We start from the raw sequence: 41,908 nt of genomic DNA, 5'->3' as shown, positions 1-41,908 counted from the left end.
GAAAGCCGAAGGTCTCTGGCCGCCACGCGGGTCGGTAGCGTGTCCGAAGGACATCGAATGAATAATTTCATTCGTTTAGCGAAAGCCGAGGCCTCTGGCTGCCACGCGGGTCGTTAGCGTGTCTTAAATACAGTATGTTTGAAGATAAATTGTTCGTCTTAACTTGGAGATTTATAAGGTGTTTCAAAAAGCTAAAAGTTTAGCCATTGCCGCAGTGAGCGCTGTAATACTATTCAGTTTACCTACACAAGCGGTGACTCCGTCTCCACAAATGATTGAGCAATTTAAATCATTACCCGCATCAGAACAGCAGCGACTTGCAAAACAATATGGTATAGATACTTCTGTATTAAATGGAAGTGCTGGCCAAAGCACTTCCATTTCTGCTCCGTCACAGGTTCCAAGCAGGGATGTTGCAAAGCCTACTAAAGAAAAAGACGTTGAGTTAGATTTTGAGCAGGATAGTAAAAAGACGGCTCTCGCTTTTTTTGGTTATGACATGTTTGCTGGCGAGCCAATGACTTTTTCTCCTGTGTCTGATGTTCCTGTTCCGAGTGATTATTTAGTCGGTCCTGGAGATACCGTTAATGTTCAACTCTACGGAAAAGATAACCGTGAATATACACTGACTATTGGGCGTGATGGGACGATCCAATTTCCTGAGTTAGGTCCTATATCAGTGGTCGGATTAACCTTTGTCGAATTACGCGAGTATTTAAGTGAGCGTATTAGCAAGCAAATGATTGGTATTGAATCTAACATTACCATGGGCGAGCTTCGTTCAATTCGTATCTTTATTGCTGGTGATGCATACAAACCTGGAGCATATACGGTATCAAGTTTGTCGACTATTACTCAGGCTTTGTTCGTTGCAGGCGGTGTCAATGAAATTGGTAGTTTAAGAAATATCCAAGTTAAGCGTAAAGGTAAACTGATTGCCTCATTTGACTTATATGACTTACTGTTAAATGGCGATGCATCAAAAGATATTAACCTTCGTTCTGGTGACGTGGTATTTATTCCTTCTGTTGGCGGTCGCGTAAGCGTTACCGGCGAGATAAGAAGACCTGCTGTATACGAAATTAAGTCAAATGAAACCATTAATGACGTTATCAAAATGGCTGCAGGGGTTAATCCTGGTGCATATCCTAGAAGAAGCAGTATTGAGCGTTATAACCAAAATGGATTAAAAACCATTGTTAATGTTGATTTAACGTCAGAAAAAGCAAAGCAAAAAAAAGCTAAACCGGGTGACTTTATAAGAGTTAAAAGTGCATCTACCCAGTATGAAGATGCAATTACTTTAGTTGGTGCTGTTGTAAGGCCTGGAAAGTATCAATGGTTCCAAGGACAAAAGGTTAATGATTTAATTCCAACCATTTGGGGAGATTTAGCGATCTCAGCAGATTTGAATTATGGACTTGTGATTCGTGAAGTGGATAAATTTGGCAGAATCGAAGTTCACCAGTTCTCCCCTGGTAAAGCAATTGCTCAACAAGATGTAACACAAAACATCACCTTAAATGCTAGAGATAAAGTGATTGTGTTCAACCATGATGATTCTTCAGTTAATCGATATGAATTAAATAAATTGGTATTGAATCGCGCAAAAAAAATCAAACAATTAAGTAGTGACTCCTTAATTGGATCTGATTTATTTAAAGCGGGCTTCAAATCAATGAATGTGAATAAGCAATCTTCAGTGTTAGGTAAAACTGACATTGGTGGTGTGGTTATGCCGGGAGCGGTTGCTGAATTAGACGAGGAAGAGAAGCTTGTTGGAGACGAAGTCTCAAAAATGTTATCGAATTTATTTGAAGACAGAGACCTTATTAAACTCAGCTCTTCATTAAGTCGTGAAGAGTTATTATTCCCAATAATTACCAAGTTATCTTTGCAAAGTGGTGTATCAGATAAAGTTAACGTTATTGCTGTTACTGGTAAGGTTAAACACTCTGGTATTTATCCATTAAGTGTTGGTGCAAGAGTCAGTGATTTAATTACTTCTGCAGGGGGGTTAGTTGAAGGTGCATATACGGCTCGTGCGGAATTAACCCGTACTGAAACGGATACTAGCATTTCTGATATACAGCATTTACATATTAATGTTGGCAACGCTATTAATGGAGTCGCTGAAGATAACTTAGCACTTGAAGGTAGAGATATGCTGGTTGTGCTAACAACACCTGAATGGCAAGAGCGTAAGTCTGTTGAAATTCGAGGTGAAGTAAGATTTCCCGGTGTGTACAACATTCGCCGTGGCGAAACATTAGCTGATGTAATGAAACGTGCCGGAGGCTTTACTGATTATGCATTCCCGCAAGCTTCAGTTTTTGTGCGTGAATCGGTTAGAAAGCAAGAACAGCTAGAAATAAAGAAGTTAGCTGATCAGCTCCGTCGTGATATTGCAACTCGTGGTGTTTCAAAAGATGGCACTGTCGTAAATTATTCAGAAGCGCAGTTGATGCTAACTGATCTTGAAAACATCCAAGCTCTGGGTCGTTTAGTGGTTGATTTAAATGCTATTCAAGTCGGTATTGAGCAAGCAGATTTACAATTAGAAGATAAAGATGTGCTTTATGTACCGACAGTAAAACAGATTGTCTCTGTCATGGGGGAAGTGCAGCATCCGGCAACACATAGATTTAAAGAAGGTCTGACATTAAATCAGTACTTAGCTATGTCAGGTGGTGCACGTGAGCGCGGAGATGACGATAGAACTTATATCATTAAAGCTGATGGTTCTGTTATGTTACCTGAACAAAACTTCTGGTTTAGTAAAACCGCTGCTATTTCAGCTGGCGATACCGTTATTGTTCCACTCGATACTGAATACAAAGATAATTTGACTTTATGGACTCAAGTCACTCAGATTATTTACAACACTGCTGTAGCAGTCGCGACAATATCTGGTTTATAAAGGCCGAATACTTTTGGAAATGTAAAACATATGCAGCCCAAATAAGGTCACTATTACTTTATTTGGGTTTTAACTTTTAATAAAAGTAAGTTGAGGGAAAGGTAATATAAGTAGAATCTACTTTTATTATTCAAACAAGATGACAAAACAGATTCCGCAGAATTATTCAGATGCAAATTTCGATGTTAATCAACAAAGTATCAATGAAGATGAAATTGATTTAAAAGAGCTTTTTAGCGTGATTTGGCAAGGCAAGTGGCTGATTATTGCTGTTACGACTTTATTTGCTATTGGTTCTGTTGTGTTCGCGTTGAGTCAACCAAATACCTATAAGTCTGAAGCGTTATTATCGCCTGCAGATACAGAGCAAGGTGGTGGATTATCAGCTCTTGCTGGACAATTTGGTGGCTTAGCCTCAATGGCAGGTATAAACCTTGGTGGCGGTGGCGGAGTTGATAAAACTCAAATGGCGATTGAGGTGGCTAAATCGCGAAAGTTTACCAGTGAGTTTATTCAAAAACATAAGATCATGCCTGATTTAATGGCTGCAGAAAAGTGGAATATGGAAGCGGATACACTTGTTTATGACGCAGAAATTTTTGATGTAGAAAATCAAAAGTGGGTAAGAGAAGTTAAAGCACCATTTAAACCTGAACCTTCAATGCAAGAGGCCTATAAAGAATTCAGTCAGCTACTTTCAATCAACACAGACAAAGAAACAGGGATGGTAAAAGTTTCTGTAGAGCATTTGTCTCCTAGCGTTGCCCAGCAATGGGTTAAGTGGTTAGTTGAAGATATCAATTTAGAAATGAAACAACGGGATGTTGCAGAAGCCCAACGAAGCACGGCTTTTTTAGAAAATCAAATCTCTCAAACTAACGTTGCAGATATCCGAACTATTTTATATCAGTTAATCGAAGAGCAAACAAAAACCATCATGTTTGCAGAAGTCCGTGAAGAGTACGTCTTCAAAACTATTGACCCAGCATTAGTACCTGAAGAAAAGGCTGGACCTAAACGAGCATTAATTTGCGTATTAGGCACTATGTTAGGTGGTATGTTAGCAGTGATGATTGTATTAATCAGGCATTTTGTTAGAAAAGAAGATTAAGCAAAGAAAAATATAAAAAGATATAAAAAAAGCCTATTGGGACTGTTTTAAGAAAAACAGTAAAACCGAGGCTTTATAGGAGATAGAGGCAATGTTGCTGTCTCAAAATGGATAAAAAGTGTCTCAGCTAACCTTTAAGAACTGAGACTTGGAATAGTATCAATTTATATATTTCAATATTAGATACTCTTATTTGATGTCAATGATTTATAGGATATAAATGATTAAGCTCAAAGATGGTATGTGGCAAGTTTTGTCTGTTACTATCTCACTTTTTGTGACTATTGCTCAGATATTTATTCTCAGTAAAAACCTAACTAGTATGGAACTTGGGATATTATCGCTGGCAACAATACCTATTTTGATTTCTAATATTATTTCTGACTTTGGTATTGGTAATTATATAGTTCACAAAAAAAACTTGGCTTTAGAGCAATTGTCTGCTCTTTTTGGCTTAACAGTTGTCTTGTCTGTTATTGCTATTGTGGTTTTAACTTTAATAGGCAGCTTTCTTTCTTACTTTTATAATCAAGATATTATTTTTTATATAACTTTAGTTTCGAGTGTCTCAATAGTCTTTTCTTGTTTGTCTGTAGTAAGTTATTCAATAGCTGTTTCAAATCATAATTTTGAGGTTGTCTCTAAATCTGAAATCATTAATAAAGTGATTTTAATAATCTCCATCGTTGTTCTGTTTAAGTTAGGTCTTGGAGTTTATTCATTGCCGATTGCTCAAGCAATCGCTTTTGCTTCTAAGATGATTTATTTATTTTCTTGGACTAAATCAATAGGTAAACTCCCCAAATATAAAAGTCTTTTTGATTTTAATTGTATATTAGGGGCTGTTCCATTTGGTTTGTCTCAAGTAGGAAGTCAAGTTGTAAATGTGATCGGACAGAAAACAGATGAGTTATTAATTGGGTATTTTATTGGTATAAATGAGTTAGGTGTTTATAGTGTAATTAAACAGATTCTTAACGCCTGTAATGGCCTTGTATCCGTTCCTATTAGAAAATTATTAATGCCAGTTTTTAGAGAGTTAGATTTTAATAATTATTCATTTTTGAAAGCATATAATTTCTATGTAAGTTTGATATTTTTAACTTTTTCTTTGGTATTCATATCTTCTGGTATTATTTCTACATTGCTACCAGTGCTCAACGGTTTTGATATAGAGCTTTCTGTTTTGGTCGTTGCTTGGTTCTTTAGACTATCGGCTGGGAATCTACAAACTGCATTACTTGTTTCTAAGGGAAAGCCTGAGGAGGAATTAAAATGGAATGTAGTCCAAACAATATTTATTTCGATAAGCTTAGTTGTAGCATTGTCGATTTTTGAGTTAAGAACATTGATTAGTGTGTCTATTTTAATTCTTTCTTTAAACTTGATGATGGTTAGTTATTCTGTGATTTTTTTCTCTGGTAAGTTTTTTTTGGGGATTAGGCGCTTTATTGCGCTATCGAATGTATTAGCTTTATTCTTATGGAGCTTAGTTTATTTTCTGGCGCCAAATTTCGTAGTTTTAACTATTGTTTTTATCGGAGTTCTAATGGTTTTATATACATACAAAAAATTATATGATTAACAAAACTATATATTTTTATTTTTTATCACTCTTTTTGGGTAACTCAATTGTTATACCATTGGTAGGCTCAATTATGAACCTATTAATGCCTATGACGCTTTTTTTTATAATCTATTCTTTTAAGAGGTTTATTAATAAAGAGCTTTTTATTTTAACCTTTATTTTTGTTAATGTTTTTATTCTTTCAGTTGTATATTCATTTTTTTACGGACTCAACTTTACATCTTCTACGTATTTTTTTCATATCATAGTTGTAATTTTATGTTTGAATTATTGCTGTAGCCTTAATATTAGTACAGAACTAATATTAAGTTTTCTTTTTCAAGTATCAATATTAATGTTTTTAATATGCTTGTATCAGTTTTTATTGGGTTTAGGTCTAGTAATTAGTTTGCCTTTTGTTACAACAAGAGAAGTATATGAAGGATTATATATTGTAATTGGGGGGGTAGGTAACCCAAATAATCAATCCACGCTGTCTATTTTGTTGGTGTTGCTAAGTTTATTTATTGTCCCGAGTAAAAAAAATGGGAGAAGCATTGAAACAAAATCTAATTTAAAAAAAATAGTGCTAATTTATTTTTCTAATCTTATTATTATTCTAATGACTTTGTCTCGAACTGTATTAGTATTATATTTACTGGTGACATTTTTATTCTATTTGCAACTAAATAGTAAGGGGCGGTTTTTAGTTTTATTGATTTTTTCATTATTTATGTTCTTAGGCTTTACTTATATGGCCTCTCTAGACTCTTCTTTTCTTAGTAGAATATTTGATAGGTTTATTTCTATTTTACTTTTTTTTGATGGGGCTGATGACTCTTCTGTAGGAGTTAGAAGTCAAGCTTATATATATGTACTTAATAATCTAGATTCATCGATTATGGGGTTTGGGCCAAATAATTTTGAAGATTTCTTTAAAAATGCTGAATTCTATGATTCTAATGTATATTTGTCAGAAAGTCCGCATTCATTTATTTTTGAGATGCTATTAACTTTTGGTATTTTTGGATATTTGTTCTTGACTGTATTATTCTCATTAATGATAAGGTCAATTTTTTTAGGTGACTATAAAATATTGTTGTTTTATTGTTGTTTTGCAATAGTTTCATTTGTCCCTTCTAGCATTATGAAAATGCCTTCAATATTTCTTTTATTATTTATTCCTCTTCTATATTCAAACGGTAAACAAGCATATGAAAATCGTAGTAAGTTGTTCTAGTCCTATTGATATAGGCTCTGGAATATTAACATATTGTAAAAATCTTACATTGGCACTTAAAGGACTTAGTCATGATGTCGTTTTTATTTCGCCAAAATCGAAAAGTAATAACTGGTTCCTGAATAACAATATCGAATTCTACGAGTACGATTCAGGATCGACTGAAGTGGAAATATTACTTGATTTAGATACCTTAATACAACAGCTACGACCTGATTTGGTCATTAATAATGATAATTGTTTTATTCAACAGTTAGCCCCGCGGATAACCTGTTATTTTATTGCTATAGGTCATTTAGCTAATTATACAATAGGATCCCTTTTAAAAATCAATTCAGAATATGTGGATAAGTACATTGCAATTTCTACTGATATGAAGTTAGATTTTGTCAAGAAATATAAGTTGAATTCTAATAAAATAAAAGTTGTATACAATGGCTTACATTCACCTGCTTTACAAGATCTTTCAAAAAAGTACCTTTCTGTTAGTAAAATAAAAGTTCTTATTGGTGCAGAGTTTTCTAAAAGGAAGGGGGCAGATAAGCTTATTAAGCTTCTGGGAAATAATTTTAACAATATTGAGTTCCATTGGACTGCTGGATATTTGCCTGCCAGTGTAAAAAATAAACTTAATCATCCCAGTGTACACCTTTATGATCGGCTAGCTAAAGATGAATTTAGTCAATTGTTATCTGAATCTCATATAATACTAATGCCTTCTAGAGAGGAGGGGTGCCCAATGCTTTTGTTAGAAGCACTATCAAATGGAATCGTTCCAATAGTATCTGATGGTATCGGTTCAATGAAAGAAATTATCAAGCATGGGAAAAATGGATATGTCTGTTCTTTAGATAAATGGGAAGATGAAGCTAAATCAATTTTATTAGAACCTTTTTTACTTGATGAGTTAAAAATAAAGTCTATAGCAGCCAAGAAATTATTTGATGATTCTTTTTCTAAAAGTGAGTTTGCAACTGAATTATTAGATTTTAAACCTACTAAAAATAAATGTACCAAGAATGAAATTGAAGTTTATAAGTGGCACAGGAATGGGCGAGTCAAGGGTAGGCTTTTTGTATCACTTTTGAATCTAATTCGTTATAGGCTAGGTTTTATCCAGAAAATTGGAAAGTTAAACTTTTTGAATGAGAGAGTATAAATGAAAAGAATATTATTACACTATCCATTTATCCCTAGTTATAGAATTCCAGTATTTAATGAAATGAATAGTAGTTCAGAATTTGAATTGTTAGTTTTGTCTGCAGCTAAGAGTAATGATGAAACTCTTTTATCGACAGAAAACGGTTGGGGTTTTAATCATATAAAAACGGAACTAAGAAGTATTAGTTTTTTTGGTAAGCAATTTGATTTTGAAACCGGCGTTATTAATGATTTATTTAAATATCGAAAAAAGTTTGAGTATTATGTAATTCTTTCAAACCCGAATATATTATCTTCTTGGTTATACTCTATGTCAGCAAAACTATTAGGCTATAAAGTCATATTTTGGGGGCATGGATTATTGAAGCCTGATCGTGGTTTGAAACGATTGCTAAGATCTCTTTACTATAAGATACCCGATATACATTGGTTATATGGTAATAATGGGAAAGATTTATTGATTGAAGCAGGTATTGAGAGTAATAGAATCAAAGTTATTTATAATTCTCTAGATTATGATGTTCAACGTTTAGTTCGAGATAAATATTTAAACGACCGTATTTCAATTAGAAATAACTTAGGGTTTTGTGAGAATGATTTTGTTATTGTTTCGATAGGTCGATTATTAGATAAGTTAAAAATCGCACAAATTATTAAGGCTATTTCCGTATCAAAAAGTGTAACAATTAAGTTGGTGGTGATTGGTGATGGGCCAGAAAAAAACAATTTAGTTAATTTATCTGAAAATCTTAATGTATTAGATTCGGTTTCATTTGTTGGTGCGCAGTATGATGAAAATGACATTGGCAAATATTTCGTCGCTGCAGATGCATCTGTTGTTATGGGGGTTGTTGGGTTAGCTGCTATGCATTCATTAGCTTATGGTATTCCAATGATTACTCATTCCACTATTGAAGATCATTGTCCTGAAATTGAAGCTGTAGTGCCCGGTGTTACAGGTGAGTTTTTTGAACAAAATAATATCGACTCTTTCTTAGATGCAGTTTATAAAGTCAATAAAAATAAAGGCAATTACAGAAACAATTGTATTCAAGAAATTGAAAAAAAATATACACCAGAGCAACAAGTTGCTTATATGTTGGAGTCAATAAAAAATGAGCTTTGATTTAAGGTTTGCACTTAGGCGTTTTAAATACTTGCTTACTAAATTGAAATACTCAAGGAATTTAACGATAAAGCTTGGGAAATTTGTATACGTTGGTAAAGAAGTCAATTTATCATCAAATATATCTATCGGTGATTGTTCTTATATAGGTCAATTTTCTTATATTGCACCTAATGTCCATATTGGTAATTTTGCTTTATTTTCTGATAATGTAAATATCATCGGACATGATCACAAATTTGATGTAGTAGGTACGCCGACCATCCTTTCTGGACTTCCTGTTGAAGTACCTACTTTTATTGGTGATGATGTATGGTTAGGCCATGCGGTAACCATTATGAGGGGCGTTGAAATTGGTAATGGATCAATCATCGCCTCAAATAGTGTTGTTACTAAAGATATTCCTCCTTATGAAATATGGGCAGGCGTTCCAGCAAAAAAAATAAATATACGTTTCACACCAGATCAAATCAAGAAGCATGAATCTTTTTTGAACGATTTTAAAAATGGATTGATTGAACTAAAACACGACCGAAACTTAGAAGGGATACGATGAATAATATAAGTGTTTTAATTTTAACATACAACGAAGGAAAGCATATCAAACGTTGTATCGAATCATTACTCCCAATTACTAATTTCATTTACATTATTGACTCCTTTTCGACGGACACAACGGTTGAAATAGCCGAATCTTTGGGTGCAAAAGTTTATCAGAACCCTTGGCCTGGTAATCACGCTAAGCAATTTCAATGGGGATTAGATAATTGCTCAATTGAAACTGAGTGGGTGATGAAAATGGATGCGGATGAATTTATTCTACCTGAGCTAGTTGATGAAATTAATTCGCAGCTAGCAGGTGTTAATACGGTAAATTCTGGTATTTACATTAAACGTCGCGTGAATTTTATGGGGCGCTGGATCAAACATGGCGGCTACTACCCGACTTGGTTACTTCGGATATGGCGCTATAAAGACGGTGTGATGGAACAACGTTGGATGGATGAACATATTAAGCTTACTTCTGGTAATACTATTCAGTTTGAAAACGACATAGTTGATGATAATAAAAATGATCTCACGTGGTGGACTACAAAACATAACAACTATTCAACTAAAGAAGCAGTCGATATATTGAATACCATTTATGGTTTTAAATCTTATGATGAGATTGAGCCAAACCTGTTTGGGACTCAAGAGCAACGTAAAAGAAAGCTGAAACATATCTACGCGCGCATGCCTCTTTTTTTTAGACCTTTCATCTATTTTATATGGCGTTATTTTATTAAATTGGGTTTCTTAGATGGCAAACAGGGTTTGATTTGGCATTTCTTGCAAGGTTTTTGGTACCGTTTTTTGGTTGATGCGAAAATCAATGAGATATATTCCAAAGCAGGTAAAAGTAAACAGGAGGTTAAAAAATTACTGAAAGATGATTATGGGGTTGAGTTTTGAGTCAGGTTAATCTAAAAAACTATAATAACGATTGGTTTAAACCTGGTAGTAAGATGAAAATCATACTGTGGACATTAACCAGTGCATTGTTTTTCCGTACATCATTACCTGTACCATCTGCAATCAAAGTGTTCATTCTTAAACTATTTGGGGCGCAGATAGGTGACGGTGTTGTCATTAAACCAAGTGTCACCATTAAACACCCTTGGAAGCTTAATGTAGGTAATGATACTTGGATCGGTGAAAATGTTTGGATTGACAATCTTGATGTCATTAATATCGGTGATAACTGTTGTTTATCTCAAGGCTGTTATTTACTTACGGGCAACCATGATTTCACTTCAACGACGTTTGATTTGATGGTTTCTGAAATTAATATAGCGAATGAAGCTTGGGTCGGTGCTAAATCGGTTGTTTGCCCCGGTGTTACGTTACAACGAGCTTCAATCCTTACCGTCGGCTCTATAGCGACAAAGAATTTGGAAGAGCTTGGTATTTACCAAGGGAATCCTGCAATAAAAATCAAAGAGAGAGTTATTTCATGAAAAAAGCACTAATAACGGGTGTCACTGGCCAAGATGGTTCTTACCTAGCTGAATTATTATTAGAAAAAGGTTATGAAGTTCATGGTATCAAACGACGTGCTTCTTCTTTAAATACTGAACGTGTTGATCATATCTACCAAGATAGTCATGAAGAAAATCCGCGTTTCTTTCTGCATTACGGTGATTTAACCGACTCGTCTAACCTGACTCGTATTATTAAAGATGTGCAGCCCGATGAAGTTTACAATCTAGGTGCGCAGTCTCATGTTGCTGTTTCTTTCGAATGTCCCGAATATACAGCAGACGTTGATGCAATGGGTACTTTGCGCTTACTAGAAGCTATTCGATTTTTAGGCTTAGAAAAGAAAACGAAATTTTATCAGGCATCTACTTCAGAGCTTTATGGTGAAGTGCAAGAGATCCCGCAAAAAGAAACAACACCATTTCACCCGCGTTCGCCTTATGCCGTTGCTAAAATGTATGCTTACTGGATAGTGGTTAACTACCGTGAATCTTACGGTATGTATGCCTGTAACGGTATTTTGTTCAATCACGAATCTCCACGTCGTGGTGAAACCTTTGTTACTCGTAAAATTACCCGTGCAATCGCTAATATTTCTCAAGGTTTAGAGCAATGCTTATATCTTGGTAACATGGATGCACTTCGTGATTGGGGACATGCTAAAGACTACGTACGTATGCAATGGATGATGCTGCAACAAGAAACTGCTGACGATTTTGTTATCGCAACAGGTAAACAAATTTCTGTTCGTGAATTTGTTTCATTATCTGCAAAAGAAGTAGGTATTGAACTTGAATTTAGCGGCGAAGGCATTGATGAAATTGCAACCATCACAGCTATTACTGGCGATAATGCACCAGCATTAAAAGTTGGTGATGTAATTGTGCGTGTTGATCCGCGTTACTTCCGCCCTGCAGAAGTTGAAACGTTATTGGGTGATCCTTCTAAAGCAAAAGAAAAACTAGGTTGGGTGCCACAAATCACAGTTGAAGAGATGTGTTCTGAAATGGTTCAGAATGATCTGAATAAAGCGAAACAGCATGCGCTACTTAAAGCACATGGGCATAATGTTGCAGTTTCAATCGAAAACCAAGGCTAAAGAATAATATTAACCACAGTGGACATCGTGAGTTCAGAGGAAAAGACTTAATTTTTGTTTTTACCTTTATTTCTAGGAATAAGATCCCTTTGTGTTCTTGGTGGTTGTTGTTTGGTTGTAAATAAAAGGTTTTAGAAATGAAAAGAGTTTTTGTTGCAGGGCATCGTGGAATGGTGGGGTCTGCGATTGTTCGCCAATTAGAAACGAAAGCGGATGTTGAGGTTGTTGTTCGTTGCCGTTCAGAGTTAGATTTAACTAATCAGCAAGCTGTTCGTGACTTTTTTGAAACAGAAAAAATTGATCAGGTTTACTTAGCCGCTGCAAAAGTAGGCGGGATTGTTGCGAACAATACTTACCCTGCTGATTTTATTTATGAAAACCTAATGATTCAGTGCAACATTATTCATGCAGCACATTTAGCGGGAGTACAACACCTTCTATTTTTAGGTTCATCTTGTATCTATCCAAAGTTTGCAGAGCAACCAATGCAAGAAAGTGCGTTGTTAACAGGCACATTAGAGCCCACTAATGAGCCCTATGCAGTAGCTAAGATTGCAGGTATTAAACTATGTGAATCATATAACCGTCAATACGGTAGAGATTACCGTAGTGTTATGCCTACTAACCTATATGGGCCCCATGATAACTTCCATCCTGAAAACTCACATGTTATTCCTGCATTGTTACGTCGTTTTCATGAGGCTACATTAAATGGCGATAGTGAAGTTGTTGCATGGGGTAGTGGTAAGCCTATGCGCGAATTTTTGCATGTAAGTGATATGGCCGCGGCTTCAATTCATGTAATGGAATTAGACAAAGTAAAGTATGACGAAAATACTGAGCCAATGCTAAGCCACATTAACGTCGGTACTGGCGTTGATTGTACTATTCGTGAGTTAGTTGAAACAGTTGCTAAGGTAACAGGCTTCGAAGGTGAAATTAAGTTTGATACCACTAAACCTGATGGTGCGCCACGTAAACTAATGAACGTAGATAGATTGGCTTCGCTTGGCTGGAAATACACTTACAGTCTTGAAGATGGTTTAGCAGATGCTTATCAATGGTTTTTAGATAATCAAGATAGCTTCCGAGGCTAATTTAAATGAACGATAAACATACTGTTTATCGTTCATATTTCTATCTTTAATTCTGGGGTTTACACTTGATGTTACCTATCAATACCTTCAAAACCATTATTAAACATACTCCTCTTATCTCTATTGATTTAGTTATTCAAAATAAATTTGGCGATGTACTCCTAGGTTTACGTAATAACCGGCCTGCTCAAGGTTTTTGGTTTGTCCCTGGTGGACGAATTCTAAAAGATGAATCGATGGCAGATGCATTCAAACGGTTAACTTTGAATGAATTAGGCGTTGTATTTGAACTAAGCGAAGCAGAACTTATTGGACCTTTTGAGCATTTTTATGATGATAATGTCACAGGTGAAAATTTCTCTACTCATTATATTGCTTTAGGCTACCGATTAATTGTTGGTGAACTACCTAACTTACCAAAAGAACAGCATTGTGATTATAAGTGGTTAAGTGTTGAAGAGCTTCTTTTAGACTCGACTGTACATAAGCATAGCCGTTGGTACTTCGATAAAACAGCAGATACAATTTAAAATTATTAGGAACTAATATGATTTTACCTGTAATTATGGCAGGAGGAACAGGCTCTCGCCTATGGCCACTTTCTCGGGAGCTTTATCCAAAGCAATTTTTAAATGTTACTGGCGAGCTGAGTATGCTGCAGCAAACTGTTGCGCGTTTATCAGGTTTTGAACACTCAGCACCAGTATTAATATGTAATGAAGAACATCGTTTTATTGCTGCCGAGCAAATGCGTTTAGGTGGCTTTGAGCATGGTGGAATTATATTAGAACCTGTAGGGCGTAATACAGCCCCTGCAATCGCGTTGGCTGCCTTACAGGCAGTAAATAATGCAACTGCTGATGAAGAGCCTATTTTATTAGTGCTTGCCGCTGACCACATTATCGAAAATGAGCAAGCATTTAAAACCTCAGTTGATAAGGCGTTGCCGTTTGCACAAAATGGCAAACTGGTTACTTTCGGTATAGTACCTACAGCGCCTGAAACGGGCTATGGTTATATTAAGTCAGGCACTCAAGATGGCGATGCTTTTTCTGTCAGTGAGTTTGTTGAAAAACCGAATCTAGAAACTGCTGAAGAATATTTAGCAAGTGGGAATTTCTATTGGAACAGCGGCATGTTTTTGTTTAAAGCTAGCCGTTATCTAGAAGAATTAGCTAAATTTGCACCTGAAATACTTTCTGTTTGCCAAAAAGCGTTTGCTGCGCCATCAAAAGATTTAGAATTTGTTCGTGTTGATAAAGCTATTTTTGAAACGTGTCCTGATGATTCAATCGATTATGCGGTAATGGAGAAAAGTAAAGAAGTTGTTGTTGTTCCTATGACTGCAGGATGGAGCGATGTCGGTTCTTTTTCTGCACTTTGGGATGTATCAGAAAAAGATGCTAACCAGAATGTAATCAAAGGAGATGTCATTAGCGTTGGTTCAACTAAAAATTATATTTATGCAGAAAACAAATTAGTCGCAACAGTTGGCATTGATAACTTAATTATTATTGAAACTAAAGATGCTATTTTAGTGGCACATAAAGACAAAGTTCAGGATGTTAAAACGGTTGTTAGACAGTTAAAAGAGTCTGGTCGAACGGAACATAAAATACACCGTGAAGTTTATCGTCCTTGGGGAAAGTACGACTCTATTGATTCAGGTGTACGTGATCAGGTAAAGCGTATTACAGTTAAACCAGGTGAAAAACTGTCTATTCAAAAGCACTACCATCGTGCTGAACATTGGATTGTAGTTTCAGGCACTGCAAGTGTACTTAATGGTGATAAAACAATTTTAGTGTCAGAAAATGAATCAATCTATATACCACTAGGTACGATACATGCTTTAGAAAACCCAGGAAAAATTCCACTTGAAATGATCGAAGTTCAAACTGGTAGCTACCTTGGTGAAGATGATATTGTTCGATTTGAAGATAAATACGGTAGAGTTTAATCTCTAATTCACCACAGTGGAAATAGTGAAGTAAACGCACTGAAATTAAGTGACTTTTTGTTATCGAATTGCACAGATTAAACGAATTAAGGCCTAAATACATTTTGGGTACGTTTTCCGTTCTTTTAGATTAGCTTACCCGCTGATAAGCATTTCGGTGTTGTTTTGTATGTCCCGGTATGCGAATCCTCTGCGTTCTCAGTTGTAAAATATTTTATACATACCAGCCTAATTGGAAAATAGATGAAAGTCTCGATTATTACAGCGACTTATAATAGTGCATTAACTATTGCAGACACGTTAGCTTCTTTAGAAAAACAAACCTATGACAATATTGAATATATTATTATTGATGGTTCATCTAAAGACAACACGTTAGAAGTAGTAAAAAAACAAAGCTCACGCGTATCGATTATTATTAGTGAGCCAGATAAAGGTATCTATGATGCACTGAATAAAGGTATTAAAGCTGCGACTGGCGATGTAGTCGGATTTTTACACTCTGATGATTTATTCGCTTACCCTGAAGCTGTGCAAGATATTGTGGAACAATTTAAAAATTCACAATGTGGTGCTGTCTATGGTGATTTACAGTATGTTTCTAAAGATGATACTGATCAGGTTATTCGCTTGTGGAAATCTGGTGAGTATCGAAAGTCGAAGTTAAAAAAAGGGTGGATGCCTCCTCATCCTACTTTTTACATGAAACGTGAGTTATATAACCAATTCGGTTTGTTTGATTTAAGTTTTAAAATAGCTGCGGATTATGACTCTCTATTACGCTATTTATGGTCTAATGATGTTAAATCATCATACGTACCAAAAGTGATCATGAAAATGCGTGTTGGTGGGGCAAGTAATCGTAGTTTAAAAAATATTATTCAAAAAACCCAAGAAGATATTATCGCGCTAAAAAATAATAATCTATTTTGGCCTGCCGCATTATTTATTAAGAACGTTTCAAAAATCCCACAGTTTATTTTTAAAAAATAGTGAATGCAAAAGAAATAAAAGTTACCACAGAGAATACTAATAAAATGAAGGGGATTTTGTGTTACAGAATTGCACGATAAGACGAATTTAAGATCTAAACAATACTTTAACCTTTACATCTTTAAATTTTTTTAAATTAGAGTAATTCGTAAAAGATGGTGATAACAGCGTTGGTTACATTTTTATATCTTTGTGTGCTAAGTCTCTGCGCACTTGATGATAAATAAGTTTAAAATATTCCTAATAATTCGGCAATAAAATGAATAAAAATTTAATTAGTTCGGTGGTTATCGCTGAAAGTGGTGTGGCTTTTGGTACCAGTGGTGCACGTGGTCTAGTTACTCAATTTACTCCAGAAGTTTGTGCTGCTTTTTCTCATGCATTTATTTCAGGAATGAAATGTAACTTTAGTTTCGATAAAGTTGCTATCGCAATTGACAATCGCCCTAGTAGTTACGCGATGGCAATGGCTTGTGCTGCCGCTTTGCAACAATTAGAAATTGAAGTGATTTATTACGGCGTAGTACCAACGCCAGCATTAGCTTATGTTGCTCAAGAAGATAATATTCCCGCTATTATGGTTACAGGTAGCCATATTCCTTTTGATCGAAATGGGCTTAAATTCTATCGACCTGATGGTGAAATTAGTAAAGCAGATGAGCAGGTTATTTTAACTGAACAAGTTGAGTTCGCTGAACTAGGTAAACTGACAGAATTAACGGTAAATAATCGAGCGACTGAAGAGTACATTGCACGTTATACGTCATTATTTGATACTCCATGGCTTACTGGTAAGCGCATTGGTATTTATGAGCATTCTAGTGCTGGACGTGATTTATATTACCGAATATTTGAAAAACTGGGTGCAGAAGTCATTGCATTAGAGCGTAGTGACAAGTTTGTCCCCATTGATACTGAAGCCGTTTCAGAAGAAGATAGCGCCAAGGCGATTGCTTGGTCTAAAAAGCATAAGCTTGATTTGGTATTTTCTACAGATGGTGATGGCGATCGACCACTTATTTCTAATGAAAATGGTAATTGGTTACGTGGTGATATCCTTGGTTTATTAACATCAGATGCTTTAAATATTGAAGCGGTTGTTGTTCCTGTCAGCAATAATACCGCCATTGAATTGTCGGGCCGATTCAAATATGTTGAAAGAACTAAAATCGGTTCACCCTATGTAATTGCAGAATTTGCCAAATTAGCTGAGCGTTTTGATTCAGTTGCTGGCTTCGAAGCTAATGGGGGATATTTATTAGGAACTGATGTTTTAGTTAATGGTCAGTCCTTAAAAGCCTTACCGACTCGTGATGCCGTTCTCCCTGCCATTATGCTATTGGCTGCAGCCGAAAAGAGTAGTATCTCTGCATTGGTTAATGAACTACCGCAACGTTTTACTGATAGTAATCGTATCCAAAATTTTGCCACTGAAAAAAGTTTGCAGATCATCGCTCAAGGCAAGAAAGATCCAACAAAATTATTAGTTCAATTGGGTTTTGATGATGCAGAGATCAAGAGTGTTGATGAAACAGATGGATTAAGAATGACCTTAACGGATGAACGTATTATACACCTTCGCCCATCGGGAAATGCACCGGAATTGCGTTGTTACGCTGAAGCAGATGATTTTTTAGTTGCACATGAATGTGTTAAAAATAGTTTGAATAATATTCAAACATTGTAATCTATTTTGAAATTATTTTTATGTGTCACATAAGTATCCATTTTTGAATGCCTTTTTAAATTTTTGTAGGATGTATTAAATAATGAAAATTGCCATTGCTGGTACAGGCTATGTAGGTCTATCAAATGCAATGTTATTAGCGCAACACAATGAAGTGGTTGCTGTTGATATCATCGAAGAAAAAGTTAAGCTATTAAATAACAAACAATCCCCGATTGTGGATGTTGAGATTACAGATTTTTTGGCAAATAAAGCACTTAACTTTACTGCTACGTTAGATAAAAAAGCTGCTTATAAAGACGCTGAGTTCGTTGTTATCGCAACACCGACGGATTACGATGCACAAACGAATTACTTTAATACCTCTTCGGTTGTAGCGGTAATTAAAGACGTGATGGCGATTAATCCGAATGCGGTAATGGTGATTAAATCAACGGTACCTGTTGGTTACACCAAAGAAGTAAAAGAAAAGTTTGGCTGCGAAAATATTATTTTCTCGCCAGAGTTTTTACGTGAAGGTCGCGCTTTATATGATAACTTGCATCCATCACGTATTATCGTGGGTGAACAAAGTGAACGTGCAGAAGTATTTGCTAACTTACTTGCACAAGGGGCAGTAAAAAAAGATATCGATATTCTGTTTACCGATTCAACAGAAGCTGAAGCGGTTAAGCTTTTCTCTAACACGTATCTTGCACTACGTGTGGCTTACTTTAACGAATTGGATTCTTACGCTGAATCACACGGTTTGGATTCACGCCAAATTATAGAAGGTGTGGGTTTAGATCCTCGTATTGGCAACCACTACAACAATCCTTCATTTGGTTATGGTGGTTATTGTTTACCTAAAGACACTAAGCAATTGCGTGCTAACTACGCGGATGTGCCGAACAATATTATTGGCGCCATTGTAGATGCCAACATCACCAGAAAAGACTTTATTGCCGACTCCATAATTAAGCATAATCCCAAAGTTGTTGGTATTTATCGCTTAATTATGAAAGCGGGTTCTGATAACTTTAGAGCATCGAGCATTCAAGGGATCATGAAACGGATCAAGGCCAAAGGTATTGAGGTAGTAGTTTATGAGCCAGTACTTAATGAATCAGAGTTCTTTCATTCTGCTGTCATAAAGGATTTAACTGAGTTTAAATCTACCTGTGATGTGATTGTCTCTAATCGTATGGTTAAAGAACTCACTGATGTTTCTGATAAAGTGTATACCCGCGATTTATTTGGTTCTGACTAGTATGTCTAATAGTCATTTGTATTAGGACTATTTTTTAATTAATCGAATGATCAATAGCTTGTAAAAAGGGTGAGACAAATTTGAGGCACATTTCAAATTTTGTCTCACTTTTTTTGCCTATCCCCGTTAAGTTTTTATTTAAACAGCTCTTTTTTTGATACTATAGCGCCTATTAACTATTGGGAAAGGGATGGGTTTTACCTAGGTAAATCTAACACTTACCGTCTCAATTTTTTATAACTTATTAATTTTATTATGGTGTCCGTTTTGTTTGTACTTTTTGTGAACAATATATACGTTCAGTAAAATCGAATGTACCTATTTCCAGTCTTTATTTATCTTAATCAGAGTCATTTATGTCAACGAGCCTAGCGGTATTATTTGTATTTTGTTGTTCTTTAATCAGTCTATTTGCATTTAGAAAACTAGCGAAAAAGGTGGGTTTAGTCGACAAACCTAATGAGCGTAAGCACCATGTCGGTCAGATCCCACTTATCGGCGGGATTTCTGTATACTTTTCATTAATGATAACGTTATTTATCACCTTTCCGATTACAGATTCACTGCTACTCTATGTTGCCTGCTCAACCATTTTAATTGTTTTGGGTGCGCTTGACGATCGCTATGACTTAAGTTTTAAGTCACGCCTTATAGTGCAAGCGGGTATTTCGTTAGCCATGATCTTAATCGGTTATAAAAGTTTGCATTATCTTGGTTTTATGTTTAGTGATAATGCCTTAATTATCCCTACTTATATCAGCTATATTGTGACTATTTTTGCTGTGATTGGGGCTATTAATGCATTTAATATGGTCGATGGTATTGATGGTTTATTGGGTGGATTATCTTCGGTCACTTTCTCAGCTCTTGGCGTGATGTTTTATTTATCTAGTAATATGCAGCTTGCACTCTTTTGCCTGCTATTGGTCGTAGCGCTATTACCTTACATTATGCTGAACCTTGGGATACCTTTTGGTCGTCGTTTTAAAGTTTTTATGGGCGATGCGGGCAGTATGTTTATCGGCTTCACTGTAATCTGGTTATTGATAGAAGCTAGCCAAGAGGTCAACGAAGTGGTCATTCGCCCTGTTACCGCATTGTGGTTTATTGCACTTCCATTGATGGATATGGTCTGTATTATGATCCGTCGTATTAAAAAGGGTCAATCGCCTTTTAAACCTGATCGCGAACATCTACACCATATTTGTCAACGACTAGGAATGTCGTCACGTGTTTCATTATTCAGCATCTGTTTCATGTCGGCTCTTATGGCAATAATTGGCATTTGGTCCGAAATCAATGAAATTAACGAATCAGTGATGTTTTTTGCTTTCTTGCTGGTCTTTTGTGTTTATTTTTATGTAATCAATCACATCTGGCGCATAACTGCATTCATGCATAAACATTTTAGTTTTACGCTGCCAACACAAGATTAAATTTTAATTTTTTATGGGGGAAGCCTTGGTAAAACTAGTTAACTTTCTGCTATAGTTTAAGACTTGTTGACTTAGTAATTTTTAGACCTAAGGATTGGGTATGGAATTTTTATTTCCTTTTGCTACTGCTTTCTTCCTCTGTTTTGCAACGATACTTGTTGTTAACCCTATAGCCATAAAAATTGGATTGCTCGATTTACCAAATGATAGAAAGTGTCATGATGGTGCGATCCCATTGATTGGTGGGATCGGAATATTTTTCAGTGTTTTAATGGCATCATCAGTTTTTCTTGAACATAGTCAAACGCTTAACTTATACCTCATTTCTTCAGCTTTAATTTTATTTTTAGGTGTTTTGGATGACCGCTATGATTTGTCGGTTAAAATACGTTTAGTTTCTCAGGTGATTGTGGCATCAATATTAATCTTTGGTGCGGGTTTTTATCTTACTTCTCTTGGCAATATTTTATATTTTTTTGAATTCAAATTAGGGGTTGTCGGGATAATCGTCACGGTATTAGCTGTAATTGGTTCTATTAATGCCTTTAACATGGTCGATGGGATAGATGGTTTAGCCGGTATGTTAAGTTTAGTGACGTTTACCACACTAAGTTTTCTTTTTTATCGAGCTGATAGTCCGTGGTTTTTACTACCGTTACTGTTTAACGCTGCCATTTTAGCTTATCTGTTTTTCAATTTACGCTGGCCTTTCTCTAGCGTTAACAAAATTTTTATGGGTGATGCAGGCAGCATGCTCATAGGTTTAACTGTTGTTTGGCTTTTGGTATTAGGCACTCAAGCGTCAGCCTTGCCAAATAATTTAGACATGGTAAACATTCAAGTTTTCTCACCTGTTACAGCATTATATTTAATTGCCATCCCATTAATGGACATGGCTGCAATAATGTATCGCCGTGTTCGAAAAGGTTTCTCGCCTTTCAAACCAGATAGAGACCATTTACATCATATTTTCGAACGTGCTGGCTACACTCGTAAGCAAACGCTTGTCCGTATAACAGCTCTTTCTGCTTTATTAGCCGTCGTGGGCTTAGTTGGGGAAGTGTATTATGTTCCTGAATGGATCATGTTTGTTGGTTTTATTTTATTATTTTTAGGTTATAACTGGGCTTTAGCTCACGTCTGGAAAATTATTACGTGGTTGAAACGTAATTAGTTCTCAATGCTTAAGGTTATAATTAGTCATTCAAATTTTATTAAAGGTACTTCATGAAAGTTGTTATTCCCGTTGCAGGCCTTGGCACACGTATGCTTCCTGCAACTAAAGCGATTCCAAAAGAAATGCTTCCTATCGTTGACAAGCCGCTTATTCAATATATCGTTAATGAGTGTGTAGCTGCTGGTGTTAAAGAAATTGTACTGGTTACCCATGCCAGTAAAAATGCCATTGAAAACCACTTTGATAAATCTTACGAGCTTGAATCAACGCTTGAAAAACGAGTTAAACGTCAGCTTTTAGAAGAAGTTCAGTCTATCTGCCCTAAAGATGTAACCATCATGCATGTGCGTCAAGGTGAGGCTAAAGGCCTAGGGCATGCAGTGTTGTGTGCTAAACCTTGTATCGGTAATGAACCTTTTGCTGTGGTACTACCTGATGTTATTTTGGATGAATATACAGCAAACCAAAAAACTGAAAACTTAGCTGCGATGATGGCACGTTACCATACTAGCTTTGCTAGCCAAATTATGGTTGCGCCAGTACCAGATAATGAAGTGAATAAATACGGTATTGCAGATTGTAATGGTGATGAAATCGCCCCAGGTGATTCAGCTAAAATCAAAGCTATGGTTGAAAAGCCTGCCATTGGGACTGCTCCATCAAACTTAGCTGTTGTTGGTCGTTATGTGCTATCAGAAAAAATCTGGAATCTATTAGCTAAAACACCAGCGGGCGCGGGTGACGAAATTCAGTTAACAGATGCGATTGATATGCTAATTGAACAAGATACTGTTGAAGCGTTCAATATGACCGGTAAATCACATGATTGCGGCGACAAACTAGGTTACATGAAAGCCTTTGTTGAATATGGCCTGCGCGACAAAAAGCTCGGTGATGATTTTGCTAAAGTAATTAAAACATTGCTCTAGATTAGATTACTTTCGCATTACCAATAAAACCAACTCACAATGAGTTGGTTTTTTGCTTTTAGAGACAAAATTATAAAATGGGGATTTTATTAAAACGTCTACACCTTTAAGAAAAGCCTTCACTTCGCATCAGCGTATCAAATGCATTTCCATCAGTACGTGATGCATTCGCTACATAAGGGGCATATACGTCAAACAATAAGCGAGTATCGCTGTGACCAAGCATTTGAGATATGTACAAGGGATTCTCAAGGGCTGCGATATGAAGCACTGCTGCAGTGTGACGCGTCTCGTAAGCGCGTCTGCGTTTAAGTCCTGCTTTGATTAATGTGGGGTACCATAATGCTTTACTGATATAATGTGTATCCAGTGGCACACCGGATTTTCCGGTAAACACAAAGTCAGAATAGGGGGCATATCCAGCCTCACTTGAATCTTTAATGCGTTTAAAGGCTTCATAGATGGTATCGCACATCTTTAAGTCTCGGCGTGATTTAGGCGTTTTTACATCACACACTTCCCCATTTACCCAGTTCTGGCGGATACGAATTAAGCGGTGTTCAAAATCAATATGCTGCCATTCAAGCCCGTGTATCTCGCAGCTACGTATCCCAGTCCAAAATCGGATAATAAAGTAATCCTTCCACTCTTGTGGCACCTTGTCTAAAAACTTGCGCACCTCTTCAATCGTCATCGGGTGCGACTCTGCTTTTTCTTCCTTGAGCGCTTTGTAGCGTCTTAACGGATATTCAAATTTACATTCCTCAGCGGCCAAGCTAATAATGGCAATTACAGGCCAAAGTAAGAAATTAATACGGCGATTGGATAATTGGCGTGTATCACAGTCTTTCATTATTTCCATTAATTCTTGTCGAAAATAATCTATTTGCGACAGGGTGATATCATTTACCAAGGTATTACCGAATTCGGGTATAAGGTATTTATCGAGTGTGTTGCGGATGGTGCTTTTATAACTGTTTTTCCAAGCGCCTTTTTTGCGTTCAAACCATTGGTTAGCAAAGTCATTGAAAAATGGGTATTCACGGTCAGGGTGTTTGTCGCGCTGTAATTGCTCAAATTTAGCGACTTTTTTACTTTTCGGAAAATAGTCACGATATTGAAAGCTGCCTAAATCTATCTCAGCATTCATTTTTTTGAGCATGGCTTTAGCTTTGGTGAGGTTTTTAGGGGTTGCCATCAATTTACTGCCTTCACGAAAACGGCAGCCATAAAGATGCATGTCGAACTGAATGCGCCCGTTTGGACGTATGCGAATATGAGCCATAGTGGCCTCCATTGATTTTAGATCGTTAAATAGATCTGTCCCTTACCAATGGAATTCGTTAGAATTTGCCCATCGGCTGGGCTCGGTTAATAGTCGTCGCAGCCGGTACGGGGTAGAGTGGTTGCCGCCACTCTGCCCCAACTGCTTCATTTAGTGTTACTTTAGGTTAACAGGGCTTTTAAAACGCGCAAGTTAACCCATTACTGCCTACTTCTACTCTTACTTCTTAATTTTACCTTCCTATCTTTCATTTGTGTTTTCTCCCAATAGCATTCAATTGAGCACTATTGGTTAAAAATACATCTGTCACTATAACTAACACTGTTTATTTGTCCAGTATTTTGTTGTCTGATATTTGTTTTTTATAACGTCATTACTAAAAAACCATTAACTCCAATTGTTCGTTCTTATCTAATCCATTTTCTTGCCGTATTGTTTCAAGTATTTCCTGGACAGTCTTTGTGACACAGCCATTTTTGATTTTTTTGATATCGCTTTCACTTATATCAATGGCTTCTACAGGAATTTGTACATAGGGCAGGCTTCCTTCTTTTGTGCTGCTATAAAACTCAAAAAAGCGTTCATGATTTTTATTGATGACGATACAAATTTTAACTTGCTTCATGCTAGTGAGATCATTTATGTGAGTGTTTATTAGTTCTTTGGGGTGAAAACGGTATAAACGGGTTTGATCGGATTTTATCGATTTGGCATATACAGCTTTTGATAAGCCGTCATCACTCATTGTCGAAGACATATATATTTTGCTATCGTCGATTAAGAAGTAACATTGGTCGGCTTTTTTTGCTTTCTTATAATCAGCGTGAGATTCGATTTCACCTTTAAAGGATTGAATATCTGCTATGAGAGTGACTTCAATCGTTGATTGGTTTTGTTGTGTTTCTATAAATGCAGTGAGCCCTGCAATTGAGCGTGTCACTGTTTTTTCAGGGCTACGGATGGTAATTAATTCACCTTCTTGCGCAATAGCCACTGTTTGTGATTGCGTTTCTTGGCAAATATGGCGCAATTGTTGATAGGTTTCATTATTAATTGTTAGAGTTACTGGCAGTGGGATATTGCTTGATAACGTTTCTATTCCAACGTTTCCTCCACGCTGAAAGCGTAGGTTATGTGAGTTGGTTTCGAGCTGTAAATATTCAAAGTTGCCTAATGGATTTACATTCATATCTAGCTTATCTAAATCAGCGATCGAAAACTCAACAACCGCACGTTGTGGCAGCGTATCAATATACTCAACATGCTTTTTAAAGGCAGCTAACAGGTCAAATTTACGACAAGATGGATAGATAGGATTGAGTGACGGTATCGATATATCGGGTATTTCAACATGAGTGGCATTTATGTATTTCCCATTCTTGTATTCCAATTCAAATATGAGTGGCAAAAGTAGGGAACCAGTGCTTTTTCTATTGAACGCAATTACTGATTTAAGTGAGTGTTTAAAAAAGTCACCTGGAATGTAAAACTCAGCCTGTTTAAGTCCGTGGCCTTTTTCTAAAGGTTGAACGATGAGCGAGTAGTTAGGGTTGCTACCGCCAACCCAGGTTACCGTTGCATCTTTTGGTGAAATGAAAACACTGACGCCGTAATCCGCTTTTTTGGCTTGCAGTTGTTTACTAATCGCTTCAAAAGAGCGAAATAGCGTGTGTGGGATGACGAGCTCATTCATAAATACCTCTTCTACTGAAGTGATTGGAAGTTTGTTAAAAACTGATGTAAATGCTGATAAATACCTCGGTCTAGCGAGGGCTGGGACTTTGCCTTATTTTTAGTGTTTAACTTCAATTTAAAAGTAATGATTAAATGACTATTTCCAGTTGATTGTGTAATGCTGCGATAGGTTTCGCCTTTAATCATAAATTGTTCTTTAAGCAGTGTTTCTTGTCTTTGAATGTTGGTCTTTCGATTGCAGACTAATTCAAAATCAAGGGATAACCAGTGCCATTGATGAGTCCTAAAAACGCGAGTGATCAGTTGAGCATTCTTACTGTTACATGCCAAGATAATGTGCAAAGGAAACTCAGCTTGATTATTGCTATCGAGTACAAAAGCAGGAAGAAGCGACAATGCTGTTTTTTGCTTTTTAGTTAATGGCTGATAGGTGTGCTTTCCTGAACGTTGCCAAATTAGACTGAACATTTTCCAATTTAATTCTCCTAAGCGTACTTGCTTTAATAAATCATTTAGAAAATGGCCTGATGGACATGAGGCGCAGCTTGAAAGCCAAATAGATGCTAAGTCATTGCGTGCGATGTCATAGGAGTCAGTGGGTGGCAAATCTTGAACTGCAGGTATGCTTAACGTTGATTTTTGCGATGCTTTAAATAACCAATTTTTGAGCGTTACCTCAGTCAATAGAATAGCGTCTTGTTGCTTCTGACTAGGCATTTTATCCCGATAATCAGTATTAATTAGACTGAGTTGGCGTGATAGGTCATTTGATGTAGGACTAAGTCTTAGCAAGTACTTTAACTCATTGTGGTTAAATTCACGTTGTTGTCTCTCGCCAAAGCCATAGCGGTAAAAAGGGTATAGCCAATCAATACCATGAAGGTAAGACCAACGGGTTGTGGAGTAGTATTTATGCCCAATTTGCTGACAAATTTCACTTAGTAATAAATTGTCATTATATTGTGAGAAATGCTTGGTTTTTACCCAATAATGAAATCGCTTTGCTATGGCGCTTGGACTGAGTAAACGAGGTAAATAGCTTTCATCGGTGGTTTCATTAGGTGATATTTCATAAGCGAGATGCAGTGCCTGTTGCATAAAAAGGTAAATGCCACTGTGGCGAAGGTGATGAAATCTGACATCCTCACCAGCAACAGCCTTAATTGCTCTGGTAATAGGGAGTAGATAGTGTAACTGCCTAGAATGCATTTTTTCATCTGCAAACCCAATTAATGGTTCATTTACGGAGGCCGATTGCTTGATGTCGATAACCATCCTGACTAAGCAAGCGTATTCTTCGGGGATCACGACATGTACCATTCTGGCACTTTTATTTTTTGTACTGCCTTCAGTGGTTTCTCTGATATCAAAATGAAACTGCTGTTTGTCTGTGCTGTAACAGAAGATATCTTGAATCCTAAGGCGTAATACTTCCCCTCTGCGTAACATTGCAAAGTAGCCAATGATGCAGGCTACGGCACAGAACAGTCGTTGCATCATTTCTCCAGTGTCTTGCGTGAGCAAGGCGTTAATGACTTCGTCTAATTCCGCTAATGTGAGGTAATTAGGGTCAACACTGGGGGGGGATGTTGGTGGATCAAACTCTGAAATATCTAAATTCTCGGTTAAAGGATGGTGACTCATAAAGCGAAAAAGGTAGTGAACATATTTTTGATGTCCCTCATTGCTTAAGCTGTCATAAACCGTGTGCGCCCATAAGTGCAATGCGTCACTATCAAGTGTTTTTTCGTAAGGTAGTGGGTTATCTTCAAAAACTTGTTCAATATTGGTATATGCATTAATTGTGTCATCAGACAACGTTTCTTTAATGACACCGCCATACTTGATTAAATCAGCTTTATAATGAAAAAGCATTGCTGGCAATATGTTATGTGGGTTCCACTCTGGCGCTAGTGCTGCCTTTTGTGAGCTGTTTAACGATGTTTTTCGTAATGTTTTATGTGGCCATCGATTAACTTTGGCTTTTGAGCTGAGCCCTTCAAACCAATTTTCATTCCAATCCTTTTGATAAATGGCTGTTAAGGCAAGATGCTTTTCTTTTGTTTTGATGATTGGTTTATTAAACGCAACATGCCTTTCTGGGTCACGAATGTCTTTTAAAAAACTCGGTACGATATTGTCTCTATATAGCCAAACCGATTGAAGGCGCAGGTGCCATTTTTGAGCATTTAGCTCTGGTAACGAAAAAGGCGTTACTGGTGTATATAGATTAAGTTTACGCACCAATTGGCTAGCAGTTACTTTTTTGTTCTTATGGTCTAAAGTTGAGTGCTTATCATTGGCAAAGGTTGTTGCGTAATAGTCCTGTAAAACACGGTATACAAACAAAGGTAAATGATAGCGGGTGAAATGCTGCTTTTGCTGTAGTTTACTTTTTTTTGCTAAGTGAGTGATATCAAGGTAAAGCGAAGTGCCTTCTTGTTTGATACTGCTAGGTTCATTGAGAACATGTGCTAGATACTCAATTGAAAGCGGGGCGACCTCTAAACCAATAACTAAAGCGGTAAATTCACTACTTACAGCCGGGCGTACTTTAATATATTGAGTACGAATCGATTCGTATCCATCTTGAAGTATACCTGCTTGATGGGAAAATTGGTTGAGCTGATCAAACCACTGTAAATCTTTATCTTTTAACTGATTAACGACTTCAGGTGGTACTTGCCAGTGAAGTGCATCGCTTAAATAGCAGAGTAGATCATTGAGTGCATTTCTAAGCTTTTTTTGTCTCCCTGTAGGGATTGTCTTGATGATTTTTCTTAAGTAATTTATTTCATCAGAAGTGACTTCGCGTTGGTATGCAGATTGTTCACTTGCAGGCATCATGCTATCAGGCCAATGATCAATAACCCATAAAAGTTCCTCCTCTTCTGCGCAAGTGCCACCCCCACGTTGATAAAAGTGAATAATGTCGGCAGGTATTAAGCCATTAAACCGATTAGACATAGCAAACCTCTTTGATGTCAAAGCGACTAGCCAAACTGTTTAAATGCTGCTTTATCGTGGTTAAGTTTGCAGGAAAAAGATGATCACTTCCAAAGTGCTCACCATATTCTGAATGCCCCATTAATCGGTCGATCTGACTGGTTGTTAGCCTGATAGGATAAACACTGGTTAGTGCGCATTGAGCAAAAGTGTGCCTCAGCATGTAGGGGGTTTTATTTTTTAATCTGTCATGCATAAATAGCTTTAACTTTTTAGCCGTTAATGGGCAAGCTTGTCCACTAGGATCACATAAATACCATAGATAAGGACTGTTAAATGAGCTGGAAAGGTGAGTGCTTAATGAGCGTTGTAAACTGAGGTAGAGTCTGAGCTGTTGGCTAAAGTAATCACATAAAATGATTTGCCTCAGTCGCCCTTTATCACTGACGGCACAGGTACTTAATCTGTAACAACGTTCCTTTTCAATTGAAATCGCATGAGTTGGACGAACACCAGTGAGAAATACAAACAGTAAAGCAAGGTGGTAAGTACATAAGTTGTAATATTCAATATGCTGACTTAATTCAACTTTACCAACAGGCTTAGAGCGAATAATTTCATCATGTAATGAAGCAAAAAAATGAGTGACTTCATGTTCTTGTAGTACTCTTGAGCTGCCTATTTGGATCGGAATATCAGCTCTTTCCTCAGTCCCTCCTTGGTATTGTATTTTACGCAGTTGGGCAATTCTGCCTTCTTCGATGAGTTCATCTGGCAATGATTGCCCTCGGTGTTTATTGATTAAGTAGAGTTCTGATTTTTGTTCTTTATTTGAGGAGTTAATTGAAAGCATCGCTTCCCAATTGAACAACCTTACTTGAGTAAAAATATGCTCTAGATAACGTTCGTGCGCCTGATATATTCGATAGCGGATCCGATCACTGTCTTCTGATTGATACGCTTTGGCGTTTCGGTGGTGCAATTTGTGCTCTCGTAGCAAGACATATTTACTCGTGCTTGAAAGCTCATTATCAACCAGAATGCAATTTGTGAAGTAATTGAATAATTTGTCTTTTCTTGCGCTTGGAAATCCTATAACAGATGTTGATTTTCTCCATTTTTTAGTCAGTATCTCAATAATTAAATTTTTCTCACTTCTTGATAGCCAAGGCGTGTTATATCGTTGTTTTGAAATAAACGGCCTAAACAATGCATTTAACCCTTTAGGTATTGGTTGCCAGAGAAATACTTCACCTTGTTTTGTGGGGTAGGGTTGAGCATATTCAGCCCAAGAGTGACTACCGTCTTTGACCGTTCTAAAAGCATGTTCTTGGCACTCTTCACTGCCTGTTACACGAATACAGTCAGGGATAAAAAAATCGGCGGGTTTAGCATTTTTATCGTTGGTCTTATCTTTTGTTAGCCGTTGAGTGAGCCATAAATAGATAATAACGACGAGAAACTTTTCTTTGTTCACTTTTTTATAGTTTCTATTGTTCAACGTGCTAAAAAGCTTTATGAGCGCCGTTGCAATTTTGATGGGGTCGGGCATCACTCCACCGGCGTTTCGTTGGCGATTTTTTTTGGCGATAGAACTCGACTTACCCATGGCTGCCCCCTTGTGAGTGGGTTATTTTACGAAAAGCAGAAGGAGATATTTGGGCTAGCTGACTTATTTGATTTTTATTTGGAGTGACTAAGTTCATTGATTTTGCTTTATCAAGTCGGCTATGCAATATCTCAGGAAGTCGTTTATATTTTTGGTAAAACAATGCGGGTTTAATTAAGGCTAGGGTGGATAATGTCGGTTCGGGTTCGCTATAAATATTTAATGATGCTGTTAGTTTATGGGAATCAGGATGACCAAGTAGCTGTTTTAAGATGGGCATTGGAGCCAATAAGTAATAAGCATCAACTTTTGCTCTTTTCACTACAGGGATTGGGCAGGAATCAAGAATACTCTGCAGTTGTGCAAAGCTAATAAACTGAAGATCGGGAAGCGTCGATAGCTGATGGCAATCGCCAGACAACAAAGTTGTGAGCTTTGGATGCTGGTGCCATTCAAGTGAGTTTAGCGGCAACTTTTTTGTCTTTGGCATAACAATATTCTCCTAAGTCATCTTATGTCCTTATTTTTAGATGCATTTATTTAGTTATTAATTACTTGCACTGTTGATTTATACAGTTGTTTGGTTTATAAATCAACAGTGTTTTTTGATTATTATTCTATTTTTAGCAAGTTTACTTTTGTGATTATTAGTCGCTTAAGTTTTCAAGAATATGTTTTTGGTTTTTTGTAGGAGGCTGGTATGGAGCTTACACAGAAAGGTTTTAAAGTCGGACTTAAGGCCGTTTTAAAAATACTTGATAAATGGGGCTGTAATGAAAATCAAATATCAGTCTTACTTTGCTTTAAGAATAAAGACGACATCAGCGCCGCTAATCAAAGTGACTTAACTCAAGATCAAGTCATACGTATAAGCTACATTTTGAATATCCATGGCGGGTTAAGACAGGTTTTTTCAAATCCAGATAATGTTTACGGCTTCATGACAATGAAAAATCAGCACTTATTATTTAACGGTCAAACACCACTTTCGCTTTTATTGGAAGGGGAGCATAGTACTTTGAAGCTGTTATGAACCATGTTTTAAATTTGGGGAATTTTTAACGTTCTGCACATTAGGGGGGAAATATGATGGACCTAGAATATAAAAAGCAGCAGATTTTAGAGGCATACTTTCCTGGCATTGCGAGCCTTAATAGTGATGATGCGGATAATGTGTACCTTGAAGCAAGCGATGTGCAGAAGAAAGAGTATATTGCCGAATGCCAAAAGCTGTATGTAAAAGGCAAAGACCACTTAACCATGAATGAACCCTTTCGACCTGAGAGGGATATTTGTGATTTCCCTGATTTGCTTAGTTATGATATTCCCTATTGGCAATATCAAGAATCCCTTGATGACGCGATATTAGCAGAAATGGAGACCCCAAAATATATCGCAAAGGCGCCTGATAAATACATCAGCAAGTTTTGTGGTGATTGGGTGAGGCTTTATATTGATGGCACTTTTTATTATGGCTCCTTGTATACCGCGATGCATTTTATTTTGTCAACAGTAGAAGAAAATGTGAACAGCTGGATTGAGCAGCGGTATCCATACCAACTGCAACTCAATACTTACCAATGCGACAATCAAAAGGGTTATGTGTCAGTCGAGTTTGCCACTAATAATGAAAGTAATAATAAGCAATCCTCTAGGGCTCGTTGTGTTATGCGGGATTTTTTAAATGATTTATCCCCTGAGCTTAATGATTATCTAAATGCACAAACACCGGCAACGTATATTATTTATGGTGTGGATTATGATGGGGCACCAACCGTTGATCTCATTTGTAAAAATAATCAAACACTGTCGTTAATTCGTCCTGCAACTTTTATGGATGATTTTTTACCTAAAACACAAAACCCAGCATATTTAGACTTGCTCGCCAGACGTTATACAAAGCAAGCGATAGATAGGTTAATCAAGCTTGGGTTTTGACATAAGTTAGTAGTGGTTGAGTGATTTTAGCGGCCTAATCAGAGATGTTTGGCTTGAATTTCATTATGGGTGAATTATTTTTGCATAGCTTTGTTGTTAAGTTGGAAACATAATTTCAAACGACCTTATCAGTACTACAAGTTAATCTCACGATAATAAAACTATGCGTTTTCGTAGCTTTTTCTTTTTTGAATGCTAGAAATGACAAGAGCCACTAAAATAGTGGCTCTATTACTCTCTACCTATGGTTAAATCTTTATGTGTATCCAATAGATACACAATAATATGTGTATCTAATTAATATACGGGAGCTGACATGGCTACTAAAACTGCACCTATAAATATGCGAGTAGAGCCGTCTGTTCGTAATATCATTGATGCTGCGGCTAATTTACTAAAGGTTGACCGTTCTGTATTTATCCAACAAGCAGCACTTTATCAAGCTCACCAAGTTATTGCTTCACAAAGAGACTTTGCTCTGGACGAACAAGCCTTTGCTGCATTTGAGCAAGCATTAGACGCAGAACCAGCCGTTGATAAAGGTATGGTAGAGTTGATGAATAGGAAATCACCTTGGGAATAACTGCACCTGAATTGCTTACAGAAACTCATGATTTATCTGATTTTGATTGTGGTAGGAAGGAGCTAAATGACTGGCTAGTAAAAAAGGCACTAAAGAGTCAACAACGAAATAAGGCAAAAGTTTATATTGTCACCGATCCTAACACTGCAAAGGTCATTGGCTATTACGCTGTTGCTATGGGGTCTGTTCAGCGTGAAGCCGCGATTGCAGCCCTAAGAAGAAACAGCCCCAACCCAATACCAATGATTGTTCTTGCAAGATTAGCCGTCAATGACTCCCATCACGGAAAAGGCATCGGTGTAGGTCTTCTGAAAGACTGTGTCAAAAGGTCTGTTCATGCTATGAACGTAGTCGGCGGACCGGGCATTCTTGTACACGCTATCGACGACTCTGCCAAAAAATTTTACACCAGATTTGGTTTCAAAGACTCCACATTTGATCCTATGGTGCTTATGGCTAGAGTAAAAGATATTGAAGCGGCTCAAAAGTAACCATCTAGCAAACCACACCAATCGTTTAATACCAATCCGCATGAGACTTTGCCCATATTAACCCAGTACGACCTCTTAATTTATTGACCATACTGTCTCAACATTAAGTGTCCGATGGAATTAGACCTGAGCAATCTACTACAAGCTAAGCATTATCGAACTCTACATGATAGATCTTTTCTCAATGGATGCAGGTTAGTTGTGTACAGAAATTAGCTTAAGGCTAAAATTTACAGCTTCAGTTGTCGATTTCAGATAAGTTGACAGTATCCTCATTCTTATTCGGTAAAATTGTTAGTGCAGGTTAGCTTACCTGCACATTTCAAATTCATTGATTTAGTCGTTTGCTTGCCATTGGTGACATTGGGTTTTAGTTTCTATTCGTAAAGTACGGGCTAAACTGATTATTGTCTTGGGTCATTAAGGTGACAAATTTAGGGTGAACAAATAGCTTCTCTTTACCCGATTGCACTTCTTGTAACACACCAATATCGCATAGCTGTTTTAAGTAGACAGAGGCAGTTTGACGTTTTGCTAAGCCGTTTTCGACCAGATTTTGAATGCGGCAATAAGGCTGCTCAAAAATCACTTGTACTAGCTCATGGCTATAAATCTTAGGTAACTGCTGGCGCACATATTCAGTGGTGTGCTCGATAAGCTCACGGGCTGCGGCTATCTTATGGGTGGTCCACTTGGCTGTTTGTTCAACGGCATTAAGCATAAAGATGATCCACGCTTGCCAATCTTGCTTAGTGGTCACGTTTAGCAATAAGCGGTAATAATCTTGCTTGTTAGCGACGATATAACGGCTCAGGTACAGGATAGGTGCACTAAGCAATTGTTGGTCAATAAGATAAAGAATATTGAGTACACGTCCAGTACGGCCATTACCATCAATAAAAGGATGAATAGCTTCAAACTGGTAATGGGCCATCGCCATTTTAATCAGTGGGTCTATATCATCTTGATTGTGTAAAAAGGCCTCCCAGTTACTGAGTAGATCTCGAATAACTGTCTCGCCTGCTGGTGGGGTATAGATAATTTGTCCAGTAGCTTGGTTGGTTAAGCTAGTACCAGGCACTTTACGTATATTCATTTGTACAGATTTGATGGTGCTACAAATTTCTAATGCGGTGGTAATACACAATGGTCTGCTGGTTAGTTCAGTGAAGCCTTGGTAAAGGGCAGTGCGATAACGTAGTGCCTCTTTAGTCATGGGGTCAGCTTGGCTGTCCTCTTGGGCGTACTGAAATAGCTTGTCGGTAGTGGTGACAATGTTTTCAATCTCACTACTGCCTTGCGCTTCAAGTAGCGGCAGTAAATTGATGAGCAAACCTTGATTTGGCAGAAGTTCACCCGCTTGCTTTAATTCAGCAAGGGCGGCACGGGCTGGAATACAGGCTTTGAGTATGGGTAAGGTTTCGGCTAACTCCCCAAGTTCGCTATCTAGCGGTAGCGGGGGTAAATGGTTGTATGCTTGGTCAGCTTGCCATTTCATGTTTAAAAAACCTTCTTTTATCGACATAAATAGATAGTTCAGTGAGCTTATGTCGATTCAATCGACATGTAAAGCAATCATGTTTATAAAACTCAAATTAATCGACATATATTGCGATAAATAGGTGATTGTGTCGTTGGTATCAACATGTATAGAAATCAGCGATATATATACAGGTTAAATTTATATGTATAGAAATGCGTATTTCATAGGTACTGTCAACTTAGCGACTGTAGTGGGATAGTTAATTTGGCCACTACATAACGATGCATATGGTGGCCGTTGCCATTGTGTACTAACTTTATAGTGAGAGGCCAAAAGTTTCTCGAGAGAAACTTTTTAAACGAAGCGCCTACACTACCGTTTTAAATCATGTTGCCATTATTTAAAACTGGCTTCGTATATTCGCAGTGCAAGCTTTGGCACGATGCGGCCATCCTAGAGTTTCCTGAGCTATAGAACTCAAGCCGCTGCATAATTGCTAGAATGATAAGAGTAAGGCTGTAAATCAATTAGTCATTATCCAAGCTTCTAAATAGGTACCTTTCTTCATCTTTTTAAATATTCCTTCACGGCAAACTCAGTGAAATAAAGTGGGACAACGAGGTTCTTTGTTTCTGTTGCTGGAGAGCCCTGAGTACCAGTCAGTTTTATTGTTTTATGGGGCTGGCACTTAGTGATATATGACACTAAAGACTTGGCTCTAGTGCGCTTACCGCTTTTGACTTCAATCGGAACAACCCTACCTTGATCATCAGTAATAATAAATTCAATTTCAGCTCGTGCATCACCCCATGAATACGTTGGGTCGATACCTTGTGCAGCTAATTCCTGTTGCACGAAGTTTTCTGCAACATAGCCCTTGTAGTCAAAGCCCTGTTGCTTAACCTCTTTGTAGCTGATCCCTAGCATATGGTTAAGAAGGCCAACGTCAAACAGGAATAGCTTGACCATATTATCTTTCTTATAGGCAGCGAGTGGACTTTTAGGCATGCCATCAATGGGGAAATTCTTTAATACTAATCGGCATTTTTCTAACCAAGTAATTGCGCTTTCTAGCTCACCGTAACGAGATTTTCGCTCATGTATTCCCTTAAACTTAAAGCGCTTGACTGACTCGTCTATGACCGCTGAGAGCTGAGAAGGAACATTATTAAATACAGCTTCAATCAAGCCAGTATCGACTTTGCCTGAGTACTTACCAAAGTCACGCTGATAGCCGGATATTAGGTCGGCTTGAACACGAGACACAGCCGCTATTCGCTCAAGAATACTGTCATTAGCTGGCGCAAACCAACTGTTTACCGCTTCAGGCATACCGCCAGTGAAGTAGTAGTCAGTAAGCTTGTCGAATAATTTTGTATGTGCTGCTGCGTTGTTTACCTGCCCTTCAAATGCTTTAATGAGTGGGGCTTCATTAGATGCAAGTAGAAACTCATGAAAGGAGAGGGGGCGAAGGTTGTGCTGCTCGACTTTGCCAACAGGGAAGCTGTCTAACAAGCCGATATTAGAGCCACTTGCTGCAATATACATGTGAGGTGCTTTTTCAGCGAAGTACTTAAGCGACGTGACTGCGCGGGGGCATTCTCCTATCTCATCCAATAAAAGCAGATCCGTTGTCGGCTCGAATTCTTCACCTGTCAGTAGCTCAATATTAGAGATGAGATCTGTGGGTGTAAGAGAACCTGAAAAAGCATCAGCCATCTCGGGAGATTCAAGAAAGTCGATCCGTAAGGTGCGATTAAACTTACTACCCAATAAGCTTTGAAGCAGATAGGTTTTGCCTGTTTGACGAGCACCATCGATCAGCAGAGGTTTACGTTCGGATCGCGTTTTCCACTCTAGTAGTTTATTCAGTAATGACCTTTGCATGACGAACTCCAGCACTTACATATAATCACATTACACTTTAATGCGCATAAAAAAGCAAGTTTTTACATTTTTATGCGCATTAAATGTTGGTGCTTTACAATTGTCTGCGCTATAGATGAGCAGAACAAGGGGATATCTAGGGATAGGCTTGTCCGAACCTAATTTAGCTATTTGCTAATAAACCACACAATAGTGAACTGAATTACCTGTCATGTGCTGCGCTTTACTTGTTAACAACTCAGCTTTTAAATCTCAGCAATGAGCGGGGTTAAACTGTCTAAAAAAACCAATTTTAGACAATAAAGTCCCAGGCTAAAATTGATGGTTTATATAAGTTACTTAAAGGGCGGGGTTTGTGACCAGATTATTAGATCAGTGTAGCAAAGAGGGGACAAAGCATGAAACATAACAAACCAATTAATGATGTGAACTCAATATCTTTAAATGCATTTGACGAAGTAAATGATGTAGGTCTAAGTGATGTGACATTAGGTGCTACACAGAATCTGCTACAGGGTCAGTGTCATCAGCTAAATGATTAATAACGTCATTAGCATCTAGTTCAACTAACTCATGAGCACTTCTTAGGTTTATACAGTACTCACCATTTTTATTAATCACAATCTTTTGCATTGTTGCTTCCATATTTGGATACCGCCAAATATTCACAATCAGTTCATCTTCAATATGTTCTGTATTGATTGTGTAAGTCTATTTGTAGTGGATTACTTAAACTGGCCACTAGCTTGTAGGTGATACTTATACATTGTTATAGCTGAGGTTATCTGAAATATGGAAGCTTTCAGAACTTCGTAAAGCGTTTTTGTTCAGAAATGGGTTAGACAGACTCTAATGTAGTGGCCAGAATTCATTGTCCACTACATCTTTTGTATCTTAATCCGATTACGCTAGCTATGGTTATGTATTTTATTTGAATACGTTAAACCATTTTTTGTATCAATTTTAGGATGCATTTATCATAAGCTGCACCCTTAAGTGAATACGAAAAACAAAAACTGTATCTTAAATGTGATACATTTCCTATCAAGTTGTAATCAATATTTAGTACATTCTCCGTATGTTTGTATTAATATTTCGATACAGAAAGCATATTTGTGTCATCAAATTTGAATACGTAAAGTTGGAAGGTGTATCTCATTTTGGGTACACTTAAGGCATGAATAATGGAGGGCGAGGTTACTATGTACTCTTTTCAAAGCAATATGCACAAGCAACAACCCGTTAAGAAAACGGTTTTAAGACAGTACAGAGAACTGGTTGATGCAGTTAAGGGAACGCTATTCCCCTCAACACCTAAAGAGGGTTGGATTAGGACAGTAAGAAAAGCTCTTGATATGTCAGGCGCCCAGCTAGGAGATAGAGCTGGCTTGACAAGAAATAGAATTTCAGTCCTTGAAAGGCGTGAGGTTGATGGCGACATAACTCTAAATCAGTTAAAGCAACTAGCTGAAGCTCTAGACTGTGACTTCTCATACACTCTAAAGCCTAAAAAGGCTGTATCTGACACAATGCAAGAGCGTGCGCTTAAGCTTGCGAAAGAAGAGGTAAAGAAAGCATCTAAAAATATGTTTCTAGAGGCGCAATCAGTTAGCAAAGAGAAAGAAAATATCTTAATAAGTGAACTAGCCGAAGAAATTATGCGTGCAGGTGGTCGTAAGCTATGGGGTAAAAATAAGGAATACAAAGTATTTTGAACATTGATGAGCCAGAAGCTGCTACACCGCTTGATCCTGATGATATGGAAGGGTTGAAACACCCACACGTAACAACAAGAGAGCAACTTAACGAGCTTGAACAATCCAATATACTAGCAGGCCAGCAATGGGTTAGTGGTATCTCAGGCCTAACGCTGGATTCTATTTTCTCAGCTGAGTTTGTTCTTGCCCTCCATCAAAACCTATTTGGTGATGTTTGGACCTGGGCCGGGACCATTCGAAACAAAGAGTTAAGTATAGGCTGCGATCCCTTCCAAATCTGGCCCAAGCTCCACAACTTTTTAGAAGATGCTAAGTGCTGGGTAGAGTTCAAACACTTCTCAAATCTAGAGCTCAGCGCACGCATACAGCACAAGCTTGTTGAGATTCATCCTTTCCCAAATGGTAATGGCAGACACTCGCGTATATTTACCGATGTAGTTCGCATCGTTCTGCTAGAGGAGCCACCAATTAACTGGGCAGAGGGCAACCTAGAGAAAGTGAGCGAAGAGCGCAAAGCTTATATCTCTTGCCTTAAGGAGGCAGACAAAGGTGATTTTACTGCGTTCGTTAAATACCTAGAGAACCTTGGTAACTGACTTAAACAACACTAGTGGATAGTGTAGTGGCACGATTTTATTTTTATAAAGTAAATGTTGTTGGCGTTTCCCCTGTGTTGTAGACACTAACCTAAGGCCTGATTAAATGATTGAATCTATAAATCAATTTTTAAGAGATGGAAATCAGACATATAGAGTCATCTCAATTCCGAACTATGTAAACAGGGATAGCAAAGTATTAATAGAATGCGAAATTCATGGTTTAAGCTGTGACTGGGGAACCCCTTGGCTACCAAGCATCCGCAGCGTATCAACTAAAAGCAAATCAGGACAAAATGGTGTCAGTTGCCCTAAATGTTCGGGGCGATATTCTGAATCAGAGCTTGAAGCTGTAGATTCTGTAAATAAAAAGCTAGAACAACATTTTAAAAAACACAACTTACCAACTTTGACGGTGAATGGTTTTATTGGTGGATATGCTTTAGATAAATCTATTTGTTTAATAGAGTGCGAACTTCATGGACTGGGAAATGACTGGAATACTCCTTGGACTCCAAGGTTAAATCATTTAAGAAGATCTGGTGGTGATAGTAAAAATATAAGTGGCTGTCCTAAGTGTAGTAAAACATATCGTTACAGTGAACAAGAATACATTCAACAAGTAAACAATAAAATAGGTAGTAATAATTTAAAGTTGCTGAAAATTGAAAAATTTAAGAATATTCACTCTCGATGTTATGTGTCTTGTCAAATCCACGGAGATGGTTGGCGTTGGGATTTAAATGCTAAATGGTTCCCGACTATTAGTAAACTGCTTCAAGGTCAAGGGTGTCCTCGTTGTAATCGAGGTCCCTTTTATACTGAGAATGAAAATATTGAAAGAACAAATAAATTTATAACAAAAAACTTTCCATTATTATCAGTGGAAGGGGCCATTAATTATGAGGGAAATCAAAGCCGAGCTATTGTTCGATGTAAAGAGCATGGTTTGGGTAGTGAATTTGGGAATAAATGGGAACCTACTTTCGAAAGTTTAAATTATGGCAGTAATTGTCCCAAATGTTCAAAAATATATGCACCGACAGAAGTAGAAGCTTTTGAGTACGTAAACATAGTCGCATCAGAGAAAGGGATGTTTGTTCCCTATTTTAAAGGTCACTATAAAGGCGCTAAAACCCGCTGTAACGTCGTTTGTGAGCATCATGGTGATTTAAGTGCTTTTAATGATTTTAGCTGGCCAACAATTGATAATATTTGTAATGCAAAAACATCTTGTTTTCTATGTGCAAAAGAAAGACACACTCTAGTGTGTTTATTGAAAAACCCTATCGGTTTTTCTTCGCCAAGAAAGCTTTACTATATAGAGTTCACTGATGTAGAAACTCAACTTGTTAGAGCGTATAAAATAGGGGTGTTTGCTGGGACATTTCGTCAGCGATGGAGCGAATCACGACTTAGACGAGAAGGGCTTTATATTTCCAAAAAAATAATAAAAAATTGTACTTCTATTGATGCCTGCTTAACAGAGAGCTATATCCTAAGAAAGTATTCAAATGAAAATATTTTTTTTCCTCCCTTAAAAAACTGGGGAGCGACTGAGTGCTTTCACTCAGATGTGATAGGGATTGATGAAGATTGTAATTTAGACCAATTGCATGAAGAAGCAATTTTGGATTTTTCAAACATAATTAAAAATATTGACCTATCTTTTTTAGAAAGATTAGAAGTTAATAGAGCTTGGCAGCGACACATATCTTGAGCCCAAATTAATGACGATCGGTAAGGTGTAACTCAGACACTTTTTAACGTCCTATAATAACAATTTTCATGTTCAGCTTTAGAAGACCAGCCATTAGCAGTATGACTATAAATGAATATGTAGATTATGAGACTGAAGTTATGCGCTTAGCCCAAGCGTATAAAGTTGATGAACTGACGACGTATTTGGTGTTAATAGAGCAAGATTGGATTGGTATTGAACGTGAAGACTCAGAGCGTGTATGTGCAAGTGTTGCGCATCAAATCGTGACAGCATGGAGTGAAATCGATACTCAGCCAAATGACAAATAGGCTTTAAACGCATTTTATAGTCATCAATAATGTCGCTTTAGTGGCATTTTGTGTGCGTAAAATTCGCGTTTAATCTCAGGGAAGGGTAGGAGTAAACTGTCTCAAATGGCCATTTTAAGACAAATAAACGTCTCATGGTAAACGAGGTGCGCATGTAAGTTGTTGAATTTAGTGAGTAAAACTAGTGTTTTCAAAAGCACCTAATAGGCCTAACTATCTATCTATTGGACTGGGCAAGAATGTCGTCATTTTGAAACTGAATTTGCGGCTTGGTGTGGTTGTGATTATGCAATTGCACTGGGTAATGGCACTTTGGCGCTTGATTTGGTTCTAAATGCCTTAGGGGTAGGTGCTGCTTTTAAAGGCACAGAGCTTGATGAGGTGATCACCACGCCTCGTACCTTTTTGGCATCCGCTTCTTCAATTGTTACCGCCGGTGCGAACCCTGTATTTGCGGATGTAGACTTAAATAGCCAAACGATTACTGCTGAGTCAATAGCAGCAGTATTAACACCGAACACAAAAGCTGTGATTGTAGTACACTTTGCGGGTATGCCTGCTGAAATGGATGCCATTATGGCATTGTCTGAAAAGCATGGTTTTTATGTGATTGAAGATTGTACCCAAACTCATGGTGCTAAATATAAAGGGCAGGGCGTAGGTACTATTGGTCATATTGGTGCTTGGTCTTTTGCCAAGACAAAATTATGACTACTGGTGGTGAAGGCTGCATGGTGACTACCAATGACAAAACGTTGTGGTCTAAAATGTGGTCTTATAAAGATCATGGTAAAAGCTTTGATGCAATTTATAACCGAGAACACCCACCAGGGTTTCGTTGGTTACATGAAAGCTTTGGTACTAATTGGCGT

At 37.4% G+C, this 41,908-nt stretch carries 35 protein-coding genes and 1 pseudogene (1 of these 36 cut by a window edge); 28 read left to right on the top strand and 8 right to left on the bottom strand.

Annotation, left to right across the window (positions count from 1 at the left end; genetic code table 11):
• The first annotated feature begins 178 nt into the window (after nt 1–178).
• The 19 genes from AN944_RS03380 (at nt 179) to galU (ending at nt 22,774) form a co-directional block, all read left to right on the top strand.
• Nucleotides 179–2,920, top strand: a complete 2,742-nt coding sequence (locus AN944_RS03380) for an SLBB domain-containing protein (RefSeq protein WP_055023168.1) — start codon at nt 179–181, stop codon at nt 2,918–2,920.
• Nucleotides 2,921–3,059: 139 nt separating this feature from the next.
• Nucleotides 3,060–4,031, top strand: coding sequence for a Wzz/FepE/Etk N-terminal domain-containing protein (locus AN944_RS03375; RefSeq protein WP_055023167.1), 972 nt, complete (start codon nt 3,060–3,062; stop codon nt 4,029–4,031).
• Between the two features lie 220 nt (nt 4,032–4,251).
• On the top strand, nt 4,252–5,616 hold the full coding sequence (locus AN944_RS03370; RefSeq protein WP_055023166.1) for an oligosaccharide flippase family protein: 1,365 nt from the start codon (nt 4,252–4,254) through the stop codon (nt 5,614–5,616).
• 337 nt (nt 5,617–5,953) lie between these two features.
• Nucleotides 5,954–6,838 (top strand): O-antigen ligase, encoded by an 885-nt coding sequence (locus AN944_RS03365; protein ID WP_160319073.1) that lies wholly within the window; start codon nt 5,954–5,956, stop codon nt 6,836–6,838.
• Nucleotides 6,813–7,997: a glycosyltransferase family 4 protein gene (locus tag AN944_RS03360; RefSeq protein WP_055023164.1), complete on the top strand. Its 1,185-nt coding sequence runs from the start codon at nt 6,813–6,815 to the stop codon at nt 7,995–7,997. The genes AN944_RS03365 and AN944_RS03360 overlap by 26 nt, the downstream gene beginning before the upstream one ends.
• Nucleotides 7,998–9,125 carry a glycosyltransferase gene (locus AN944_RS03355; RefSeq protein ID WP_055023163.1) on the top strand — a complete coding sequence of 376 codons (1,128 nt, stop codon included), beginning with the start codon at nt 7,998–8,000 and terminating at the stop codon, nt 9,123–9,125.
• On the top strand, nt 9,115–9,681 hold the full coding sequence (locus AN944_RS03350) for a CatB-related O-acetyltransferase (RefSeq protein WP_055023162.1): 567 nt from the start codon (nt 9,115–9,117) through the stop codon (nt 9,679–9,681). The genes AN944_RS03355 and AN944_RS03350 overlap by 11 nt, the downstream gene beginning before the upstream one ends.
• Nucleotides 9,678–10,580: a glycosyltransferase family 2 protein gene (locus AN944_RS03345; RefSeq protein WP_055023161.1), complete on the top strand. Its 903-nt coding sequence runs from the start codon at nt 9,678–9,680 to the stop codon at nt 10,578–10,580. Before AN944_RS03350 ends, AN944_RS03345 begins: the two co-directional genes overlap by 4 nt.
• Nucleotides 10,577–11,125 (top strand): WcaF family extracellular polysaccharide biosynthesis acetyltransferase, encoded by a 549-nt coding sequence (locus AN944_RS03340; protein ID WP_082419870.1) that lies wholly within the window; start codon nt 10,577–10,579, stop codon nt 11,123–11,125. The genes AN944_RS03345 and AN944_RS03340 overlap by 4 nt, the downstream gene beginning before the upstream one ends.
• Nucleotides 11,122–12,246, top strand: coding sequence for a GDP-mannose 4,6-dehydratase (gene gmd, locus AN944_RS03335; protein ID WP_055023160.1), 1,125 nt, complete (start codon nt 11,122–11,124; stop codon nt 12,244–12,246). The genes AN944_RS03340 and gmd overlap by 4 nt, the downstream gene beginning before the upstream one ends.
• A gap of 137 nt (nt 12,247–12,383) precedes the next feature.
• Complete coding sequence (locus AN944_RS03330; protein WP_055023159.1) at nt 12,384–13,343, top strand: GDP-L-fucose synthase; 960 nt, start codon at nt 12,384–12,386, stop codon at nt 13,341–13,343.
• A 68-nt stretch (nt 13,344–13,411) separates the two neighbouring features.
• A complete protein-coding gene (locus tag AN944_RS03325; RefSeq protein ID WP_055023158.1) occupies nt 13,412–13,873 on the top strand; it encodes a GDP-mannose mannosyl hydrolase in 462 nt (153 codons plus the stop codon).
• A gap of 17 nt (nt 13,874–13,890) precedes the next feature.
• Entirely contained in the window at nt 13,891–15,303 is a 1,413-nt protein-coding gene (locus AN944_RS03320) for a mannose-1-phosphate guanylyltransferase/mannose-6-phosphate isomerase (protein WP_055023157.1), read from the top strand.
• Nucleotides 15,304–15,546: 243 nt separating this feature from the next.
• Complete coding sequence (locus AN944_RS03315) at nt 15,547–16,296, top strand: glycosyltransferase family 2 protein (protein ID WP_055023156.1); 750 nt, start codon at nt 15,547–15,549, stop codon at nt 16,294–16,296.
• Between the two features lie 259 nt (nt 16,297–16,555).
• Nucleotides 16,556–17,983, top strand: a complete 1,428-nt coding sequence (locus AN944_RS03310) for a phosphomannomutase (RefSeq protein WP_055023155.1) — start codon at nt 16,556–16,558, stop codon at nt 17,981–17,983.
• An 82-nt stretch (nt 17,984–18,065) separates the two neighbouring features.
• Nucleotides 18,066–19,232: a nucleotide sugar dehydrogenase gene (locus tag AN944_RS03305; protein ID WP_055023154.1), complete on the top strand. Its 1,167-nt coding sequence runs from the start codon at nt 18,066–18,068 to the stop codon at nt 19,230–19,232.
• Nucleotides 19,233–19,588: 356 nt separating this feature from the next.
• A complete protein-coding gene (gene wecA / locus AN944_RS03300) occupies nt 19,589–20,668 on the top strand; it encodes a UDP-N-acetylglucosamine--undecaprenyl-phosphate N-acetylglucosaminephosphotransferase (protein ID WP_055023153.1) in 1,080 nt (359 codons plus the stop codon).
• A gap of 100 nt (nt 20,669–20,768) precedes the next feature.
• Complete coding sequence (gene wecA / locus AN944_RS03295) at nt 20,769–21,842, top strand: UDP-N-acetylglucosamine--undecaprenyl-phosphate N-acetylglucosaminephosphotransferase (RefSeq protein WP_055023152.1); 1,074 nt, start codon at nt 20,769–20,771, stop codon at nt 21,840–21,842.
• Nucleotides 21,843–21,895: 53 nt separating this feature from the next.
• Complete coding sequence (gene galU / locus AN944_RS03290) at nt 21,896–22,774, top strand: UTP--glucose-1-phosphate uridylyltransferase GalU (RefSeq protein WP_055023151.1); 879 nt, start codon at nt 21,896–21,898, stop codon at nt 22,772–22,774.
• A gap of 106 nt (nt 22,775–22,880) precedes the next feature.
• Here the strand turns inward: galU and AN944_RS03285 are convergent, their stop codons facing one another.
• The 5 genes from AN944_RS03285 to AN944_RS03265 all read right to left on the bottom strand — a co-directional run bounded on the left by AN944_RS03285 (nt 22,881) and on the right by AN944_RS03265 (nt 30,799).
• Nucleotides 22,881–24,059, bottom strand: a complete 1,179-nt coding sequence (locus tag AN944_RS03285) for an Arm DNA-binding domain-containing protein (RefSeq protein WP_055023150.1) — start codon at nt 24,057–24,059, stop codon at nt 22,881–22,883.
• A gap of 376 nt (nt 24,060–24,435) precedes the next feature.
• Nucleotides 24,436–25,752, bottom strand: coding sequence for a hypothetical protein (locus AN944_RS03280; protein WP_055023149.1), 1,317 nt, complete (start codon nt 25,750–25,752; stop codon nt 24,436–24,438).
• An 11-nt stretch (nt 25,753–25,763) separates the two neighbouring features.
• On the bottom strand, nt 25,764–28,721 hold the full coding sequence (locus AN944_RS03275) for a hypothetical protein (protein WP_055023148.1): 2,958 nt from the start codon (nt 28,719–28,721) through the stop codon (nt 25,764–25,766).
• A complete protein-coding gene (locus tag AN944_RS03270; protein WP_055023147.1) occupies nt 28,714–30,309 on the bottom strand; it encodes a hypothetical protein in 1,596 nt (531 codons plus the stop codon). The genes AN944_RS03275 and AN944_RS03270 overlap by 8 nt, the downstream gene beginning before the upstream one ends.
• Nucleotides 30,302–30,799, bottom strand: coding sequence for a hypothetical protein (locus AN944_RS03265; protein ID WP_055023146.1), 498 nt, complete (start codon nt 30,797–30,799; stop codon nt 30,302–30,304). The genes AN944_RS03270 and AN944_RS03265 overlap by 8 nt, the downstream gene beginning before the upstream one ends.
• A 210-nt stretch (nt 30,800–31,009) precedes the next feature.
• Between AN944_RS03265 and AN944_RS03260 the strand changes: the two genes are divergently transcribed.
• From AN944_RS03260 to AN944_RS03245, 4 genes are all read left to right on the top strand, one after another.
• Complete coding sequence (locus AN944_RS03260; protein ID WP_055023145.1) at nt 31,010–31,342, top strand: DUF2384 domain-containing protein; 333 nt, start codon at nt 31,010–31,012, stop codon at nt 31,340–31,342.
• A gap of 53 nt (nt 31,343–31,395) precedes the next feature.
• Nucleotides 31,396–32,247 carry a hypothetical protein gene (locus AN944_RS03255; RefSeq protein WP_144430124.1) on the top strand — a complete coding sequence of 284 codons (852 nt, stop codon included), beginning with the start codon at nt 31,396–31,398 and terminating at the stop codon, nt 32,245–32,247.
• 316 nt (nt 32,248–32,563) lie between these two features.
• The gene (locus AN944_RS03250) at nt 32,564–32,830 is read left to right on the top strand and encodes a DUF1778 domain-containing protein (RefSeq protein ID WP_055023143.1); all 267 of its coding nucleotides are present in this window, start codon (nt 32,564–32,566) and stop codon (nt 32,828–32,830) included.
• On the top strand, nt 32,821–33,321 hold the full coding sequence (locus AN944_RS03245) for a GNAT family N-acetyltransferase (protein ID WP_055023142.1): 501 nt from the start codon (nt 32,821–32,823) through the stop codon (nt 33,319–33,321). The genes AN944_RS03250 and AN944_RS03245 overlap by 10 nt, the downstream gene beginning before the upstream one ends.
• 370 nt (nt 33,322–33,691) lie before the next feature.
• Here the strand turns inward: AN944_RS03245 and fic are convergent, their stop codons facing one another.
• From fic to AN944_RS21605, 3 genes are all read right to left on the bottom strand, one after another.
• Nucleotides 33,692–34,819 (bottom strand): protein adenylyltransferase Fic, encoded by a 1,128-nt coding sequence (gene fic / locus AN944_RS03240; protein WP_055023141.1) that lies wholly within the window; start codon nt 34,817–34,819, stop codon nt 33,692–33,694.
• Nucleotides 34,820–35,368: 549 nt separating this feature from the next.
• Entirely contained in the window at nt 35,369–36,691 is a 1,323-nt protein-coding gene (locus AN944_RS03235) for an ATP-binding protein (RefSeq protein WP_055023140.1), read from the bottom strand.
• 495 nt (nt 36,692–37,186) lie between these two features.
• Nucleotides 37,187–37,324: a hypothetical protein gene (locus AN944_RS21605; RefSeq protein ID WP_160319072.1), complete on the bottom strand. Its 138-nt coding sequence runs from the start codon at nt 37,322–37,324 to the stop codon at nt 37,187–37,189.
• A gap of 569 nt (nt 37,325–37,893) precedes the next feature.
• Here AN944_RS21605 and AN944_RS03230 point away from each other — a divergent pair.
• The 5 genes and pseudogenes from AN944_RS03230 to AN944_RS03215 all read left to right on the top strand — a co-directional run.
• Nucleotides 37,894–38,406, top strand: coding sequence for a mobile mystery protein A (locus tag AN944_RS03230; RefSeq protein ID WP_055023187.1), 513 nt, complete (start codon nt 37,894–37,896; stop codon nt 38,404–38,406).
• Nucleotides 38,403–39,005 carry a mobile mystery protein B gene (locus tag AN944_RS03225; protein WP_055023139.1) on the top strand — a complete coding sequence of 201 codons (603 nt, stop codon included), beginning with the start codon at nt 38,403–38,405 and terminating at the stop codon, nt 39,003–39,005. The genes AN944_RS03230 and AN944_RS03225 overlap by 4 nt, the downstream gene beginning before the upstream one ends.
• Before the next feature lie 106 nt (nt 39,006–39,111).
• Nucleotides 39,112–40,725 (top strand): hypothetical protein, encoded by a 1,614-nt coding sequence (locus AN944_RS03220; RefSeq protein ID WP_055023138.1) that lies wholly within the window; start codon nt 39,112–39,114, stop codon nt 40,723–40,725.
• A gap of 101 nt (nt 40,726–40,826) precedes the next feature.
• Nucleotides 40,827–41,036, top strand: coding sequence for a hypothetical protein (locus tag AN944_RS21480; RefSeq protein ID WP_144430123.1), 210 nt, complete (start codon nt 40,827–40,829; stop codon nt 41,034–41,036).
• A gap of 219 nt (nt 41,037–41,255) precedes the next feature.
• Nucleotides 41,256–41,908 (top strand): annotated as a pseudogene (locus AN944_RS03215) (DegT/DnrJ/EryC1/StrS family aminotransferase); it runs 342 nt beyond the window's last position.

This window comes from Shewanella sp. P1-14-1, assembly GCF_001401775.1.
Lineage (GTDB): Bacteria > Pseudomonadota > Gammaproteobacteria > Enterobacterales > Shewanellaceae > Shewanella > Shewanella japonica.
The sequence above is the reverse complement of the archived record's forward strand: the minus strand, read 5'-3'. Positions and strand labels throughout refer to the sequence as shown.

Excerpts from the sequence above, each read along its gene's own strand:
- AN944_RS03375 (WP_055023167.1), top strand. The coding sequence starts at position 3,060 with ATGACAAAACAGATTCCGCAGAATTATTCAGATGCAAATTTCGATGTT.
- AN944_RS03370 (WP_055023166.1), top strand. The coding sequence starts at position 4,252 with ATGATTAAGCTCAAAGATGGTATGTGGCAAGTTTTGTCTGTTACTATC.
- AN944_RS03365 (WP_160319073.1), top strand. The coding sequence starts at position 5,954 with ATGTTTTTAATATGCTTGTATCAGTTTTTATTGGGTTTAGGTCTAGTA.
- AN944_RS03360 (WP_055023164.1), top strand. The coding sequence starts at position 6,813 with ATGAAAATCGTAGTAAGTTGTTCTAGTCCTATTGATATAGGCTCTGGA.
- AN944_RS03355 (WP_055023163.1), top strand. The coding sequence starts at position 7,998 with ATGAAAAGAATATTATTACACTATCCATTTATCCCTAGTTATAGAATT.
- AN944_RS03350 (WP_055023162.1), top strand. The coding sequence starts at position 9,115 with ATGAGCTTTGATTTAAGGTTTGCACTTAGGCGTTTTAAATACTTGCTT.
- AN944_RS03345 (WP_055023161.1), top strand. The coding sequence starts at position 9,678 with ATGAATAATATAAGTGTTTTAATTTTAACATACAACGAAGGAAAGCAT.
- gmd (WP_055023160.1), top strand. The coding sequence starts at position 11,122 with ATGAAAAAAGCACTAATAACGGGTGTCACTGGCCAAGATGGTTCTTAC.
- AN944_RS03330 (WP_055023159.1), top strand. The coding sequence starts at position 12,384 with ATGAAAAGAGTTTTTGTTGCAGGGCATCGTGGAATGGTGGGGTCTGCG.
- AN944_RS03325 (WP_055023158.1), top strand. The coding sequence starts at position 13,412 with ATGTTACCTATCAATACCTTCAAAACCATTATTAAACATACTCCTCTT.
- AN944_RS03320 (WP_055023157.1), top strand. The coding sequence starts at position 13,891 with ATGATTTTACCTGTAATTATGGCAGGAGGAACAGGCTCTCGCCTATGG.
- AN944_RS03315 (WP_055023156.1), top strand. The coding sequence starts at position 15,547 with ATGAAAGTCTCGATTATTACAGCGACTTATAATAGTGCATTAACTATT.
- AN944_RS03310 (WP_055023155.1), top strand. The coding sequence starts at position 16,556 with ATGAATAAAAATTTAATTAGTTCGGTGGTTATCGCTGAAAGTGGTGTG.
- AN944_RS03305 (WP_055023154.1), top strand. The coding sequence starts at position 18,066 with ATGAAAATTGCCATTGCTGGTACAGGCTATGTAGGTCTATCAAATGCA.
- wecA (WP_055023153.1), top strand. The coding sequence starts at position 19,589 with ATGTCAACGAGCCTAGCGGTATTATTTGTATTTTGTTGTTCTTTAATC.
- wecA (WP_055023152.1), top strand. The coding sequence starts at position 20,769 with ATGGAATTTTTATTTCCTTTTGCTACTGCTTTCTTCCTCTGTTTTGCA.
- galU (WP_055023151.1), top strand. The coding sequence starts at position 21,896 with ATGAAAGTTGTTATTCCCGTTGCAGGCCTTGGCACACGTATGCTTCCT.
- AN944_RS03285 (WP_055023150.1), bottom strand. The coding sequence starts at position 24,059 with ATGGCTCATATTCGCATACGTCCAAACGGGCGCATTCAGTTCGACATG.
- AN944_RS03280 (WP_055023149.1), bottom strand. The coding sequence starts at position 25,752 with ATGAATGAGCTCGTCATCCCACACACGCTATTTCGCTCTTTTGAAGCG.
- AN944_RS03275 (WP_055023148.1), bottom strand. The coding sequence starts at position 28,721 with ATGTCTAATCGGTTTAATGGCTTAATACCTGCCGACATTATTCACTTT.
- AN944_RS03270 (WP_055023147.1), bottom strand. The coding sequence starts at position 30,309 with ATGGGTAAGTCGAGTTCTATCGCCAAAAAAAATCGCCAACGAAACGCC.
- AN944_RS03265 (WP_055023146.1), bottom strand. The coding sequence starts at position 30,799 with ATGCCAAAGACAAAAAAGTTGCCGCTAAACTCACTTGAATGGCACCAG.
- AN944_RS03260 (WP_055023145.1), top strand. The coding sequence starts at position 31,010 with ATGGAGCTTACACAGAAAGGTTTTAAAGTCGGACTTAAGGCCGTTTTA.
- AN944_RS03255 (WP_144430124.1), top strand. The coding sequence starts at position 31,396 with ATGATGGACCTAGAATATAAAAAGCAGCAGATTTTAGAGGCATACTTT.
- AN944_RS03250 (WP_055023143.1), top strand. The coding sequence starts at position 32,564 with ATGGCTACTAAAACTGCACCTATAAATATGCGAGTAGAGCCGTCTGTT.
- fic (WP_055023141.1), bottom strand. The coding sequence starts at position 34,819 with ATGAAATGGCAAGCTGACCAAGCATACAACCATTTACCCCCGCTACCG.
- AN944_RS03235 (WP_055023140.1), bottom strand. The coding sequence starts at position 36,691 with ATGCAAAGGTCATTACTGAATAAACTACTAGAGTGGAAAACGCGATCC.
- AN944_RS21605 (WP_160319072.1), bottom strand. The coding sequence starts at position 37,324 with ATGCAAAAGATTGTGATTAATAAAAATGGTGAGTACTGTATAAACCTA.
- AN944_RS03230 (WP_055023187.1), top strand. The coding sequence starts at position 37,894 with ATGTACTCTTTTCAAAGCAATATGCACAAGCAACAACCCGTTAAGAAA.
- AN944_RS03220 (WP_055023138.1), top strand. The coding sequence starts at position 39,112 with ATGATTGAATCTATAAATCAATTTTTAAGAGATGGAAATCAGACATAT.
- AN944_RS21480 (WP_144430123.1), top strand. The coding sequence starts at position 40,827 with ATGACTATAAATGAATATGTAGATTATGAGACTGAAGTTATGCGCTTA.